Source organism: Bisbaumannia pacifica (assembly GCF_007989625.1).
In the GTDB taxonomy this organism is placed as follows: Bacteria; Pseudomonadota; Gammaproteobacteria; order Pseudomonadales; family Halomonadaceae; genus Bisbaumannia; species Bisbaumannia pacifica.
The window spans coordinates 1-56,009 of sequence record NZ_BJUK01000015.1; the positions used below are offsets into that span (position 1 = coordinate 1).

Genomic DNA, 56,009 nt, shown 5'->3' on the forward strand with positions numbered 1-56,009 from the left:
GCCGGAAGCCAAGGCCCAGGACGCCAAGCCCGAGGCAAAAGCCGAGACCAAGCCCGAGGTGAAGCAAGAGGCCAAGCCAGAAGCTAAGCCCGAGGCCAAAGCCGAAGCCAAGCCCGAGGTGAAGCAAGAGGCCAAGCCAGAAGCCAAAGCCGAAGCCAAGCCCGAGGCCAAAGCCGAAGCTAAGGACGAAGCCAAGCAAGCGGCCAAGGCCGAGGCCACACCAACTCGTCGCCGCCGCCGTCGGGCGCATAACGATCCCCGCGAGCAACGTCGTCGGGAGCAGACCGAAGACGGCCAGTAAGGCACAGGCCCCGCCTCGTGCGGGGCCTCTTGGCTTCTTACCCAAGGCCTGACCAAGGCCTAACGACAAAGGCCCGTGGCGATTGCCACGGGCCTTTGTCGTTAGGGCACGGTCGTTAGGGCGCGAAAATACCAGGGATCAGTCGAAGCGCCCCATTAGCCGCGGCTCCCGCTCCAGCTCCACTCCGAAGCGACTCCGCACCCGCTCGGCGACCCGCTCGGCGAAGGCCAGCAGGCCCCGGGCATCGCCGCCGCCATGGTGGACCAGCACCAGGGCCTGGCGCTCGTGAACGCCGAAGGGCCCCTCTCGCCAGCCCTTGAGGCCGCACTGATCGATCAACCAGCCGGCGGCCAGCTTGACCCGCCCATCGGGCTGGGCGAAGTGCGGCATCGCCGGATGGTCATCGATCAACGCCTCGGCCTGGGCCGCGGATACCAGCGGGTTCTTGAAGAAACTCCCGGCATTGGCCAGCTCGCCGGGGTCGGGCAGCTTCTCGCGGCGAATGGCGCAGACTGCCTCGGCCACGTCCCTAGGGGTGGGCGCCTTGCCGACCCGTTGCCCCAGGTCGCCGTAGTCGAGCCGGGGCCGGGAACGCGTCGAGAGCCGCAAGCGCAGGTGGGTAATCATCACCCGACCGGCCAGTTCGCCCTTGAAGAGGCTATCGCGATAGCCGAAGGCGCACTCTTCGACGCTCAGGGTCTCGGCGCGACCATCGTCCAGGTGACGCAGCTCCACCGCCTCCAGCACCTCGGCCAACTCGACCCCGTAGGCGCCGATATTCTGGATCGGCGCGGCGCCGCACTGCCCCGGGATCAGCGCCAGGTTCTCCAGGCCCCAGAGGCCGCGAACGGCCATGGCCATCACCAGGGCGTGCCAGTCATGCCCCGCCGCCACCCGCACCTCGACGCTGCCGTCGGCCCTCGGGGTCAGCTCGCAGTCACTGAAGCCGGGCTGCAGCACCAGTCCGTCCTGGTACGGGGCGAGGATCAGGTTGCTGCCACCGCCCAGCAGGCTCACCGGCCAGCCCCGCTGCGCCGCCAGGGCCAGGGCCGGCGCCAGATCGGCCTCCCGGGTCAGGCGCATGAAATGCGCCGCCCGGGCGCTCAGTCCCAGGGTATTCAGGCCGTCGAGGGGATGCTCACCGCGCAACTCGGGATATGAGGCCTCGCTCACGGACGCGCCTCCAGGCGACGTTCGAGCTCCGCCACCAGGCCATCGGCGGCGGCTTCCACCAGGTCGAGGACACGATCGAAGCCCTCGGCGCCGCCATAGTAGGGGTCGGGTACCGCCTGGCCGGGGCTCCCGGCGAAGTCGAGGAAGAGCCCCAGGTGGGCCCGGCAGTCGGCGGGACGGCGTGCTTCCAGTTCCGCCAGGTTGGCGTGATCCATGGCCAGCAGGTAATCGAAGGCGTGGAAATCGTCGTCATGCAGCTGACGGGCGCGCAGCGCCGCGAGGTCGTAGCCACGGGTCGCCGCGGCGGCGCGGGTACGCGGATCCGGTGCCTTGCCGATATGCCAACCGGCAGTGCCGCAGGAGTCCACGTCGACTCGCTCGGCGAGCCCCGCGGCCCCTAGCCGCTGGCGGAAGACACCCTCGGCGGTGGGCGAGCGGCAGATATTACCCAGACAGACGAAGAGCACCCGCATCACGCCTGCCCCCCCTGCCCTGCCACCAGGGCCCGTACCCGCGCCAGGTCCTCGGCGGTATCGACACCGGCGGGATGGGGCTCCCGGCTCAGGGCCACCAGGATACGCCGGCCATGCTGGAGGGCACGCAGCTGTTCCAGCTGTTCCAGTTGCTCCAGGGGGGTGGGCCGCCAGTCGCGGTAGTCGCGCAGGAAGCGGGCACGGTAGGCATAGAGGCCGATATGGCGCAGCCAGGCGTCGCTGCTCAGCCGCTCCGGGCGGGACTCGCGATCCCAAGCCTCCCTATCCCAGGGCAGGGGCGCCCGGGAAAAATAGAGGGCGGCACCGCTCAGGTCCCGCACCACCTTGACCACATTGGGGTTGAAGAGCGTCTCCACGTCATGGATCGGCTCCGCCAGGGTGGCCATGGCCGCCGTATCATCATCCGCCAGGCGCTGGGCCACCTGATCGATCAACGCCGGCGGCAACAGCGGTTCGTCGCCCTGGACGTTGACCAGGATCGCCTCATCGCCCAGGCCCAGCGCATCGGCCACCTCGGCCAGGCGATCGGTGCCGGAGGGGTGATCGGCGCGGGTCATCAGCGCCTCGCCGCCGGCCGCCTCGACCGCGTCACGAATGCGCGCGTCGTCGGTGGCCACCACCACCCGGTCGGCGCCGCTGGCCCGGGCCTGGCGCCAGACCCGCACCACCATGGGCTCGCCGGCGATCTCCAACAGCGGCTTGCCGGGCAGCCGCGAGGAGGCGTAGCGCGCCGGAATTACCGCGATCACCCCCTGGCTCATGGCGTCGCCCCCGGCCCCTTGCCGAGCTTCTCGTCCACGTCCATGACCCGGGCTTCCTCCTCCAGCATCACCGGAATGCCGTCGCGAATCGGGAAGGCCAGGCCATCATAGTGGCACCTGAGCTCGGCGGCCTCGCGGTCGTACTTGAGCTTGCCCTGGCAGAGCGGGCAGACCAGCATGGCCAGCAATTCCTTGTCCATCGTTATCTCTCCCGTGTCGGGACTGGGTTCAGGGTATCGAGCCGCCCGTCGAGCCACTCGATGAAAGTCGTCTCGGGCCGCGCTTCCACCTCCAGGGCCCAGCAGGCCGGGGAGGCGAAATCGCGGCACTTGACCGCATCCTTGGCGGTCATCACCACCGGGCGATCATCGCCGAAATCGAGATCGGCGGCCACGAAGCGGTGGTGATCGGCGTAGGGGTGCGGCGTCACCGCCAGGCCCAGGCGTGCCAGGGCAGCGAAGAAGCGCCCCGGGTTGCCGATCCCCGCCACCCCATGCACCGGCCCGGTGAAGGGCGGCGGACTCAGCGGGCGGGCCTCGCCGTCGGCGACCCGGCGCCAGGCGCTGGGCTCGAGGGTCATCCGATGGGCTCCCTCCGGGGGCGAGAAGGCCGGCTCGCCGTTGATCAACACCGCATCCACGCTGGCCAACCGCGCCAGGGGCTCCCGCAGGGGCCCGGCGGGCAGGCAGCGACCATTGCCGAAGCCCCGGGCGCCATCCACCACCACCAGCTCCAGGTCGCGCCCCAGGGCCAGGTGCTGGAGGCCATCGTCGCTAATCAGGATATCGCAGCCCGCTTCCAGCAGGCATCGGGCGCCCCGGGGGCGATCCGGATCCACCACCAGGGGCACCCCGGCCTGGGCCGCCAGCATCGCCGGCTCGTCGCCGCAGGCCGCCACCGGGGTCTCGGCGCTGACCCTCAGCGGGTAGTCGTCGCTACTTCCCCCATACCCCCGGGAGAGGATGCCCGGCGCATGGCCCCGGGCCTGGAGGTGTTCGGCCAGCCAGGCCACCAGGGGCGACTTGCCGGTGCCGCCGAGGGTCAGGTTACCCACCACGATCACCGGCACCGGCGCCCGCCAGACCGGCTTCTTGCCCTCGGCATAGGCCGCCGCCCGGCGCCTTACCACCCAGCGGTAGAGCGCCTCCAGGGGACGCAGCGGCGCCAGCCAAGGCGCGCCGCGATAGGCCGCCGCCAGCCAGCGCTCGCCAAGACCATCACTCATGCCGGGCGACCTCCTGGCATGGCAGGCCGGGTAAGAGGGCCGCATCGCCGCGCCGCTTGCCAAGGATCATCGAGTTCGAGACTCATGCCGGGGGCGCCTCCTGGAATTGCAGGCGGTGCAGGGCCGCGTAAGCGCCGTCCCGGGCCAGCAGCTCGGCGTGGCGTCCCGCCTCGATGATCTCGCCCTGCTCCATCACCAGGATGCGATCGGCGCGCTCGATGGTGGATAGGCGGTGGGCGATCACGAAGGTGGTGCGCCCCTGGCAGAGGGTCTCCAGGGCACGCTGGATATAGCGCTCCGACTCGCTGTCCAGGGCCGAGGTGGCCTCGTCGAGGATCAGGATGGGAGCATCCTTGTAGATGGCCCGGGCGATGGCCAGGCGCTGGCGCTGGCCGCCGGAGAGCATCACGCCGTTGTCGCCCACCACGGTGGAATAGCCCTCGGGCAGGCGCTCGATAAATTCGTGGGCATAGGCGGCGCGGGCCGCCGCCTCCACCGCCGCCGGGTCCGGGCGCTCGTCGCCATAGGCGATGTTCTCGGTGATGCTGGCGTTGAACAGGGTCACCTGCTGCGAGACCAGGGCGATCTGGCGGCGCAGCGGCTGCAGACGGTAGTCGTCGAGGGGCGTGCCATCGAGCCGAATGCGGCCGGCGGTCGGCGCGTAGAAGCGCGGCAGCAGGTTGACCAGGGTGGTCTTGCCGCTGCCGGAGCGGCCGACGACGGCGATCATCTCGCCGGGCGCGACCTCGAGGTCGATGCCCTTGAGCACCTCGGGCAGGTCCTCGCCATAGGCGAAGCGTACCCCCTCGAAGGTCAGGCGTCCCTGCAGCCGGGGCACCTCATGGGTCCCCTCGTCGGGCTCCGGCATCTCCTCGAGCAGGCCGAAGAGCTCGGCGGAGGCGGCGATGCCCTTCTGGATCTCGCTGTTGATCTCGGTGAGCTGGCGCACCGGCTTGGCCATCAGCGAGGCGGCGGTGATAAAGGCCACGAACTCGCCGGCGGTCATCTCCTCCATCAGCGCCGGCGCCATGGCTAGCCACACCAGGCCGGCCAGGGCCAGGGCCACCAGCAGCTGGATCACCGGGGTGCTGACCGCCTTGGTCAGCGCCTCCTTCATGCTCTGCTGGCGGTTATCGTCGCTGGCGGCGGCGAAACGGCGCCGCTCGTACTCCTCGGCGCCATGGGTGCGCACCACCCGGTAGCCGGCGAGGGCCTCGGAGGCCACATGGGTGACGTCGCCCATGGAGTGCTGGATACGCCCGGAGAGGCGCCGGAAGCGTTTGCTGGCATAGCTCACCACCCCGGCGATCAGCGGCGTCACGCCGAGGAACACCAGGGTCAGCAGCCAGTTGGTCCATAGCAGGTAACCGAGCAGGCCGAGGACGAAGAGGCCCTCGCGCAGCAGGATGGTGATGGCGTTGCTGGCCGCCCCGGTGACCTGTTCCACATGGTAGGTGACCCGGGAGATCAGGTGACCGCTGGAGTGGGCATCGAAGAAGCGCCCGGGCAGGCGCAGCATATGATCGAACACATTGCAGCGCAGCGCGTGGACCACGTTGCGGGCCACCTGGCTCATGAAGTAGGTGCCGAGGAAGGTCCCTACCCCGCGGGCGGCGAACATGCCCACCACGAACAGCGGCAGGAAGAGGCGAAAGGCGGCATCGGGAGTCTGAATGCCGTCGATCAACTGCTTCATCATCTCCGCCAGAGCGGTACTGGAAGCGGCGTAGATCACATAGCCCAGCACCGCCAGGAGGAAGGACTTCCAGTGGGGCCTGACATAGCCCAGCAGACGCTTGTAGAGATTCCAGCCCGATTGCTGTGTCACGGTGACTCCGTTACGGCGTGGTGGCGTCACCCTCGCGGGTGGCGATACGAATGCGTTGAATGCCCAGGCGGCCGGCCAGGTCCAGGGCGGTGACCACGGCGGCGTGGGCGGCGCGGCCATCGGCCTCGAGAACCAGCCCGTGTTCCCGGGCCGCCTCGGCCCGCTCGTCCAGGGCGGCCCTCAGGCCCGTGGCCGCCAGGGGCTCCCCGGCCAGGCGATACTCGCCCTCGGCGGTGATCACCAGGGTCACCGGCGACGCCTCCAGGGGCGCGGCCTCACGGCTCTGGGGCAGGATCAGCTCCAGGGCCTGGCGGGTCTCGAAGGTGGTGGAGACCATAAAGAAGATCAACAGCAGGAAGACCACGTCGATCAGCGGGGTCAGGTTGACCTCCACCGCATCGCGCCGCCGCCGGGGAAACTTCATGCCCGGGCCTCCGCCGCCCCACCGCGACGATCATCGAGGCGGACCTCGCCCTGATGATGGGCCAGGTACTCCACCAGCAGCCCCGCCTGCTCCTCCATGCGCACCGTGATGTCCTCCACCCGGCGCTGGAAGTAGCGATGGAACATCAGTGCCGGGATCGCCACCGTCAGGCCGGCGGCGGTGGTCACCAGGGCCCGGGAGATGCCCCCGGCCAGGTCGGCGGTGCGCTCCACCCCGTCGGCGGTGACGATCACCGAGAAGACCTCGATCATCCCCACCACGGTGCCCAGCAGGCCGATCAAGGGAGTGATGGCGGCGATGGTGCCCAGGGGACTGAGGAAGCGCTCCATGTCGTGGATCACCGCGGTGGCCGCCTCCTGAAGGCGGGCGCGGACCTGCTCGTGGCCGAGGCGCGCATTGCGCAGCCCCGCCGCCAGGATGCCGCCCAGGGGCGAGTGCCCTTCCAACCAGTAGAGATTGACCTGGCCCTGATCGATCAGGGTACAGACCTCCTGCCCCAGGCCCAGGGGCGCGATGCGCCCGGCGCGCAGGGTCCAGAGGCGTTCGATGATGATCACCATGGCCACCAGGGAGCAGCCGAGCAGCGGAATCATCAACCAGCCCCCCGCGATCAGGGCATCGAGCAGTTCCATCGAGGGCATCTCCCGTCCGTGCCAAGCGTCACCGGCCGAGGCCGATCCATGGCGGCGATTCTACCCCATGGCAACGCCCACCGACACCGGCCCAGGGGATCCGACGCTGGGGCGCGATCCGCGTCTCCGGCCCCAGCCGCAGGGTCAGGGCGCCATCCAGGGCGGTACTCCACTGGCAGCTACCCTGGCGGGCGAAGCGCCGCACCACCTCGTCGTCGGGATGCCCGAAGGGGTTGTCGCGCCCGGCGCTATAGATCACTTGACGCGGTCGCAGCCGCTCCACGAACTGCGGCCCGGAGCTGCCGCGACTGCCGTGGTGGCCCGCCACCAGCACGTCCAGGGGCGTCGGCACCTGGCGCAGGATACGCCGCTCCACTTCGCGGCCCACGTCGCCGGTGATCAACACCCGCCGTTCGCCCGCGCTGACCAGCAGCACGCAGGAGCTATCGTTGCCGCGGTACGCCGGCCGTGGCCCGGGCGGCGGCCAGAGCAGGCGAAAGTCGACGCCGTCCCAGCGCCAGGCCTGGCCCGCCTGACAGGGCGCGAAGGGCACGCCGATCGCCTCGCCCCGGGGCGCCAGCCAATCCCCCACCCGATGCTCGGCCAGCGCCGGCACCCCGCCGGCATGATCCAGGTCGGCATGGCTGATGATCACTCGATCGAAGCGCCGCCCCGGCGGCCAGAGCCCGGCCAGAGGCGTATAGCCGCTGGTGAAGCGGGGGCCGGCATCATAGAGGAGGCGGTGGTTGGCGGTGGCGATCTCCACCGACTGGCCCTGGCCCACGTCCCACACCCGCAGCGTCGCCTCGCCGGGCGCCGGCGCGGGCGGCATCAGCCACAGCGGCAGCGTCATCAGCCAGGCGCTGACCAGGGTCCGCCAGCCCCAGGCCAGGCCGGGAAGCGCCCAGGTCAGGGCCAGCAGCCCCAGCCCGAGGGCCAGCGGGAGGCGCTCCCAGGGCTCGGGATACCAGGGCGGCAACCAGCGCAGGCTCGCTTCCAGCAGCGCCTCGAGGGCGACCACCAGCTCGGCGAACAGCCACCAGCAGGCCCCCGACAGCGGTGGCGCCCAGGCCAGCAACCAACCCAGCAGTCCCAGGGGCACCAGCGCCAGGCTGACCAGGGGCACCGCGAGCAGATTGACCAGGGGCGCCGCCGTGGCCAGCCGATCGAAGGCCAGCAATACCGCCGCGGCCATCCACGGCGCCAGCAGCCACTGGGTACGCACCAGGGCCCATAGCCAGCCGCGCACGCCCCAGGGACGCGGCCGCCCCTGCCAGATCAGGATCAACAGCGCCACCGCCAGGAAGGAGAGCCACAGCCCGGGACGCCACAGCGACAGGGGGTCGAGCAGCAGCACCACGGCCAGCGCCAGCCACCACCCCTGCCAGGGCCCCGGGGCATGGCGCCCGCTGGCCACCCAGAGGCCGATCAGGGCCATCACCAGGGCGCGCAGCGCCGGCGGCGCCAACCCCGCCAGGCCGGCATAGGCGCCGGTGGCCAACGCCGCCAGCCACCAGGGCCAGAGCGCCAGCCGCCAGGCCCGGGGCGTCACCAGGCGCGCGACGCCTCGCCCCAGCAGCAGCGCAAAACCGGCCACCAGCCCCACATGCAGCCCCGAGATGACCACCAGGTGGGTGGTCCCGGTGGCATTGAGGCGCTCCCAGTCGGCCGGGGTCAGCGCCTCGCTGGCACCCAGGGTCAGGGCCGCCAACCAGCGCCGGGCGCCGTCAGGCAGCTCCCGCGACGCGAGATGGGCCAGGGCCAGGTCCCGCGGCGAGGGCGCGGCCGGCGCCAGGCGCTCGGGTACCGGCTCGGCACGCACATAGCCGGTGGCATCGATGCCCTCCCGCCATAACCAGGCGCGATAATCGAAGCCGGAGGGGTTGCTGAGCCCTGCGGGCGGCCGTAGCCGCACCGCCAGGCGCCAGGACTCCCCCGCCGCCATCTGGTCGGGAGGGGCATAATGGCTTAGGCGAAGCTGGCGCAGGGTATCGCAGGGCAGTCGGCCGGCCTCCAGGGGAACGCAGGCCGCCACATCCAGGCGCAGGCGCGCCAGTGCCCCCTGGTGACGCACCTCGGTCAGGCGCCCCTCGACGACCAGGGTCTGGCGAGACAACCCCTCGGCTAGCTCGGCCTGCTGGCGCCAGAGCAGCTGGCCGGCGGTCACGGCGACCACCAGCAGCAGTAGCAGCGCCCCGCGATGGCGGCGCAGCCCCAGCGCCAGCAGCACCCCGGCCTCGATCAGCCCCGGCGGCGCCAGGTACCCCAACAGGGTGCCGGCGATGGCGGCCAGCGCCAGGGGCCAGGCCCATCCGATACGCATTCCCTTGCTCCCGCCGCCACCCGGCACGGCGATGGCGACCCATGATGCTTGTATGGATAATAGCCGGATCGCCGTCAGCCCACTGCGAGACTTCGATGCCGCGCCGCCTGTTACAGCGCTACATGCCCCATCCGGAGACGCTCAAGCGCAACCGCTCGTTGCGCTTCATGAGCCATTGGATCGGCAGCCCCTCCCTGTGGGTGCTGTCGCGGCGTGGCGTGGCCAATGCCTTTATGGTCGGCCTGTTCAGCGCCCTGCTGCCGATCCCCTTCCAGATGGTGGTGGCCGCCTTCGGCGCCTGGCTGCTGCGCTGCAACCTGCCGCTGTCGGTGGGCCTGGTGTGGATCACCAACCCCCTGACCATGCCGCTGATCTTCTATGGCAACTATCGCCTCGGTGCCTGGCTGCTCGACACCCCGGCCCGGGAGGTCCCGGACCAACTCTCCACACGCTGGGTGGCGGAACAGCTGCTGGAGATCCTGCCGACCCTGGCCCTGGGCTCCCTGGTGGCGGCGGTGGCGGTGGGCCTGGTCGCCAACCTGGGCGTCAGGCTGCTGTGGCGCTGGCACGTGGTGCGCAGCTGGAAGCGGCGGCGCCATCACCGACGCCGTCGCCGCGGCGACGAACCCAGCGCCTGAACGACGACGGCGCCCGAAGGCGCCGTCATCCATGCAGATCGCGAACCGGCCGGCTACTCCGGCTGCAGCCGCCCCTCGTTGAGGCGCAGCACCCGGTCCTGATGGGCGGCCAGGGCCGGGTCGTGGGTCACCACCACGAAGGCGCAGGCGGCGCTCGAGGCCAGTTCGTCCATCAATGCCAGGATGCTGGCGGCGGTGTGCTGATCCAGGTTGCCGGTGGGCTCGTCCATCAGCACCAGGCTGGGGTCGGTGATCAGCGCTCGGGCGATGGCCACCCGCTGACGCTCGCCGCCGGAGAGCTCGCCGGGCTTGTGGTCGCCGCGCGCCGCCATGCCCACCCGCTCGAGGATCCCCGCCGCCCTCGCCACCGCCTCATGGCGCTTCTGACCACGGATGATCAGCGGCAGGGCGGCGTTCTCCAGGGCGGTCAGCTCCGCCAGCAGATGGTGAAACTGGTAGACGAAGCCGATATGGCGATTGCGAAAGCGCCCCAGGGCCGCCTCGCCGAGTTCGGCCAGGCACTGCCCCGCCACCTTGACGCTGCCGCCACTGGGACGGTCGAGACCACCCAGCAGGTTGAGCAGGGTGGTCTTGCCGGAGCCGGAGCTGCCCACCACCGCGACCCGCTCGCCGGCGCGCACGCCGAGGTCCAGCTCGTGCAGCACGGTCAAGTCCTGGGGCCCCTCCCGATAGGTCTTGGTCAGGCCCTCGCAACTCAGCATCACCGGCGCCTCGCCGCGCGCTCCCTGAACGACGTCTTGCATAGTGGCTCCTTGGCTATTCATAGCGCAGCACCTCAGCGGGCTGGACACGGGAGGCCTTCCAGGCGGGATAGAGGGTCGACAGGAAGGTCAGCACCAGGGCCGCGGCGACGATATTGATGACATCGCTCCAGATCAGCCGCGACGGCAGATAGCTGATGAAATAGACCCCGGCGTCGAGGAACTGGATGCCGAACAGCGCCTCGAACCAGCCGATGATATCGGCGATGCCCAGGGCCAGCAGCACCCCGGCCACCACCCCGATAAGGATGCCGATCAGGCCGATGGCCAGCCCCTGGACGATAAAGATGCCCATGATGGAGGCCGGCGTGGCACCGATGGTGCGCAGGATGGCGATATCGGCGTGCTTGTCGGTGACCACCATCACCAGGGTCGAGACGATATTGAAGGCGGCCACGGCGATGATCACCGTCAGCAACAGGCCGATCATGCGCTTCTCCATCTGGATCGCCTGGAAAAGGTTGCCGTGGGAGTAGGTCCAGTCGAGGCCACGATAGCCGCCGCCCAGCTCATCGATGATGGCCCGGGTCTCGTCGCCGGCCACGAAGAGGTCGTCGAGCTCCAGGCGCAGCCCCTCTACGGCCTCGCCCAGGCGCGCCAGGGTCTGCATGTCCTCGATATTGGCGTAGGCCAGGCTGGCGTCCAGGTCGGCCCCGACGCTGAAGATACCGCTCACCGTGAAGCGCTTGAGGCGTGGGAAGACCCCCGCCGGGGTGATCGAGGCCTCGGGCACCAGCAGGGTCACCCGGTCGCCCACCCCGACGCCCAGCTGGCGCGCCAAGAGCGAGCCGAGCACGATGTTCCACTCGCCGGGCTGGAGCTCATCCAGGCTGCCCTCGCGCATATGCTCGTCGATAATGGAAACGCGCCCCTCCCACTCGGGATGGACACCGTTGACCATAGCCCCCTGGTTGCGTCCGCCCACCGAGAACATGCCCTGCTGTTCCACATAAGGGGCGGCGCCGATCACCCGCTCGCGCTGGGTGAGGCGTTCGGCCAGGGCCTGCCACTCCACCAGGCCGCCGCGGGCCTCGATCTTGGTATGGGGCACCATGCCCAGGATGCGGGTGCGCAGCTCCTGGTCGAAGCCGTTCATCACCGACAGCACCAGGATCAGCACCGCCACCCCCAGGGTGAGGCCCAGCATCGAAGTCATGGAGATAAAGGAGATAAAGTGGTTGCGCCGTTTGGCGCGGACATAACGCAATCCCAGCAGGAAAGGCAGACGGTCGAGCATCGCAATCGATTCCTTGTCAGCGGGCGCCCATGGTACGGTTTTTCGTTACGGCCTGCACGGCAGAGCCAGGGTTATCCGTGGCCATTGCCGGTGTCATCGCCAAGAGGCGCTGGGGGCAGTCCCGGGCCCCAACGGCTGGCCTAGACTCACGGAAATCGCCCTACAGGGCCGCTATTCTGGGCTTGCATCGCGGGCGACGCCACCCTAAATTGCGCCCTTTCCCGCCCCGGCGACACAGGAAGAGAAGACCCCATGGCCAAGCGCTTGTTCCCCGAGTGGCATCCCCAGGACGCCATCCAGCTCACCTGGCCGAGCCCGACCAGCGACTGGGCCCCCCAGTTGAGCCTGATCGAGGCCACCCTGGAGGCCATGGTGGTGGCCATCGCCCGCTACCAGCGGGTGCTGATCGCCGTGCCCAGCGAGGCCGACCGGGCGCGCCTGGCCGAGCGCTTCGCCCACCGCGGCGTGGCCGCCGAGCGGCTGACCCTGGTCGTCGCCGTCGCCGACGACACCTGGGCCCGGGACCATGGCCCCATCGGCATCGAACACGACGGCCGGGTGGAGCTGCTCGACTACGTCTTCACCGGCTGGGGCGGCAAGTTCGAGGCCGGCCTCGACAACACCCTGAGCCGGCGCCTGGCCGAGGCGGGCGTCTTCGCCGCGCCCCTGACCTCCCGGGCGCTGATCCTCGAGGGTGGCGGCATCGAGAGCGACGGCGAGGGCACCCTGCTGACCACCGAGGCCTGCCTGCTCAACCCCAACCGCAACGCCGGCCTGGATCGCGCCGCTATCGAGGCACACCTGGCCGAAGACTTCGGCGTCACACGGGTGCTGTGGCTGCGCCACGGCCACTTGGAGGGGGACGACACCGACAGCCATATCGATACCCTGGCGCGCTTCTGCGCCCCCGGGACCATCGCCTATGTGCGCTGCGACGACCCGAACGACCCCCACCATGCGGCGCTCTCGGCCATGGAGGCGGAGCTGGAGGCCCTGAGGCGCGCCGACGGCCAGGCCTACCGGCTGATTCCGCTGCCCTGGCCGACGCCCTGCTTCGACCCGGAGGACGGCCACCGCCTGCCGGCCACCTACGCCAACTTCCTGATCATCAACGGCGCCGTGCTGGTGCCCACCTATGGCGACGCGGCGGACAGCCGGGCCCTGGCGGCCCTGGCCGAGGCCTTCCCGGATCGGGATATCCTGCCCATCGACTGTTCGGTGGTGATTCGCCAACATGGCAGCCTGCACTGCCTGACCATGCAGCTGCCCCGGGGCAGCATGGCCTGACGGCCCGAACGACGGAGAGAGACGATGACCAAGACCCTGAAGGTGGGCCTGGTACAACAGGCCGCCTGGCCCGACAAGGCGAAGAGCCTGGCCGAGAGCGAAGCCCGGGTGCGCGAGCTGGCCGCCCAGGGCGCCCAGTTGGTGCTGCTCCAGGAACTCCACGCCACCCACTACTTCTGTCAGTACGAGGATCCCGACCTCTTCGACCTGGCCGAGCCCCTGGACGGCCCCACCGGCAGCCGTCTGGCGGCGCTCGCCGCGGAGCTGGATATCGTCCTGGTGGGCTCGCTGTTCGAGCGCCGCGCCGCCGGCCTCTACCACAACACCGCGGTGGTCTATGACCGCGCCCAGGGGGCGGTGGGTCACTACCGCAAGATGCATATCCCCGACGATCCGGCCTTCTACGAGAAGTTCTACTTCACTCCTGGCGATGCCGACGGCCCCGGCCAGGGCTTCGCCCCCATCGAGACCTCCCTGGGGCGCCTCGGGGTGCTGGTGTGCTGGGATCAATGGTACCCGGAGGCGGCGCGACTGATGGCCCTGGCCGGCGCCGAGCTGCTGCTCTACCCCACCGCCATCGGCTGGCATCCGCCGGACGACGCCGCCGAGAAGGGGCGCCAGAAGGAGGCCTGGACGCTGATCCAGCGCGCCCATGGCGTAGCCAACGGCCTGCCGGTGGTGGTCGCCAACCGGGTCGGCCACGAGCCCGACCACTCCGGGGTCGGCCCGGGCATCGACTTCTGGGGCGGCAGCTTTATCTGCGGCCCCCAGGGCGAGCTGCTGGCCCACGCCGGCGAGCAGGCCCAGACCCTGCTGGTGGAGGTCGATATGGCCCGTGGCGAGGAGACCCGGCGGATCTGGCCGTACCTTCGCGACCGCCGCATCGACGCCTATGGCGAGCTGACGCGTAGATACCGGGACTAGAGTGAGGTTCTTCGTAGTTCAGCGTGAAGCCACGACATAGCTGATCTCCGGCTTGCCACTGTGGGAGTCCGGATTCCGGACGATTGGGTGACGCAGTCGCCCTGACGCCTGGCGGCACCAATCGCTCGGAAGAATCCGAGCTCCCACAGAAACCACGGTGGCGGCTTGAGGGGGAGGCCGGAAAACAAGATACCCCCACTAGCATAAGCTGGTGGGGGTATCTTAACGCTTAAAGCTTACAGCTCTAGGCTGGGGTCACTTCCAGAAATCGCGGATCGAGGCGATCCCCTGGGCGCCCACGGCGCGGGCATGGTCGGCATCGTATCGGGTCATGCCACCGAGCGCGAAGACCGGCATCCCGGCGGTCTCGACCAGTTGCTGGAAGTCGTGCCAGCCCAGCGGCGCCACCTCCGGGTGGGACGGCGTGGTGCGCAGCGGCGACAGGGTCACGAAATCGCAGCCGATGCGCGCGGCCTGCTCCAACTGCGCCTTGTCGTGGGTGGAAGCGGAGAGCCACTTGCCCTCGGCGATGGGGCGCCGCTCCAGCTGCATCAGCCGCTCGCTGGTCAGGTGGATGCCGTCGGCATCGACGGCCTCCAGCAGCTCCGGCTCGCCATTGAGCAGCAGCTGGGCGCCGTGCTCGCGGCACAGCGCCAGGGCCTTCTCGGCGCGGGCCAGGTAGGCCTCGCGATCCAGCGACTTGGCACGCAGCTGCACCAGGCGTACCCCGTCCTCGGTGAGTGCCCGCGCCAGCTTCTCCAGGAAGACCTCGTCATCGGCCTCCTCGTCGCTGATCAGGTACTCGGTGGGCAACATCACCGCCCGCAGGATCGGCAGGTTGGCCGCCGGGAAGGGGTAGTTGTAGAGCTCTTCCATGGGCACCCAGCGCACCGCCTGACCCTCGCGGCCGAAGGGCTCGCCGGCGAAGTCATGGACCTGCCACACGTCCAGCAGGATATGCTTGTCCGGGTATTCGTGGTGCACGCGGATCAGCGGCTGGGCGCGACGAATCTCCACCCCCAGCTCCTCGTGTAGCTCGCGCTTGAGGGCCTCGAAACCGGTCTCGTAGGGTGCCAGCTTGCCGCCGGGAAACTCCCAGAGCCCGCCCTGATCCACGGTGGAGGGGCGCCGGGCGATCAGCACCTGCCGGCTATCGCGGCTGACGATGGCGGCGGCCGCCACATGAACCCTTCTCTTGACCATTGCGTTCATTACCTTTCCATCATGCTGGACGCCGACTCAGGAACGATAGTCGGCGTTGATCGTGACATAGTCGTGGGACAGGTCGGAGGTCCACACCGTGGCCGCCTCCTCGCCACGCCCCAGGCGAATGCGAATCGTGATCTCTGCTTCGGCCATCACCGCGCTGCCGGCCGCCTCGGTGTAGCCGGCGGCACGCCCGCCCTGCTCCACCAGACGCACCTCGCCCAGGTCGATGATCACCTTGTCGACGTCGAAGTCGGCCACCGGCGCCCGGCCCGCGGCGGCGAGGATGCGCCCCCAGTTGGCGTCCGAGGCATAGAGCGCGGTCTTGACCAGCGGCGAATGGGCCACGGTAAAGGCCACGTCCAGGGCCTCCTGGCGGCTGGCGGCCTCCTCCACCCGCAGGGTGACGAACTTGGTGGCGCCCTCGCCGTCGCGGATGATCGCCTGGGCCAGCTCGACCAGTACCGCCAGCAGCGCCTCGCGGAAGGCCGCCAGCGCCGCCGTATCACCGGCCTCGAGGGTCGCACCGCGACCGGTGGCGACCAGCATGCAGGCGTCATTGGTGGAGGTGTCGCTGTCCACGGTGATGCAGTTGAAGGAGTCGGCCACGGTCTCCCGCAGCAGCTCCTGCAGCAGCGGCGTGGCGATGGCCGCGTCGGTGGCCACGAAGCCCAGCATGGTCGCCATATTGGGCTGGATCATGCCGGAGCCCTTGCTGATCCCGGCAATGGTCACCGTCTCGCCATTGATCTCCACGCACCGGGTCGCGCCCTTGGGGCGGGTATCGGTGGTCAGGATGCCCTCGGCGGCGGCCTCCCAGGCCGCCGGGTCGAGGCTCTCGAGCGCCGCCGGCAGGGCGCCGAGCAGGCGCTCCATGGGCAGCGGCTCACCGATCACCCCGGTGGAGAAGGGCAGTACCGCCTCGGCGTCGACCCCGGCCAGACGTGCCAGCTCGGCGCAGCTCGCCTCGGCATCCGCCAGCCCCTGGGCACCGGTGCCGGCATTGGCATTGCCGGTGTTGACCAGCAGATAGCGCGGCGCCCCACCGGCCCGATGGCAGGCCGCCAGGTGGCGCTTGGCCACCTGCACCGGCGCCGCACAGAAGGCGTTGCGGGTAAAGGTGCCGGCCACGGTGGCGCCCTCGGGAATCTCGATCACCACCAGGTCGCGGCGGTTCGGCTTCTTGATGCCGGCCATGGCGCTGCCCAGGCGCAGCCCCTCGATCACCGGCATGGCCGGAAAGACCGCTTCACCCACTGCCATCGTTGCTCTCTCCTCTCGTCGGGTTAGCGGCGCTCAGCTGAGCTTGCCGCAGCACTGCTTGAACTTCTTGCCGGAGCCACAGGGGCAGGGGTCGTTGCGCCCCACCTTGGGCCCCTCGCGACGCACCGGACGCCCATCGACGCCGGGCGCCGCGGCGGCCGCGTCGTCCTCGCTCACCGCGGCACTCGGCTCGTCATGGCGGCTGGCGGCGGCGGCCTTCTCGCGCTCCAGGGCCTCGCGGCGCTGGCGCTCCAGCTCGTCGACCTCCTCCTGACGGCGCACCTGCACATGGCTGAGGATGCGGGTCACGTCGCTCTTGATATTGGTCAAGAGGTTCTGGAACAGCTCGAAGGACTCGCGCTTGTACTCCTGCTTGGGGTTCTTCTGGGCATAGCCACGCAGGTGGATGCCCCGGCGCAGGTGATCCATGGATTGCAGGTGCTCCTTCCAGCGGGTATCGAGCACCTGCAGCATGATCTGCTTCTCGAAGCGACGCATCAGCGCCTCGCCGACGGTCTCCACCTTGGCCTCGTAGGCCTGGCGGTGCATCTCCTGCAGGCGCTCGCGCAGCTGCTCCTCGTGGAAGCGCTGATCCTCCTCGGCCCACTGCACCACCGGCGCGTCCAGGTTGAACTCACTCTTGAGGTGTTCCTGGAGGCCGGCCAGGTCCCACTGCTCGGGCAGGCTCTGGGGCGGCACGAATGAGCTGATCGCCTCGTCGAGCATCTCGGCGCGAATGCCGGTGACATTCGCCGAGACATCCTCGGCGGCGAGGATCTCGTCGCGCTGCTCGTAGATCACCCGACGCTGGTCGTTGGCCACGTCGTCATACTCGAGCAGCTGCTTGCGGATATCGAAGTTGCGCCCCTCGACCTTCTTCTGGGCCCGCTCCACGGCATTGGAGACCATCTTGTGCTCGATCGCCTCGCCCTTCTCCAGGCCCAGGGCCTGCATCAGCCGCTGCACCCGCTCGGAGCCGAACAGGCGCATCAGGTTGTCCTCCAGGGAGAGGAAGAAGCGGGTCGATCCCGGGTCGCCCTGACGGCCGGCCCGGCCGCGCAGCTGGTTGTCGATGCGCCGCGACTCGTGGCGCTCGGAACCGACCACGTGCAGGCCGCCGGCGGCCAGTACCGCCTCGTGGCGCTGCTGCCACTCGGCCTTGAGGGCCTCGACCTGGGCCTCGCTGGGGTTCTCCAGCTTGGCCGCCTCGGCCTCCCAGTTGCCGCCCAGCATGATGTCGGTGCCGCGGCCGGCCATGTTGGTGGCGATGGTGATGGCGCCGGGCCGCCCCGCCTGGGCGATGATCTCCGCCTCGCTCTGGTGCTGCTTGGCGTTGAGCACGTTGAAGTCGAGGCCGGCCTGCTTCATCAGCCGCGCCAGGTACTCGGAGGCCTCGATGGAGGCGGTACCCACGAGCACCGGGCGCCCCGCCTCGGTCTCGGCCTTGACGTCCTCGATGATCGCCGCAAACTTCTCCTCGGTGGAGAGGTAGACCAAGTCATTGAGGTCGCGACGGGTCAGCGGCTTGTTGGTGGGGATCACCACCACGTCCAGGCCGTAGATCTGGCGGAACTCGAAGGCCTCGGTATCGGCGGTACCGGTCATGCCGGCCAGCTTGTCGTAGAGACGGAAGTAGTTCTGGAAGGTGGTGGAAGCCAGCGTCTGGCTCTCGCGCTGGATGGTCACCCCTTCCTTGGCCTCCACCGCCTGGTGCAGCCCCTCGGACCAGCGCCGCCCGGGCATGGTGCGACCGGTATGCTCGTCGACGATCACCACCTGGCCATCCTTGACGATATAGTCCACGTCGCGGTGGTAGAGGTGGCGGGCGCGCAGCGCCGAATGCATATGCTGCAGCAGGTTGAGGTTCTGGGCGGCGTAGAGGGAGTCGTCCTCGCCGAGCAGGCCCTCGGCCCGCATCAGCTCCTCCACCTTGTTGTGGCCGGCCTCGGTCAGCTCAACCTGCTTCTGCTTCTCGTCGAGGGTGAAGTCGCCGTCCACCGGCGCCTCCGGGTCCTCCGATACCTCGCCCTTGACCAGTTGGGTCGAGAGGCGATCCACCACCTTGTAGAGGTCGGTGTTTTCGTCCACCGGCCCGGAGATGATCAGCGGCGTGCGCGCCTCGTCGATCAGGATGGAGTCCACCTCGTCGACGATGGCGTAATGCAGGCCACGCTGGACCTTCTCCTCCTGGGAAAAGGCCATGTTGTCGCGCAGGTAGTCGAAACCGAATTCGTTGTTGGTGCCGTAGGTGATATCGCAGGCGTAGGCGGCGCGCTTCTCCTCCTGGGTCTGGCCGGCATAGACGGTGCCCACCGAGAGGCCGAGGAATTCGTAGAGGGGGCGCATCCAGTCGGCATCGCGGCGCGCCAGGTAGTCGTTGACGGTGACCACATGCACGCCCTCGCCGGGCAGGGCATTGAGGTAGACCGCCAGCGTCGCCACCAGGGTCTTGCCCTCGCCGGTCTTCATCTCGGCGATGCGCCCCTGGTGCAGCACCATGCCGCCGATCATCTGCACGTCGAAGTGGCGCATGCCCATGATGCGTTTGCCGGCCTCGCGCACCGTGGCGAAGGCTTCCGGCAGCAGGGCCTCGAGGCTCTCGCCGCCCTCCAGGCGCTCGCGTAGGGCCGGGGTCTGGGCCTGGAGTTCCTCGTCGGAGAGCGACTCGAAGCGCGCCTCCAAGGCATTGATCTGCGCCACATCCTTTTGCAGGCGCTTGACGACGCGGTCGTTCTTGGAGCCGACCACCTTACGAAGCAGGGTATTGAGCATTGCGATGATGTCCTGTGTCTGCCGCGGCAGAGAATCATGAGTGGCGCCGGGGCGCCGTGTCCTTCAGGGGAGGACGCCGGCCGGCGGGCCGCGACGGGAGAGGACATCGAGGGCGGCGATCCAGCGCCGCGGGGGAGACGACGGGCGCGGCCGGACACGCCGTGCCAGGCCGGGACGCCGCGGCGGCTGCCAACGTGCCCGCCGGGCCTGGCGGCGGCTCTCGGCACGAATCGCCGCCGGCGCCAGCCAGCAGACCTGCACCACCCTCACCATCAGGCGACCGCCGTCGGCGGCCACCAGTCCCACCGGCAGCAGGCAGCCCACCAGCAGGCCGGCCAGCCACCAGCGCGAACGCCGGCGCGAGGCGCCGAAAGAGGGAGAGGCACAGGGCTGGGTCATGCTGTCGACAGGCTCCCGGACATGCTAGATTGGCGACACGCAACGGCCGCCGCGAGAAAGCCCATGAGTATAAAGGTTAAGCGTTTCCGCGCCCAGCCCGTCACCCGCCTGCTGGGCGGTCGCGGTGAGCTGGGTGGCCTGATGCGCATGGCCTCGCTGCTGGAGCGGGCCCAGACCACCCTGCGCGAGGCGTTGCCGGAAGAGCTGCGCGAGCACCTCTATGTGGGCGGCTACCGGGACGGCCGACTCACCCTGATCACCGACCGCGCCGCCTGGCTGACCCGGCTGCGCTACGAGCAACCGCGACTGCTGACCCTGTTGCGCGGCCTGCCGGAATTCGCCGCCCTGCAGCGCCTCGACCTCAAGGTGCGCCCGGTTCGCCCCCCCAAGCCGCTGCCCCGTCAGGAGCGCCACCTGCCCGCCGGGGCCGCCGCCGAGCTGGCCAACTGCGCCCGCGAGATCGACGATCCCCGATTGCGCGGCGCCCTGGAACGCCTGGCCTCCCATGGTGCCAAGACGCCCGACGACGACGGCGACTGATCCAAGCCATGCCATACTGAAGTCAGCACTTAGCCCCCAAACGCAACGATGCCCAGCCGGTAAGCCGACTGGGCATCGAAAGAATTCGCTGGTGGCTACGCCCTGATTCGAACAGGGGACCCCATCATTATGAGTGATGTGCTCTAACCAGCTGAGCTACGTAGCCACGGGGGTCGCGACGCCTGGCGTCGGCAACGGGGGCGAATTATGCCCAGCCCGACCGTCGCTGGCAAGCCCCCTGTGCGTCGTTTTTATTGATTGAACGTTCAATAAAAATATCCCATACTGGATGTATCGCCATCGAACACCCGGACGGTCCGCCGTCCCCGCACGAGGAGATGCCCGATGCCCAAGGTCGGAATGGAACCCATTCGTCGCCGCCAGTTGATCCAGGCCACCATGGAGGCCATCGACGAGGCGGGGCTGGCCGACGCCACGGTGATCCGCATCGCCCGCCGCGCCGGCGTCTCCGCCGGCATCATCAGCCACTACTTCGGCGGCAAGGATGGCCTGCTCGAGGCCACCATGCGCCAGATCCTCCATGACCTGGGCGAGGCCGTGGCGACCCGCCGCGCCGCCTTGGGCCAGGCGGAGCCTCGGGCCCACCTCGAGGCGATCATCGACGGCAACTTCGATCGCAGCCAGGTCAGCGGCCCGGTGGCCAAGACCTGGCTGGCGTTTTGGGCCAGCAGCATGCACCAGCCGGCGCTGCAGCGCCTGCAGTCGGTCAACGACCGGCGCCTCTACTCCAACCTCTGCCACCAGTTCCGCCGCTGCCTGCCGCGGGACGAGGCGCGCCGCGCCGCCCAGGGCCTGGCCGCCATGATCGACGGCCTCTGGCTGCGCGGCGCCCTGGCACCGGAGGGGCTGGACGTGGCGCAGGCCCGCCGCCTGGCCTACGACTACCTTGATCAACAGCTGGCCCGCGAGCCCGCCCTCGCCTGACGCCGCGAGGCATCACGAACATTCGCACTACCCGTTCTCAGGAGGTCCCCATGACCGCGCTTCCGACTCAGCAGCTCTATATCGACGGCCGGGCCGTCGACGCCACCTCCGGCGAGACCTTCGCCGCCGTCAATCCCTACGATGGCAGCGAGCTGGCCCGCGTGCAGCAGGCCTCCACCGACGACGTGGATCGCGCCGTGGCCGCCGCCCAGGCCGGCCAGCGGGTGTGGGCCGCCATGACCGGCATGGAGCGCAGTCGAATCCTGCTGCGCGCCGTGGCGCTCTTGAGAGAGCGCAATGATGAGCTGGCCCTGCTCGAGACCCTCAACACCGGCAAGCCGATAAGCGAGACCGCCGCGGTGGATATCGTCACCGGTGCCGACGTCCTCGAATATTACGCCGGCCTGGCCCCGGCCATCGAGGGCGCGCAGATCCCCCTGCGCGACTCCTCCTTCGTCTACACCCGTCGCGAGCCGCTGGGGGTGATCGGCGCCATCGGCGCCTGGAACTACCCCATCCAGATCGCCTGCTGGAAGGCCGCCCCGGCCCTGGCCGCCGGCAATGCCGTGGTCTTCAAGCCCAGCGAGGTGACCCCGCTGACCGCCATCAAGCTGGCCGAGATCCTCACCGAGGCGGGCCTGCCGGACGGGGTCTTCAACGTCATCCAGGGCGACGGTCGGGTGGGCGCCCTGCTCACCGAGCACGCCGGCATCGCCAAGGTCTCCTTCACCGGCGAGGTGGGCACCGGCAAGAAGGTGATGGCCGCCGCCGGGGGCTCGACCCTCAAGGACGTGACCATGGAGCTGGGCGGCAAGTCACCGCTGATCGTCTTCCATGACGCCGACCTGGATCGTGCCGCCGATGCCGCCATGATGGCCAACTTCTACTCCAGCGGGCAGGTCTGCACCAACGGCACCCGGGTCTTCGTCGACCGCCGCGTCAAGGACGCCTTCGAGGCCAAGATCGCCGAGCGCGTGGCGCGCATCAAGGCCGGCGACCCCCGCGACCCCGAGGTCAACTTCGGGCCCCTGGTGAGCTTCGAGCACCAGCAGAAGGTGCTCTCCTATATCGCCCTGGGCAAGGAGGAAGGCGCCCGCCTGCTGGCCGGCGGCGAGCGCTGGGACAGCGCTGACTTCAGCCAGGGCGCATGGGCGGCGCCCACGGTGTTCACCGACTGCCGCGACGAGATGCGCATCGTCCGCGAGGAGATCTTCGGCCCGGTGATGGCGATCCTCGCCTTCGACGACGAGGACGAGGTGATTCGCCGCGCCAACGACACCCAGTACGGCCTGGCCGCCGGCGTCTTCACCGAGAGCCTGAATCGCGCCCACGGCGCCATTCATCGCCTGGAGGCCGGCATCTGCTGGATCAACACCTGGGGCGAGTCTCCCGCCGAGATGCCGGTGGGCGGCTACAAGCAGTCCGGGGTCGGCCGCGAAAACGGCATCGAGACCCTCGCCCACTACACCCAGACCAAGTCGGTGCAGGTGGAGATGGGCGCCTTCGAATCGGTCTTCTAAGGCCTCGCCCCCGGCCCGCTTCATGCCCGGCGCCGGGGGCCTCTCGCCCCCCACCCTGCCTTGTCTCCGTCTTCTTGTTGGGAGGACCCCATGTCCCAGATCCGCGAATTCGATTACGTCATTATCGGCGCCGGCTCCGCCGGTAACGTCCTGGCCACCCGCCTCACCGAGGACCCCGAGGTCCAGGTGCTGCTGCTGGAGGCCGGCGGCCCCGACTACCGCTTCGACTTCCGTACCCAGATGCCGGCGGCGCTGGCCTACCCGCTGCAGGGCAAGCGCTACAACTGGGCCTTCGAGACCGACCCGGAGCCGCATATGGACGGCCGGCGCATGGAGTGCGGTCGCGGCAAGGGCCTGGGCGGCTCCTCGCTGATCAACGGCATGTGTTATATCCGCGGCAACGCCCTGGACTATGACTACTGGGCCAAGCGTCCGGGCCTCGAGGACTGGACCTACGCCGACTGCCTGCCCTACTTCCGCAAGGCGGAGACCCGCGATATCGGCCCCAACGACTATCACGGCGGCGACGGCCCGGTCAGCGTGACCACCCCCAAGGAAGGCAACAACCCCCTCTACCACGCCTTTATCGAGGCCGGGGTCCAGGCCGGCTACCCGGCCACCGAAGACGTCAACGGCTACCAGCAGGAGGGCTTCGGCCCCATGGACCGCTTCGTCACCCCCCAGGGACGCCGCGCCTCCACCGCCCGGGGCTACCTGGACACCGCCAAGCAGCGTCCCAACCTGACCATCGAGACCCGGGCCACCACCGACATCATCGAGTTCGAGGGCAAGCGTGCCGTGGGCGTGCGCTACGAGCGCAAGGGCCAGACCCAGCGGGTACGGGTGCGCCGCGAGGTGCTGCTGTGCGGCGGCGCCATCGCCTCGCCGCAGATCCTGCAACGCTCCGGGGTGGGCCCCAAGGCACTCCTCGACGAGTTCGGCATCCCCCCGGTACTGGTCAACGACAACGTCGGCGCCCATCTCCAGGATCACCTGGAGATGTATATCCAGTACGAGTGCACGCAGCCGATCTCCCTCTACCCGGCGCTGAAATGGTACAACCAGCCGAAGATCGGCGCCGAATGGCTGTTCCTGGGTACCGGCATCGGCGCCAGCAACCAGTTCGAGGCGGCGGGCTTTATCCGCACCGATGACGCCGAGGAGTGGCCCAACCTGCAGTACCACTTCCTGCCCATCGCCATCAGCTACAACGGCAAGAGCGCCGTCCAGGCCCACGGCTTCCAGGCCCATGTGGGCTCCATGCGCTCCGAGAGCCGCGGCCGGGTGCGCCTCACCTCCCGGGATCCCAAGGCGGCGCCGAGCATCCTCTTCAACTACATGTCCACCGAGAAAGACTGGCAGGAGTTCCGCGACGCCATTCGCCTGACCCGCGAGATCATCGCCCAGCCGGCCATGGATCCCTACCGCGGCCGCGAGATCTCCCCGGGCCCGGACGTCCAGAGCGACGCCGAGCTGGACGCCTTCGTCCGCGAACATGCCGAGACCGCCTACCACCCCTGCGGCAGTTGCCGCATGGGCGAGGGGGACGACGCCGTGGTCAACGGCGCCGGCCAGGTCCATGGCCTGGAGGGGCTGCGGGTGGTGGACGCCTCGCTGTTCCCGGTGATCCCCACCGGCAACCTCAACGCCCCGACGATCATGCTGGCGGAGAAGATCGCCGACAAGATCCGCGGCCGCGACCCGCTGCCCAAGAGCGATGCCCCCTACTACGTGGCCAAGGGCGCCCCGGCCCAGCAGGAACCGCAACGCCGCCTCGAAGAAGCCCATCGCTGAGGCCAGTTTCCTCAGCCCTTCGACCCCGCCCCTCCCGGCGGGGTTTTTTTATGGCTCGCGCCCCCTGGCGGCCCGGCGGGAAATCGACTAGGCTTGAGAAATTCAAACAACCGTTCGAAACTCTTGCCGTCCGAACCGTATAGGGAGGTCTGTGATGACCCAACTGATCCTGATCCTGCTCGCCCTGGGGGGCCTGGTCGCGGTGATGCGCCGCGAGGCCGGCGCCCTGCCCGCCCTGGCGGTGCTCGCCGTGGTGGGCCTGGCCGCCCTGGCCCTGGGTAGCCCGCTGCTGGGGGGGCTGCTGCTGATCGGCGCCGCCGGGGTGGCGCTGGCCGGCCTGCCGGCGCTGCGCCGCCGCTGGCTCAGCCCGCGGCTCTTCGCCCTGTTCAAGAAGGTCTCACCCAAGGTCTCCGAGACCGAGCGCACCGCCCTGGAGGCGGGCACCGTGGCCTGGGATGGCGAGCTGTTCTCCGGCAAGCCCGACTGGTCGGCCTTGCTGGCGCGCCGCAACGAGGGCATCAGCGCCGAGGAGCAGGCCTTCCTCGACCAGCAGTGCAGCGTCGCCGCCGGCATGACCAACGCCTGGGAGATCACCCGCGAGCGCGCCGACCTGCCCCAAGAGCTGTGGGACTACCTGAAGCAAGAGCGCTTCTTCGGCATGATCATTCCCAAGGAGTACGGCGGCCTGGGCTTCTCCGCCAAGGCCCAATCCCTGGTACTGCAGAAGCTCTCGGTCAACGAGACCCTGATGGTCACCGTGGGCGTGCCCAACTCCCTCGGCCCCGGCGAACTCTTGCTCAAGTACGGCACCCAGCAGCAGAAGGATCACTACCTTCCGCGACTCGCCGATGGCCGCGAGATCCCCTGCTTCGGCCTCACCGGCCCGCGGGCCGGCTCGGACGCCACCTCCCTGCCCGATACCGGCATCGTCTGCAAGCAGATGGTGGACGGCGAGGAAGTCCTGGGCCTGCGCCTCAACTTCGAGAAGCGCTGGATCACCCTGGCGCCCATCGCCACCGTGGTCGGCCTGGCCTTTCGCATGTTCGACCCGGAGCGCCTGCTCGGCGGCGAGGAAGACCTGGGCATCACCTGCGCGCTGATCCCCCGCGACACCGCCGGCATGGAGATCGGCCGCCGCCATCACCCCATCGGCAGCCCCTTTATGAACGGGCCGATCAAGGGCAAGGACGTCTTCGTGCCCCTGGACACCATTATCGGCGGCCCGGAGATGGCCGGTCAGGGCTGGCGTATGCTGGTGGAATGTCTCTCGGTGGGCCGCTGCATCACCCTGCCCTCCGGCGCCACCGGCACCTCCCGCTACGCCCTGGGCTGGAGCGGCGGCTTCGCCCGGGTGCGTCGCCAGTTCAATGTCCCGGTGGCCGAGATGGAGGGTATCCAGGAGCCCCTGGCGCGCATGGCGGCCCTCTCCTATATCGCCCAGGCGGCGGTGCTGCAGACCGCCAACACCATCGACGCCGGCGAGAAACCCGCGGTGCCCTCGGCGATCCTCAAGAGCCAGCTCACCGAGTTCCAGCGCCAGATCCTCGGCGACGCCATGGATATCCACGGCGGCAAGGCGGTGACCCTCGGGCCGCGTAACTACCTGGGCATCGGCTACAGCGCCAACCCGGTGGCGATCACCGTGGAAGGTGCCAATATCATGACCCGCAACCTGATGATCTTCGGTCAGGGGGCGATCCGCTGCCATCCCTATGTGCTGGAGGAGCTGGCTGCCAAGGACGCCGACGACCTGAACGCCTTCGACACGGCCTTCTTCGGCCATGCCGGCCTGATCTTCGGCAATGCCGCCCGCGCCTTCACCCAGGCCTTCGGCCTCGGCAAACCGGCGGTGCCCTTCGATGGCGAGGCCAAGCGTTATGCCCAGGAAGTGGCGCGCCTCTCCGCCGGCTTCAGCCTGTGTGCCGATGCCGCCATGGCCAGCCTCGGCGCCAGCCTCAAGCAGCGCGAGATGCTCTCGGCGCGCCTCGGTGACGTGCTCTCCAACCTCTACCTCGCCTCCATGGTGCTCAAGCAGTGGCACGAGGGCGAGCGGGTCGAGGGCGAGGCCGCCCTGCTCCACTACAGCTGCCAGTACCTGCTGAACCGCGCCGAGCAGGCCTTCGACGAGCTCTTCGACAACCTGCCGAATCGCGCCCTGGGTCGCACCCTGCGGCTGATCGTGATGCCCCGCGGCAAGCGCTTCAAGCGGCCCCACGACGACCTGGCTCGCACCATCGCCCAGGCGATCTCCCGGGACAGCGCCCTGCGCCGCCAGATGCTGGCGCACACCTGGGACCAGCAAGCGGACGGCCAGCGGGACAACCCCCTGGCCCGCTACAACGCCCTGCTGGCCGAGTACGACCGCGCCGAGCCGCTCTACCGCAAGCTCAACAAGGCCTACGCCAAGGGCGAGCTGCCGGCCACCGCCCTGCACCCGGAGCAGCGCATCGCCGCGGCCCGGGAGGCCGGCCTGATCGACGCAGAGGAAGCGACCTTCATGGCCCGCTTCGAGGCCGAGGTGCTGGAGATGCTGACGGTGGATGACTTCCCCTTCGAGGCCTTCGCCCAGCAACAGGACAAGGTGATCTGGCACAACGCCGCCTGATCCGCCCCCGAGGTACCCCTTCGCCCCGGCCATCGGCCGGGGCGTTTTTTTATGGACGCCTCACGCCGGCTCGTCGAGGGCCAGGCCGAGCAGCCGCGAGGCGGCATCCAGGCCGATGGCCTGGAGCTCGCGGCTCTCCAGGCGCTCCGCCGAGAGCGCCCCCTCGATCCACAGCCCATCGATCAGGCCGTTGACGGCCACGGCGAGGCGACGCAGCTCGACCTCGTCGGGCTGTCGGCCCTGGGCCCGCAGGGCCTCGTGGATCAGCTCCCGGAAGGCGTGGGTCGTGCGCTCGTACCACAGCTCGCGGATCTCGGCCATCGCCGCGTCCTGATGCGCCAGGGGCAGGAAGTTGGCCCATAGCAGGACGCTTTCCGGGGTGACGATGGGCGGCGACAGGTTGGCCAGCAGGTAGTGGCGCAGCCGCTCCTGCGGCGTGAGCTCGCGCCGCGCCTCGATGGCACCGTGCGCCGCCTCGAAGAGGCGTTCTAGGAAGCGCCGATAGGCGGCCTGGATGATGCCGTCCTTGCTCTTGAAGTAGAAACGGATCAGGCCATTGGTGACCCCGGCATAGTCGGCGATCTTGCGCACCGTGGCCGCGGAGATGCCCTCCCTGGCGATGCAGGTGAGGGTCGCATCGATCAGGGCATTCTCGCGGTCATTGCTGTCACGCCGGGTCGCCATTGGTCACTCAGGCCTCGCGCAGGATCGGGTTGGTCAGACAGGTCGGGCCGCCTTCGCAGGCCATGCACAGGGCGTCACCGGCGAAGGTCCGCACCCGGATGCCATGGCGCTCCATGACCGTGCGCGTCCCCGGGAAGCCGTCGATCATCAGGCAGTCGCCGGGGGAGAGCGGCATGACATTGAGGTTGAGTCCCAGGGAGTCGTGGAACTCGGCCTCGGGGGCCTCGATCAGGGTGATGCCGCGCTCCTTCATCAGGCTCCACAGCGCCGCCGGGATAAGCCGTGAGTGTACCAGGTAGACGTCCTCGGCCAGCGGCGAGATCACCGACATCAGGTGCAGGCAGGCGGCCTCGCCTCCCCAGACCGGCAGGTCGAACCCCAGCACCTCGATGCCCTGGGGATTGAGCAGTTCGTTGAGCTGGCGAACCCCCTCCCGGTTGGAGCGGAACCCCATCCCCACCACCAGGGTGTGCTCATCGAGCCAGAGGGTATCGCCGCCCTCGATCCGGGCGTCGCCGCTCAGCCGCCCCAGCACCGGGATGCCGGCGGCCTCGTAGGCACGCCCATGCAGCTCGGGCTCCCCGGCACGCAGCGGCTTGCCCATCCGCAGCAGCACCGCCCCCGCCCGAGTGATCAGGGAGGCATCGCGGGTGAACATGGCGTCGGACAGGCCATCGCCGGTGTCTTCGAGCCATACGATCTCGGTCCCGGAGGCCGCCACCAGTTCGACGAAGGCGTCGTACTGGGCGATGGCCTTCTCGGCATCGAAGTAGTCGTTATAGTGCCACTCGGCGGGGTCGGCCCGGCGCAGGCTCTCGCCGGGGCGGCGCATCAGCACGCGGGTCATGGGGGCGGCCATGGACTGGCATCCGTAACGGGACATAGCAGGGCTCCGTCGTGGTGTGAGAGGTGGTGTTAAGGGTGCGTTGACTCGAATCTTATACGGATGCATAGTTTATGCAACTGCATAAAAAAAGGCCGGACCGGGGGTGACCACCTTGCACGCCGCACCGCACACCGCAGCAGACGATGATGCCATCATCGAGATCCGCGACCTGCGCAAGTCCTTCGGCCAGACGGAAGTGCTCAAGGGCATCAGCCTGTCGGCCCATCGCGGCGATGTGATCTCGCTGATCGGCAGCAGCGGCTCGGGCAAGTCGACCCTGCTGCGCTGCCTCAACCTGCTCGAGACCCCCAGCGCCGGCACGCTGCGCCTGCTCGGCGAACCCCTGCCCTTCCGCGAGCGGGGCGGCCAGCGGGAACCCGCCGACCGCCGCCAGCTGCGGCGCCTGCGCGCCCGCCTGGGCATGGTCTTCCAGGGCTTCAACCTGTGGCCGCACCTGACCCTGGAGGCCAACGTCATGGAGGCGCCGGTCCAGGTATTGGGGCGCTCCCGTGACGCGGCCCGCGCGGAAGCCCGGCGGCTGCTCGAGCGGGTCGGGCTCCACCACCTGCGCGATGCCTACCCCGCCACGCTCTCCGGCGGCCAGCAACAGCGCGGGGCCATCGCCCGCGCCCTGGCCATGTCCCCCGAGGTGCTGCTCTTCGACGAGCCCACCTCCGCCCTCGACCCGGAACTGGTCGGCGAGGTGCTGGCGGTGATACGCGACCTCGCCGAGGAGGGACGCACCATGCTGATCGTCACCCACGAGATGCAGTTCGCCGCCGACGTGGCGAACCGGGTGATCTTCCTCGACCAGGGGGAGATCGCCGCCGAGGGGCCGCCGGACCAGGTATTCGGCTCGACCCGCACCGAACGGCTCACGCGCTTCCTGGGCACGGCTGCCCTGACCTGAGGAGAATGACAATGAAACGACACCTGCTGCTGGCCACCCTGACCACCGCCTGCCTCGCGCCCCTGGCCCAGGCGGATATCACCCGCGTCGGCTTCGCCACCGAGCCCTACCCGCCCTTCGCCACCCCGGACGCCACCGGCGCGCCCCACGGCTGGGAGGTCGACATCACCCGGGCGATCTGCGCCGCGGCCGAGCTGGAGTGCGAGATCGTCACCACCGCCTGGGATGGCCTGATTCCGGAGCTGACCGCCGACAGGATCGATATCATCGCCGCCTCGCTGAGCATCACCGAGCGGCGCCGGCAGACCATCGCCTTCTCCGACAAGTACTACCAGACCCCGGCCGTGCTGGTCGGCGCCCAGGGCATCGACCTGGCGCCGACCGCGGAGGGCGTGGCCGGCAGGACGATCGGCGTCCAGTCCGCGTCCATCCACCAGGCCTATGTCCTCGAGCACTTCCCCGAGGCCACCGTTCGCGAATACCAGACTCAGGACGAGGCCCATCAGGACCTGTTCGCCGGGCGCATCGACGCCACCCTGGCCGATCGGTTGGTCCTCGAGGACTTCCTGGCCAGCCGCGAAGGCCAGATGTGCTGCGAACTGAAGGGGGAGGTGGCCCACGACGACGCCACCCTCGGCGAGGGCATCGGCTTCGGCCTGCGCCAGGAGGACGAGGCCCTGCGCGAGGCGCTCAACGCCGCCATCGCCGAGGTGCGTGCCGACGGCACCTACGCCGCCATCACCGAGCGCTACTTCGACTTCGATATCTACGGCGCCCCCGTCGAGTGACCGCCGACGAGGCAGCGATGCACCACAGAGGACGACGCCAGCCGTGAACTACCGCGACATGAGTGTCATGGAACTGCTCGCCCTGGCGCCCCCCGGCTGGGGAGGCGCCCTGCTGAACGGGCTCTGGCTGTCGTTGCAGGTGGCCGGGGCCGGCTACCTGCTGGGGCTGGTCATCGGCATGGCCGGCGCCGCCGGCAAGCTCTCCGGCGGCCCCGTCATCCGCGACCTGCTGACCTGCTACACCACTATCACCCGGGCCGTCCCCGAGCTGGTACTGATCCTGCTGCTCTACTTCGCCGTCCCCGAGGCGATCAACCAGCTGCTGGCGACGCTCGGCCTGGGTCGGGTCGATATCGGGCCCTTCGCCTCGGGCGTGGCGGTGATCGCCCTGGTACAGGGCGCTTATGCCACCGAGGTGATGCGCGGGGCCATCCGCGCCGTCCCCGTCGGCCAGCTCGAGGCGGCACACTCCCTGGGCATGACGCCCCTCACCGTCTTCCGGCGCATCACCCTGCCGGCCATGCTGCCGGGGGCACTGCCGGGGCTCTCCAACCTGTGGCTGATCGCCACCAAGGACACCGCCCTGCTGGCCGTGGTCGGGTTCACGGAGCTGACCCTGGCGGCACGCCAGGCGGCCGGCGCCACCAAGCACTACCTGCTGTTCCTGTGCGCCGCCGGCGTGCTCTACCTCATCGTCTCGCTGATCTCCAACCTCGCCTTCAAGGGCCTGGAGCGCCGCGCCACCCGGGGGATGCACCATGACTGAGCGTCGTCTGCCGCCCCACCGTCTCGCCCTGATCGCCGCCGCCGTCGGCGGCATCGCCCTGCTCGCCACCACCCTGCGCTGGGACTGGCTGCCGGAGTACCGCGAGGCGATCCTCGGCGGGCTGTGGCTGACCCTGACCCTGTTGGTCACCACCAGCGTGGCGGGATTCCTGCTGGCGATCCCCCTCGGGCTGGTGCAGGTCAGGGGCCCCCGGCCGCTCGCCTGGCTGGCGCGCGGCTTCTGCACCCTGATCCGCGGCACCCCGCTGCTGCTGCAGGTCTGGCTGCTCTACTACGGCCTCGGCTCGCTGTTCCCCTACCTGCCCGGGGTCCGTCAGAGCTGGCTGTGGCCCTACCTCACCGACCCCTGGCCCTATGCCTTCCTGGCCCTGACGATCTCCTTCGCCGGCTATGAGGGCGAGGTGATGCGCGGCGCCTTCGCCGGGGTCCCCAAGGGCGAGCTCGAGGCCGCCCGTTCGCTGGGCATGCATCCCTTCACCATCCTGCGCCGCATCTGGCTGCCGCGCGCCGTGCAGCGGGTGCTGCCGACCCTCAACGGCGAGCTGATCATCCAGCTCAAGGCCACGCCGCTGGTGGCCACCATCGCCGCCGTCGATGCCTATGCGGTCTTCGGGCGCATTCGCCAGGAAACCCTGATGGTCTACGAACCCCTGCTGCTCATGGCCCTGATCTACCTGGTGCTGGCCGGACTGATCACCCTCGCCTTCGGCGCCCTCGAGCGGCGCTGGTCGCGGCACAGCGGCGAACCCTAGGCCCCAAGCCCCGGCATTACAGCGGCCAGACCCACAGAATCATCGGAATCGCCACCACCAGCACCAGCAGCGAGAGCGGCAGCCCCAGGCGCCAGTAGTCGCCGAAGCGGTAGCCCCCGGGCCCCATCACCAGGGTGTTGGACTGGTGGCCGATCGGCGTCAGGAAGGCACAGGAGGCGCTCACCGCCACCACCATCAGGAAGGGGTCCACCGAGGCCCCGAAGCCCTCGGCGAGGCTCGCCGCGATGGGCGCCATCAACAGCGCCGCGGCGGCGTTGTTGATCACGTTGGAGAGCAGCATGGAGAGCGCGAAGAGCCCCACCAGGGTCACCACCACCGGCCACTCGGCCCCCAGGCTCAGCAACGTCTCGGCGATCAGCGCCGCCCCGCCGCTGCTCTCCAGCGCCTGACCCACCGGAATCATGGCGCCGAGCAGCACGATCACCGGGCCATCCACGGCCTGGTAGGCATCGCGCAGCGGCAGGACCCCCACCAGCAACGAGAGCAGCGCCGCACAAGACAAGGCCACCGCCGCCGGCAGCAGGTCCAACAGCATGGCGGCGATGGCCAGGGCGAAGATGCCCAGCGACACCAGCAGCAGCCGCGGTTGGCCCAGGGTCAGGTTGCGGCTGGCCAGGGGCAGGCAGCCCAGGGTACCCAGGGCCTCGGCCAGGCCCGCCTCATCGCCCTGCAGCAGCAGCACATCGCCGGAGCGAAAGCGCACCTCCCGCAGGCGCTTCTTGAGGCGCGCCCCGTCCCGGGCTACCGCCACCAGATGCAGGCCATGCTGATGATGCAGACGCAGTTGGCTGACGGTGCGGTTGACCATCATCGAGTCGTTGCGCACCACCGCCTCCACCAGCTGCAGCCCCTCGGTGGAGGGGGCCCGGGGCGTCTCCTCCTTTGCTTCCTCCTCTTCCTTTTCCTTTTTCTTCTCCGCGCCCTCGCGCTTCTGCCTATCCGCGTCGCCTGCCGCCCTCTCCCGCGGCTCGGCCGTCTCGTCCCCGGCGTCTTCTTCCTCTTCCACGGCTTCCGGCTCGGCGCCCAGGCGCAGCCCGGCCCTGTCTTCCAGCAGCTTGATCTCCTCGGGGCCACCCTCCACCAGCAGGATATCGCCGGCGCGTAGGGCGCCCAGGAAGGCGTGGCCGGGACGACGCTTGTCGTCGCGGATCACCCCGATCACCGGCACCGGCTCATCGAGTTCCTGCTGCAACTCGCTGAGGGTCCAGCCGCAGGCCTTGGCCTCCTCGGTCAGGCGCAGCTCCACCAGGTAGTTGGCGGTATCGAAGAGCTCGTCGGCGCTGGCCTGACCCTGGCGTTGGGGCGTCAGGCGCCAGCCCAGCAAGACGATAAAGACGAGCCCCGCCAGGGCTACCGCCACCCCCACCGGGGTGAAGTCGAACAGGCCGAAGTTTTCCCCGGTCAGCGTGCCCCGGTAGCTGGCGACGATGATATTGGGGGGCGTGCCGATCAGCGTCATCAGGCCCCCCAGCAGGGAGCCGAAGGCCAGCGGCATCAGCAGCAGCGAAGGCGAGGTGTCATGGGCCCGGGCCAGGCGCATGGCCACCGGCAGCATCAGCGCCAGGGCGCCCACGTTGTTCATCACCGCCGAGAGCAACAGCACGGTGCCGGTCAGCACCAGCAGCTGCAGGAGCAGGCGTTCGCCGACCCGCAACGCCTGCTCGGCGATGATATCCACCAGCCCCGAGCGCTCGAAGCCCTTGCTCAGCACCAGCACCGCCGCCACCGTGATCACCGCCGGGTGACCGAAGCCGAGGAAGGCCGCCTCACTGGGCACCAGCCCCAGGAGCACCGACCCCAGCAGCGCCATCAGCGCCACCAGGTCATAGCGGAAGCGCCCCCAGACGAAGCCCGCCAGGGTCAGCCCCAGTACCCCATAGATCAGCACGGCATCGGACACGGCCAGGCCTCCCTGTCGTTAAAGGTCCAGCATGGCAGGCTTCCACCCTACGCCGCCAGCCGGTCACGCCAACGTTCACCCCGACCGTTGCGCCTTTCGCAACGGCTCGTTGTCGCCTCTCCCACTGCGCGCCGGGAACTTATCGCTTTAGAATCACCACCGCATTCGATAATCGATATCATTCAGGGAACATACTATCCTCATGCCTCTCGCGACCCGCTCCCGGCTCCCCCTCGCCATCGCCCTGGCCTCCGCCGGCCTGCCCGCCCTCGCCGACGACTCCGCCCGCCTCGACAATATCGTGGTCACCGCCGCCGGTTTCGAGCAGACCCTGCGCGACGCCCCGGCCAGTATCTCGGTGATCACCCGGGAAGCGCTGCAGGAGCAACGCATCACCAGCCTGGCGGATGCCCTGCGCAACGTGGAGGGGGTCGACGTGGGTGGCCAGGTGGGCAAGACCGGCGGCCGCAATATCAGCATTCGCGGCATGCCCAGCGACTACACCCTGATCCTGATCGACGGCCGCCGCCAGAATGCCGCCGGCAGCGTCACCCCCAACGGCTTCGGCGAGACCAGCACCAGCTTCTTCCCGCCGATCTCCAGCATCGAGCGTATCGAGGTGATCCGCGGGCCCATGTCGACCCTCTACGGCTCCGACGCCATGGGCGGGGTGATCAATATCATCACCCGCCGGGTCGATCGGGAGTGGAACGGCTCCCTGGAGGTGGAGAACACCCTCAACGAGGACGACGACTTCGGCGACAGCCGCGCCCTGAGCCTCTATGCCAGTGGCCCCCTGATCGAGGATCGTCTCGGCCTGCAACTGCGCGGCCGCCTCTACGACCGGGAGGCCTCGCACCTGACCTACCAAGACGCCAATGGCGAGCCCATCGACGTCAGCCAGCGCGGCCCCAGCCCGGTCGAGGGGCGCAACTACCACCTGGGCGCGCGCCTGACCCTGGCCGCCAGTGACGATCACGACCTCTGGCTAGACGGCGAGATCGGTCGCCAGCGCTACAACAACGACGAGGGCCAGTTGGGCACCCTGGACGACCCCCAGGGACGCATCGGCGGTTACTCGGACGAGCTGCGTTTCGAGCGCGAGCAGCTCGCCATCGGCCATACCGGGCGCTTCTCCGCCGGTACCCTGGAATCGAGCCTGATGCGCAATACCACCGAGACCCTCGGGCGCACCATTCCCGGCGACAGGAATGGCGGCGACTTCGGCCAGCCCCTGCCGGCCCTGCCGCAACTGACCATCGGCTCGCCCCGCACGCTCGAGACCACCAATACCGTGCTCGACAGCAAGTTCGTGATGCCGCTGGGTGACCATATGGCCACGTTTGGCGGGCAGTGGATGGATTCGGAACTGACCGATGGCCTGGCCACCGAGACCTTCGCGCAGACCACCTGGGCGCTGTTCGCCGAGGACGAGTGGCTGCTGCGCGACGACCTGGCACTGACCCTGGGCGGGCGCTACGACCATCACGACGCCTTCGGCAGCCAGTTCAGCCCGCGCGGCTACCTGGTATGGAACGCCAGCGACCAGTGGACCCTCAAAGGCGGGATCAGCCGCGGCTATCGCACCCCCTCCCTCAACGACCTGCACGACGGCGTCAATGGCGTCACCGGCCAGGGCACCATCCTGACCATCGGCAACCCCGACCTGCAGCCAGAGACCAGCACCAGCAGCGAAGTGGGTATCCACTTCGATAACCAGGCCGGTTTCATGGCCAGCGCCACCCTCTTCCATAACCGCTTCGACGACAAGATCGCCGACGGCGAGGATATCGTGGTCAGCGGCCATCCCTCGATTCCCGATGGCACCTATGCCCAGCAGGTCAATATCGACGAGGCGGAGACCCAGGGGGTGGAGCTCTCCGCACGCCTGCAACTGGCCCCGGCCTGGCACCTGAGCGCCAACTACACCTTTACCGACAGCGAGCAGAAGAGCGGCGAGAACGCCGGCGACCCGCTCACCGACACCCCGGAGCACGCCGTCAACGCCACCCTGCGCTGGCAGGCCAGCGAGCGCCTGAGCACCTGGCTCGCCGCCGAGTACCGCAGCGAGCGCTATCGCAACCGTTCGCGGGTGCGCGGCGCCCCCTCCTACGACGACCTGGGCGACTTCAAGGCCTATAGCCTCTTCCACCTCGGTGGCAGCTACGCGGTGGCGGATAACGTGACCCTGAGCGCCACCGTCTACAACCTGCTGGACCAGGACTTCGTCGACTACCGTGCCTACGACAACGGCAACAGCTACGGCAACGTCTACGCCAATAGCGAGGAAGGCCGCCGCCTCTGGCTCTCCGCCCGCTTCGAGTTCTGATCGCGCCGCGCTGGCTTACGCTCGCAACCCCTTTGCCCCGGCTAACTGCCGGGGCTTTTTCGTGGCCAACGACAAGGCCCGGCGAATGCCGGGCCTTGTCGACGCCTGAAGCGAGGGCTACTTGGCCAGTTTCTCCAGCATGGCGTTGACGGCGTCCAAGTGCTCCGGCTCGTTATGGCACATGCCCTGGAAGACCGCGCAGAGGTCGAGGAAGTCCTTGAGCTCGGTGCGCTGGGCCAGCTTCATCAGCCGCTTGGTCAGCCGGGTCGCCTTGGGAGGCTGGGCGGCGATACGCGCGGCCAGTTCATTGACGCGGTCCATCAGCGCCTCGGGCTCGACCACCTCCAGCACGATGCCGTACGCCTTGGCTTCCTCGGCGTCGATCACCCGCCCGGAGAGGGTCAGCTCGAAGGCGCGCTGGTAGCCGATCAGCCGCTGCATCAGCCAGGCGCCGCCGTCGCCGGGGATGATCCCCAGGTTGAGGAAGGTCTCGCCGAACTTGGCCTTGCGGGAGGCGATGCGGATATCGGCCATATTGGCCAGGTCGAAGCCGGCGCCGATGGCGGGCCCGTTGACCGCGGCGAGGATCGGCACCTCCACGGCGGCCAGCGCCAGGGGAATGCGCTGGATGCCGCGGCGGTAGCGCTCCGCCACCTCGGCCACGTTGCCGGCGAAATCGCCGCCCCGCTCGGCCATGTCCTTGACGTTGCCGCCGGCGGAGAAGGCGCTGCCCTCGCCGGTGATCACCAGCACCGAGACCTCGTCGCAGGCGTTGACCCAGTCGGCGGTGGCGACGATGTCATCGATCAGGGCGGTGCCGGTGAGGGCGTTACGCACGTCGTGGCGATCCAGGGTCAGGGTGGCCACCCGGTTCTCCAGGGTCAGGCGGGCGTCCGTCAGCGGCGGCAGGCTCATGCGAGGTTCTCCTCGGTGCGGGTTGTCGAATCGGTCGAGGCGTCGGCCCCATCCCTCGCCACGATAACCCGGGCGTCCACCACGGCGTAACCCGAGGCATAGGCGATCACCGGGTTGAGGTCGAGCTCCTGGATCTCCGGGTAGGCCTCGACCAGCTGCGAGATGCGCAGCAGCAGCTCGACCAGGGCCGCTTGATCGATGGCCGCACCGCCGCGCACCCCCTCGAAGAGCTTCTTGGCCTTGATCTGGGCCACCATGGAGCGAGCGTCATGCCGCGACAGCGGAATGGCGCGGAAGGCCACGTCCTCGAGGATCTCCACGAAGATGCCGCCCAGGCCGAACATCAGCACCGGCCCGAAGATGGGGTCGCGGCTGACGCCGATGATCACCTCCACCCCCTTGGCCGCCATGGGCGTGACCAGCACCCCCTCGATCTCGGCCTCCGGGGCATAGGCGCGACAGGACGCGAGGATGGCGTCATGGGCCTCCACGAGCGCCGCCTCGCCCACCAGGTCGAGGCGCACCCCGCCGGCATCGGACTTGTGGAGGATGTCCTTGGAGACCACCTTCATCGCCAGGGACCTGGTGCCGAAGTGGGCGGCCACCTCGGCCAGCTCGGCGGCGTCGCGCACCAGGCGCTCCTCCGGCACCCGGATGCCATGCTCGGCCAGCAGCGCCTTGGCCTCCGGCTCCAGCAGGTCGCGCCCCTCGGCCCGGGCACGCGCAAAGGCGGCCTCGGGGTCAGGCAGGCGCGCCAGCGCCTCGGGGCGGGCGTGATCGGCGGCCAGGTAGGCGCCCCGCTCACCCAGCGCCGCCAGGGCGCGCACCGCATGCTCGATGGAGTAGTAGACCGGCAGCCCCGCCTCGTGGAGGCGGCGCAGCGCCGGCGGCTTGATCGGCGCGTAGAGGCTGTAGACCACCAGCGGCTTGTCGACGCGCCGGGCCAGCTCGATCATCGACTCGGCGCCGCGCATCTCGTCGCCCAACAGCGAGTCGGCGAAGCGGATGCTGTAGCCACCGAACATGCCCACCAGGAAGACGCTATCGACGCCCGCGTCCTCGGCGAGGATCTCCATGCAGCGGGCCAGCACCAGTGGGTCGGCGTCGCTGCTGCCGGCCACGTCCACCGGGTTGGCCAGGGACGCCTGGGGGAAGAGAATCTCGGCCAGCCGCGCCCGGGTGGTCTCGGCGAGCGTGGCCAGGGTCAGCCCCGCCTCGGCCAGGCGGTCGGCGGCGATGGTCGCCTGGCCGCCGCCGTCGGCGAGCACCGCCACTCGCTTGCCGCGGGCCTTCTGCAACAGCTCCAGCCCCTCGGCCACCGGCAGGATCTCGTCGGAGTACTGCACCACGCTGACCCCGGCCTGGCGCAGCAGGTCGACGGTCATGGCGTAGCTGCCGGCCAGCGCCCCGGTATGGGAGCTGGCCGACCGCTGGCCGGCCTCGGTGGCCCCGGATTTGTAGACCACCACCGGCTTGGCGGCGGTGACCTCCCGGGCCACCTCGAGGAAGTGGCGACCGTCCTGGAAGCCCTCCACATAGAGGGTGGCCACCTGGGTATGGGCGTCCTCGCCCAGGTAGCGCAGGTAGTCGGCGAAACCGATATCGGTCTGGTTGCCCGGCCCCACATAGGTGCTGAAGCCGACCCGACCGTTGTGCTGGGCCTCCAGGGCCAGGGAGAGCAGCATGTTGCCGGACTGGGAGACGATGCCCACGCCCCCCGGCTTGACGTTGTCCAAGGCCAGCAGGTTGAGGTTGTGGTGCAGGTTGAAGACCCCGGAGGTATTGGGGCCGATCAGCCGCACCCCGGCCTCCCGGGCCACGGCGAGCAGCTCCGCCTCCAGGGCGGCGCCGGCCTCGCCGGTCTCGCCGAAGCCGCTGGCGAGGATCACCGCGCCCTTGACGCCCGCGGCGCCACACTCGCGGATCAGCCCCGGCACCGTGGTCGCCGGGGTGCAGATCAGCGCCAGGTCCGCCGGCCCCGGCAGCTCGCCGAGGGAGGCGTAGGCCTTGGCCCCCATGACCTGCTCCGCCTTGGGGTTGATGGGATAGATGGCGCCCCGGAAGCCCTGCTTGACCAGCCCCACCATGGCCTTGTAGCCGCGCTTGGTGGGGTCCTGGGAGGCCCCCACCACGGCCACCGAGCGGGGGGCGAGGAAGTCGTGCAGCGGGCTGCGGCTGGCAAGATGGTTGGCACGGTTCATCTCAGCACCCCTGGAAGTTCGGTGAGCGTTTCTCGGCGAAGGCGTCCACGCCCTCCTGCCAGTCGGCGGTAGTGGAGCAGCGGAAGACCGCGTCCAGCTCCTGCTGCAACTGGCTCTCCAGGCTCTCGTGGCTGCCCTGGTTGACCAGGCGCTTGAGCATGGCCAGGGAGATCGGCGCCTGGCGGCTCAGGGTCTCGGCCAGGCCCAGGGCCGCATCCATCAGCGCCTCGGCGGGCACCGCCTGGCTGGCCAGGCCGAGGCGCGCCGCCTCGACGCCATCGATCCGCACCCCGGTATAGAGCAGGCGCCGGGCCTGGCCCAGGCCCACCAGCTGGGGCAGCAGCTGAGAGACGCCGCCGCCCACGCAGGTACCGATGCCGACCTCGGGGAAGCCGATCTGGGCCGCCTCGCTCATCACGATAAAGTCGCAGGCCACCGCCATCTCGGCGCCGGCCCCCAGGGCATAGCCGTTGACCGCGGCGACCACCGGCAGCGGGCTGCGCAGGATCGCCTCGCAGACATCGTTGCCCAGCTGCAGGTATTCGCGGCGCTGGTGCAGGGTGCGGCCGGCCGCGCCATGCTCCTTCATATCGGCACCCACGCAGAAGGCGCGCCCCTCGCCGCTCAGCACCACCGCGCGAACCTCCGGGTCCCGCTCGGCCTCGTCCAGGGCCGCCAGCAGCTCCCGGTAGAGCGGCTCGACCACCGCATTGAGGCGGTGGGGGCGATTGAAGCGGATCACCATCACCGCCGCCTGGCGCTCGATGATCAGGGTCTCGGGGCGTTGCATCGTCTCTCCTCGGCAGGGCCTGCCTGGGCATGGCGAGATAACGTCGAGGCCGCCGATCGCCATCATCGGTCGGCCTCGTTGGCGGTGAGCCATCGTCAATGAAACATCAGTGTCATTCATTGGAAAATAGCGACACACCTGTTTCTTCGGCGCATGCTACGGGGAGTCTCGAGGGCAAGTCAATACGTTTGTGTCGTATAAAAATACACAATGAACCATACGTATCATCGATAACGAAAAGCGGGGGTGGGTGGGCAAGGTAAGGGCGCCGGCTTGCCAGGCGCCCTTGGCTAGGCCAGCATGGCGTCGGCGCGGTCCGTCACCGCTCAGACGAGGTAATTGGATGCAAGAACACTCCCCGACATCCCTGGACGAGGTCAATCAGGCCCTGGCCGCCTGCTACGCCGAACTCAGCCCCCAGCTCAAGCTGGCGGCCAACTATGTTCTGGAACAACCCATGGAGATCGCCTTCCAGTCGATCCGCAAGTCGGCCACGGCGGCACAGGTGACCCCCTCCACGCTGATGCGGCTGGCCAAGCGGCTGGGCTTCGACAGCTACGAGCAGTTCCGCGAGATCTTCCAGTCAGCGGTGCAGTCCGGGCCCATCGAGCTCTCGGGTCGGGCCTCCAGCCTCAAGGCCCTGGCCAATACCGACGACCAGGTGTTTCTCGATGTGGGGGATACCGCCTTCGACAATATCGGCCGGCTCTTCACCGCCGATACCCAGGCCAAGGTGCGCGAGGCGGCCGAGCGCATGCTGGCGGCTGGCAAGGTGGCGGTGGTGGGCTTCCGCGACACCTTCGCCTGCGCCTACCACTTCGCCTACGTGGGGCGCATCGCCATGCCCAATATCCAGTTGATTCGCGGCCAGGAGGGGGGCCTGCTGACGGAGCTGGCGCCCTTCGGCGAGGGCGACCTGGTGGTGGCGATCGGCTTCGACCCCTACTGCGCCGAGACGGTGCGCGCCCTGGAGATCACCCGGGCCAACGGCGTCGAGGCCATCGTGATCACCGATACCCTGCGCTCGCCGCTGGTGCCCGGCGCCGCGGTGACCTTCAATATCGCCACCGCCACGCCGCACTTCTTCCCGTCGATCCTCTCCGCCATCACCCTGATCGAGGCGATCCTCGCCGAATGCGTGGCCTACGGCCCGGAAGCCCTGGTGGATAACGTCACCACCTTCGAGTCACGGATGCGCGCCCTCGGCGCCTATGTGGAGCTGGAGTAGGCCCCCGGCTGCGCCGAGAGCTGGAAGCGTGAAGCCACGGCATGGCCGATCTCCGGCTTGCTATTGTGGGAGCTTGGCGGTGCCGAGCGATTGGGCGACGAAGTCGCCCCTAGTGGAAGCCAGGATCGCCCTTCGGGCGATATCGCCGAAGCGTCGGACCGGCGGAATCCGCGCTCCCACGGCGGCATTCACGCCAGAGTGCGAAGAGCCAAAGAAAAAATCGCCCCCGTGGCAAGGCCATGGGGGCGATGTTTCTTCTGCCGTCGAGCTGCGGGCGAAGCCCGGGCGGATTACGGCAGCAGGATGGTCGAGCCGGTGGTCTGGCGGCTGGCCAGGGCCTCCTGAGCCTTGCCCGCCTCGGCCAGGGGGAAGCGCTGGGCGATATCGATGGTGATCTTGCCGCTCTCCAGCATGGCGAAGAGCTCGTCGGCCATGGCCTGCAGCCGCTCCGGGGTGTCCGCGTAGCCGTTGAGGCTGGGGCGGGTCACGAACAGCGAGCCCTTCTGGTTGAGGATCCCCAGGTTGACCCCCGTGACCGCGCCGGAGGCGTTGCCGAAGCTGACCATCAGCGAACGCGGCTTGAGGCAGTCGAGCGACGTCTCCCAGGTGTCCTTGCCCACCGAGTCGTAGACCACGTCGCACATGGCCCCCCCGGTCAGCTCGCGGACCCGCTCGACCACATCTTCCTTCGTATAGTCGATGGTCGCCCAGGCACCGTTCTTCTCGGCCAGGGCGGCCTTCTCCGGCGAGCTGACGGTGCCGATCAGCTTCACGCCCAGGGCCCTGGCCCACTGGCAGGCGATGGAGCCGACGCCGCCGGCGGCGGCGTGCCAGAGGATCGTCTCGCCGCCCTTGAGCTCATGGGTCTGGCGCATCAGGTACTGCACCGTCAGCCCCTTGAGCATGCAGCCGGCGGCGGTCTCGAAGTCGATGCCATCGGGCAGCTTGACCACCTTACCGGCGGGCAGGGTGTGCAGCTCGGCGTAGGCCCCCAGGGGGCCCTGGGCATAGGCGACGCGATCGCCGACGGCCAGGTGGGTCACCCCCTCGCCCACGGCGTCCACCACCCCGGCCCCCTCGGTGCCCAGGCCCGAGGGCAGCGACGGCGCCGGATAGAGCCCGGTGCGGAAGTAGATATCGATAAAATTGAGGCCCACCGCGGCGTTCTTGACGCGCACCTCGCCGGGGCCCGGGTCGCCGGGGGACACCTCGACGAGTTCGAGTACCTCGGGGCCGCCGGTGCGGGAGAACTGGATACGCTTGGCCATGGGACAATCCTTAATGGGCTAACGAATGGGTGCGTCTATGCAAGCGCCGAACGGCCCGGCGGTCAAGTCGCCGAAGGCGGCTCGACGCTCAGCCCAGGTGCTCGGGAAAACTCGCCAGGCCCTGCACGAAACGCTCCTTCTCTTCCTCGAAGCCCTTGGCGTCGTGCTTGAAGCGACGCAGCACCTCGGCATCATCGACCGCGATGGGCGCCCCGGCCTCGGCCAGGGTGGAGGCCGGATGGCGCGCGCCCAGGCCGATACGCCAGCCGTCGCGACCGGCGAACCAGCGAGTGATGCCGCAGTCGCGATAGAAGGCCTCGGCGTCGGCGTCCTCGGCCTCCACCCGCAGCGGCGCCTTGCTGGCCAGCTCGGCGATCAGGGCACGGCGCGGCGCCTCCCGGTCGTCTGGTTCCTCGTCCCCGTCCAGGGCACAGCTCAGGGTCAGGGTCATGCCCTGGCCGGCGGCGTCCAGCACCAGCAGCGCCAGCGCCTGGGGACGCCCGGCGCCGTCCACCGTCGCCAGCAAGCGCGCGGCTTCCTGGGCAAACAGCACCCGGCGGGTGGCGGCGAAGCGCACCAGGGGGGTCAGCCCCGCCGCCTGGCCGTAGACCTCGGCACACAGCCGCGCCAGGCAGGCATCTCGGGGGGCACTCTCGTTGACTTGTACGACTTTCATCACTGCCTCGCTTGCGGGGCGAATTCACGGGAAAAGCGCGCAGCCTAGCATATCCGCCCCCGCGACGGTCATCGGAGCGTCATCGGGGCTCGCTAACCTGAGCTGCGAAGGCATCGCCGAACCCGCTACACTGAGCGGCGCCCACTTCGGTCCTCCTGCCCAGAGGTTAGCAGCCCATGACCGCGACCACGTCCCCCGCCCTGCCCCAGCTGATTGCCCACCGAGGGCTCTCCGCCCAAGCCCCGGAGAACACCCTGAGCGCGGTGCGCGCCGCCCACGCCAATGGCATCGACTGGGTCGAGCTGGACGCGCAGCTCTTGGGCGACGGCACCCCGGTGATCTGGCACGACCGCGGCGTGCGGCGTTGCTCCAATGGCCGCGGCGGCCTGCACAAGCTGGACCTGGCCGCCGCCAAGGCCCTGGACGTGGGCGCCTGGTTCGGCGAGGCCTTCCAGGGCGAGCGCATGGCGACCCTCGCCGAGATGCTCGACCTGCTGGCGGCCCGGGGCATGGGGCTCAACCTGGAGCTCAAGGTGTGTCGCGGGCGCGACTCGGTGGCATTGGCCGAGGCGGTGATTCCGCGCCTGCTCGAGGCCCTGCCCGCCGAGCGGCTGATCGTCTCCTCCTTCGACGCTCGCGCCCTAGCCACCGCCCGCGCCCTGGTGCCGGACCCCGAGCGGCTGCGCCTGGGCGTGCTCTTCGAGAAGATCCCCAAGGCCTGGCAGGCCGAGGCCGAGCGCTTCGCCGCCTTCAGCCTGCATGCCGACTGGACCCGCCTCAAGCCCGAACGGGCCCGGGCGATCAAGGCCTCCGGCTACAAGCTGCTCTGCTACACCGCCAACGATCCCCAGGCCTTCGCGCCCTGCTGGGCGTGGGGGGTGGATAGCGTGATCAGCGACGATCCCCGGCGCTTCCTCGCCACGACTTGATCCAGATCAGCTTCGACGGCTCAACTTTCCCCCTCCCTTGCCGATAGAGGTCCTATCGATCCCTGCGCAATGGAGTGTGTTCATGAACCCCTCGACGATCATCGGCATCCTGGTCAGCAGCCTGCTGCTGGCCAGCGTCTTGCTGTTCACCGCCGAATCGCCGCTGAGCTTTGTCAACCTGCCGGGGCTGGCCATCGTCGTCACCGGCACCCTGGCCGCCACCTTTATCAGCTACCCCCTCAAGGAGGTGCTGCGGGTGGTGCGCCTGGTGGGCATCGTCTTCCGTCGCGAGAACACCTATATGCGCGACGACATCCAGGAGCTGGTGGCCATCGCCCGGCTGTGGTTCAAGGGCGACGTGCGCGCCGTGGAGGCGGCCCTGGACAAGACCCGCAACCCCTTCCTGCGCACCGGCATCCAACTGGTGATCGCCAATACCAAGGAGGAGGAGATCCTCGACCTGCTGCGCTGGCGCATCGCCCGGCTGCGCGCCCGGGAGCAGGCCGAGGCGCAGATCTTCCGCACCATGGCCACCTATGCCCCGGCCTTCGGCATGATCGGCACCCTGGTGGGGCTGGTGAACATGCTGGAGGTGATGGAGGCGGGTCAGCTCGAGGTGATCGGCCCGCGCATGGCGGTGGCCCTGCTCACCACCTTCTACGGCATCCTGCTGGCCAACCTGGTGTTCAAGCCCATCGCGGTGAAGCTGGAGCGGCGCACCGAGGAGCGCCTGATCGCCATGAACATGGTGCTGGAGGGGGTGGCCCTGATCAGCAAGCGGCGCCTGCCCTCCTTTATCGAGGAAACGCTGAACTCCTTTATCGCCCACCACCACGACGAGATCCGCGACCAGGGTCGCGTCGATCCCGACGAGGCACCGCAGAATGGCTAAGTTACGCTCCCTGAAGGGGCGTCCCGAGGCCCCGCCTCCGCCCCCTCCCACGCCGTCGACCCAGGCCGCCGAGCTGCTGCCCCAGCGCAGCGGGGGCGATGGTGACGGCGAGAGCTGGCTGATGAGCTACCTGGACGTGCTGACGCTGCTGATCACCCTCTTCGTGCTGCTGCTCTCGATGACCGACCTGCAGTCGGGAGAGGCCAGCGAGTCCGGCGCCCCGCGCCTGACGATTCCCGCCCTGCAGGCCGCCGATCGGGTCGCCGGCCCCCTGGGCAGCGGCCTGCTGCCGAGAGAAGAAGCAGGACGCGAGCCGGTGGCGCAGCTCGATCTCGAAGGGGTCAGCGTGGCCGAGACCGAACAGGGCATCACCCTGCGCATCGACGACCAGCTGCTGTTCTCCAGCGGCGACGCCACCCTGACCGGGCCGGGCCGCGAGCTGCTCTCCGGGCTGATCCCGACCCTGGAAAGCTTCCCTGGGCGGCTCTCGGTGGAGGGCCATTCGGATAACGTGCCCATCGCCACGGCGCGCTTCCCCTCCAACTGGGAGCTCTCCACCGCCCGGGCCAGCGCCGTGCTGCGCGACCTGGAGCGCCAGGGCATCGACGCCACGCGCATGCGCGCCATCGGCTATGCCGACACCCGGCCCCTGGCCGACAACGCCAGCGCCGAAGGCCGCGCCGCCAACCGCCGGGTGGAAATCCTGCTGCATACCCAAGCCGCCGACTAGGCCAGATGGATTGGCGGGGAGCCCCTCCCCGCTAATCCAGCGTTGAGGCATGGGTGACGATAGGCGCATAGGCTAGCCATAGCTGCAAAGTCCGACGATTTTGCGCTAAGGTACGCGCCCTTCACCCGCTCTCCCTGGTCAACTGGAGCCTCCCATGCAAACCCTGATGGGCCTGGTCGGTGTGCTTACCGTCCTCTTACTGGCCTTCCTGCTCTCCGAGAATCGCCGCGCCATCCGCCCACGCACCGTCTTCGGCGCCCTGGCCATTCAGGCGGGGCTCGGGCTCTTCGTGCTTTATATTCCCTTCGGCCAGAGCCTGCTGCTGGGCCTGACCCGGGGCGTCCAGGCGGTGATCGACAGCGCCCAGGCGGGCATGAACTTCATGTTCGCCGGCCTGGTCAGCGACGAGATGTTCGAGCTGTTCGGCGGCGGCGGCTTCGTCTTCGCCCTGCGGGTGCTGCCGATCATCGTCTTCTTCTCCTCGCTGATCGCCGTGCTCTACCACCTGGGCATCATGCGCTGGCTGATCAACCTGATCGGCGGCGCCCTGCAAAAGCTCTTGGGCACCTCGCGCACCGAGTCGCTCTCGGCGTCGGCCAATATCTTCGTCGGCCAGACCGAGGCGCCGATGACGGTGCGTCCCTTTATCGGCGGCATGACCCGCTCGGAGCTGTTCGCGGTGATGGTGGGGGGCCTGGCCTCGGTGGCCGGTAGCGTGCTGGGCGGCTATGCGGCCATGGGCATTCCCCTGGAGTACCTGCTGGCGGCCTCCTTTATGGCCGCCCCCGGGGGCCTGCTGATGGCCAAGATGCTGGTGCCGGAGACCCGCACCCAGACCCAGGGCATCGACGAGGTGCTGGAGACCCCCAAGGAGGAACAACCCGCCAACGTGATCGAGGCCGCCGCCAATGGCGCCGCCTCCGGGGTGCAGTTGGCCATCAACGTGGGCGGCATGCTGCTGGCCTTTATCGCCCTGATCGCCCTGGCCAACAACCTGCTGGGCTGGGTGGGCGGCCTGGTCGGCTACGGCGATCTGACCCTGGAGTTGATCCTCGGCTGGCTGTTCGCGCCCATCGCCTTCTTGATCGGCATCCCCTGGGAGGAGGCGGTGCTGGCCGGCAGCTTTATCGGCGAGAAGATCATCCTCAACGAGTTCGTCGCCTTCGCCGACCTGGCCACCCATGAGGGCGAGCTGAGCCCGCATAGCCAGGCCATCGTGGTCTTCGCCCTGTGCGGCTTCGCCAACCTAGGCTCCATCGCCATCCTGATGGGGGGCCTGGGGCTGATGGCTCCCAACCGGCGCAGCGATATCGCCCGCCTGGGCCTCAAGGCGGTGGCCGCCGGCACCCTGGCCAATTTGATGAGCGCCGCCCTGGCCGGGCTCTTCCTCTCGCTCTAGTTCAGTCCTGGCCCCGCCCTTGATACCGCAGGGCCAGGCACCCTGGCCAACCTGGCTTATCTGGTAAACGCCGCCCTGGCCGGGCTTTTCCTCTCGCGCTAGGCGAGCCCTCCAGTAAGCCCTTACTACGCACAAGGCCCGCCAATTGGCGGGCCTTGTGCGTTCGGCAGTTCTTGTCCGGCGATTCAGCCAGGCTAGCGGGATACCAGCGCCTCGATGGCCGCCATGTCCAGACACTCCTCCAGGCTATCCGCCAGCCGGTCCAGGTCGCGTTGACGATGGGCGACATAGTCCGGGGTATCGCTCAAGGTATCGCCCTCGCCCTCCAGCCCACAGAGGGCCAGCAGGGCCGCGCAGGCCTCGGCCTGATCGAAGAGGCCATGCAGGTAGGTGCCCAGCACCTGGCCATCCTCGCCGATCGCGCCATCGGGCTGCCCGTCGAGCTCGCAGAGCGGCCGGGCCAGCGCCGGCCCCTCGCTGACCCCATGGTGGATCTCGTAGCCGGCCAGCCTCGCCCCCGAGGCAAGCAAGCGCCCACTGACGTTGCGCAGCTGCTTGGCCGCACCCATGCGGGTCGTGAAGTCGAGCAGCCCCAGCCCCTCGCTGCTGCCGGGCGGGCCATCGCGGCCCTCGGGATCCTCGATGACCCGCCCCAGCATCTGGAAGCCGCCGCAGATCCCCAGCAGCTTACCGCCATAGCGCAGATGGCGGCGGATGGCGCCCTCCCAGCCCTGGGCGCGCAGCCAGGCGAGGTCCGAGCGGGTGCTCTTGCTGCCGGGCAGGATGATCAGGTCGGCGGGCGGTATCGGGCGATCCGGCCCCACGAAGGTGAGTTCGACCCGCGGATGCAGCCGCAGGGGATCGAAGTCGTTATGGTTGCTGATCCGCGGCAGCGCCGGCACCACCACGCGCAGCGCCGGCTCGCCGGCCTGGCGGCCCGACAGGCCCAGGCTGTCCTCGGCGTCCAGCAGCAGGCCCTGCAGGTAAGGCAGGGTCCCCAGTACCGGCTTGCCGGTATGGTGTTCCAGCCAGTCGAGCCCCGGCTCGAGCAGCGCGATATCGCCGCGGAAGCGATTGATGATAAAGCCCCGGGTGCGTAAGCGCTCGCTCTCGCTGAGTAGCGCCAGGGTCCCCACCAACTGGGCGAAGACCCCGCCCCGGTCGATATCCCCCACCAGCAGCACCGGGCAGTCCACCGCCTCGGCGAAGCCCATATTGGCGATATCGTTGGCGCGCAGGTTGATCTCCGCCGGGCTTCCCGCCCCCTCGGCGATGATCACGTCATAACGACTCGACAACGCCTCCCAGGCCGCCAGCATGGAGGCCTTCGCCTCGCGCTTGTAGGCGTGGTAGTCCAGGGCATCCATATGGCCATGCACTTGGCCGCGCAGGATCACCTGGGCGCCCCGGTCGCTCTCCGGCTTGAGCAGCACCGGGTTCATATCGCTATGGGGCTCGACGCCCGCCGCCAGCGCCTGCAGCGCCGTGGAGCGGCCGATCTCACCGCCATCCACCGTCACCGCGCTATTGAGCGCCATGTTCTGCGGCTTGAAGGGCGCCACCGACACCCCGCGCCGGGCCAGCGCCCGGCACAGCCCCGCCACCACCGTGCTCTTGCCCGCATCCGAGGTGGTGCCCTGGATCATCAGTGTCGCCATGCGAATTGCCGCCCCTCGCTGCTGGTCAATGCCTGTGCCCCTAAAAGGGCACTACGGTACCACCTGCCACACCCCCGACGGAGGCCCCGATGCAAATCGCACCGGCAACCTATCTTGAGCGCCATGCCGCCAAGGTTCGGGCATAGAGGGAAGGCCTGTCCCGAGGAGAGCGGGCCGCTCAAGAGGGGCTAACCTGGAGCTTACCCGTGGTGAAAGAGAAAAGGTGGAAATGGCTGAGATGATCGGGCGTATACAGGTTTAACGCCCGCGTAATAGGCGCGAGCTTGCGAGCGTCCTAATTAACGCGTTTGTTAGCCTCATAAACCTTCTTGACATTTTTCTCAAATTCATTCGTATCCGCAAAATAGTTAGGATACGCCCTTTTTAGGTCTCTCACTGACGCCGCCGAAACTAGTACTACATCCTTTGCGGTATCATTTTTATGCTCAACCTCTAGATCATCATAGTGACTGGTTGCGACTCCAAGTTGATCTTTATTATATCTATAATACTCGACGACTCGCTCTGATGTATCAAGAAGTAATACAAAATAACCTGCGCCCTTCTGGGAAGATGAGGTCAATGTGCTTGTTGCGACTTTGAATGCTGAAAGCTTTTCAAATAAATCCAACTCTTTAATAAGACCATCCATTTCACTGAAGGTGTCCTTATCTACGTAAAATGGATCAACCTTACAATTTTCTAGTTTCGCAAACTCGGCACTAATGACTCGAAATAACTCAAGCCATCTTGGGTCCCCTGCACTTGCTTTCAAAGCCTGTTTGGTAAAAGCCCCCACTACTTCAACCGCTGTTGCCCATGAATGCTGAACTTTGCTTCGAATTTGAAGTTCAACCTGCATACCTACAAAAGGCTTTTTCCTACCGTTATACTTGTAAACTAAATGTATTCCTCGATATCCAGACGGCTTAGGTTTTTCAATATAATTGTTTTGTTTATGAAGCACATTTTTCGTGCGGCTGTTCTTAAGAGAGTTATAGACTTTATTGACCTTTCGAATATCTGCGACAACGGCCCTACATCCTGCTATATCTTGCATCCTGCTTAGGCTCATATTTTTCTCACGGACTAGCTTTTGAAAAATCGAGGGGACCCTTTTTAAGCGTTGAACAACTAAAGCATTCTTGTCTATTTTTATAGTATTTTTTCTAAGCAAATCAAGCATTATTTGCATTGGGAATGCATGAGAAGATCTCCAATTGTAAAATACAGGAACAGCTTCTTGAAATTCGTCACTATCAACTTCCGCGGTCAACAGGCTTGCCCCAGCCCTTTTGACGCGCTCTTTTGAATATTTTGGCTCGATCCACTTCATATATTTACTCATCAAAGGCTAACGCCCAAATCAGGTGCGCCGTAGGCGTCACCTGGATTTGCTTGTTAGCTGCTTGGTTGTTGGCTATGAATATGTTTGCACAGAGAGCATGAGATGAACTAAAGATGAAACAACGACCCTATGATTGTAGAAAAATAGAGTCGTTTAACTTAGTCAAGTGAGGTTTTTACTCTCCAGTAATAGCTTTTGCTTTATCAGCTGTAGCCGTTTTCAGAAACTTCTGTGGTGTTTCGTCAACAGCATTAGCTGCTTTGTTTATCTTTTGGGTCTGATTGACACCAAAAGTCACTTTATAAGTTTTTCCTGCTTGCACCCGGTGCTTGTTCACTCTCTTGCTCATTACTTACCGCTCCCTTCATTGATAGCCTTAGCTCTCGAAACTGTGGATGCCTTGATGAACTTGTTGGGAGTTACATCTTTACCGGTGCATTCCTTCATTATATCAAGGGCAGCGTTGATTCTCTCTGCCTCTTCTTCACTGAAAGAGACTCTTTGCTGTCTCTTCATATCGTACTGCTCTGACATTTTCGTCTACTTCCCCAAGCTATTTTGGCCAAAACAGTGATATGGGGATGAATTTTCAGATTTCAAGTGCAGGAATGAAACTTTACGAGGATTGAGCAGCTAACAGGTATTAGACTGCACGTTCTGATATGGGATGAACATGCCTGCTCGTTCAATAATGTTATGCCGCGCGGAAAAACAGCTGTAACTCACTGAAAAATCATAAAATTAAGAATAGCTCGGCTACATAACACTAATCAACGCGCATGCTGCATAACACCGGTGAGCGTGCCTGCTGCATTTTTCGGAACAGGCGCTCTGGGCCGAGATCAGCTAACCGCAAGCCCCTGCCCTGCTCCGATATGGTCTTTCCAATCTGCGGGCACGCTACCGCCAGGGCGGTATCGCGTGGCGCCACCTCCTTGGCTGCGGGGTTACCACGGTCGCCCAGTGGCGATACCAGCATCCCGGCCAGTCATATCCCTTAGCATTCAACCTACTAAAGATGACTTCGGCTTGGCCACTCGAATCTTGAGTTTTCTTATGGCTCACGGCTTGAGGAACTGGTCGGCTTCTCTGGCGGGGGCGGTATCGGGCGCTGAGGAGGCAGCGCCGGGAGGGAATCATGGGAGGGTATGGACAGCGCAGCACGGGGCTTTCGGTAGGCCTTGGGTAGGACTCCCCCACCCTGCCCCGTGCGCTTGCGTATCCCAGATGGTGCCTTGGCTTATCAGACTGGGGCTTAGAGTTCGACACCCTTCTGGGCCCTGACGCCCTGGTCCTTGAAGGCGTGCTTGACCACTTTCATCTCGGTGACGGTGTCGGCCAGTTCGATCAGTGCCTCGGGGGCATAGCGGCCGGTGACGATGGCGTGCTGCATGGCCGGGCGGGCCTGGAGGTCGTCGAGTACCCGGTCGAGGTTCAGGTACTCGTAGCGCAGGGCGATATTGAGCTCGTCGAGCAGCACCATATCGAAGCTCGGGTCGCTCAGCATGCGGCTCGCCACCTCCCAGGCCGCCTCGGCGGTCTGGACGTCGCGCTCCCGGTCCTGGGTGTCCCAGGTGTAGCCCTCGCCCATCACGTGGTACTCCACGTTGGGCAGGTCGCGGAAGAAGGCCTCCTCGCCGGTGCTGAAGGCGCCCTTGATAAACTGCACCACGCCCACCTTCATGCCGTGGCCCAGGGCCCGGGCCAGCATGCCGAAACCGGAGCTGCTCTTGCCCTTGCCGGGGCCGGTCAGCACCAGCAGCACGCCCTGGTCCTTGTCGGCGGCGTCGATGCGCTCGTTCATGATTTTCTGCTTGATGGCCATGCGCTCGGCATGGCGCTGGGGGTCGACCTTTTTCATCGTAGGCTCCGAATCACAGGGATGGGGTAGGCGTGAGCGGCTCGCCCCGAAACAGGGCGGCCACTGCCTGCGGGGCAGAAGGAAAATAGCCGTGGAAATAGCTGGCGGTGAGGCTGCCCTGGCGGTAGACCGCCTCCGCCTCGCTACCCGCCAGGCGCCGGGTATGGGCCCAGGGGGCTTGTTCGGTGGTCAGCGTCGAGTGGTGATAGGTATGGCCGCGTAGTTCGCCGCGCTCGGTGGAAAGCGACTGCAGGCCGATGCCCTGTAGCCGCCCGGCCAGGCGCGCTTCCCCCGGCAGCAGGCCAAACATGGTATGCGCGGCCCCCTCTCCACCCACCAGGCGCTCCATGCAGGCCATCAGGCCGCCGCACTCGGCCAGAATCGGCTTACCGGCGCCATGGTGGGCACGAATCGCCTCGCCCAGGCCGGTGTTGGCGGCGAGCCGCGCCCCATGCAGTTCCGGGTAGCCGCCCGGTAGCCAAAGGGCATCGCACTCCGGCAGGGCGTGATCACGCAGCGGCGAGAAGAAGGCGAGCTCGGCGCCCATGGCCTCGAGCAGTTCCAGGTTGCCGCGATAGAGGAAGGCGAAGGCGGCATCCCGGGCCACGGCGATGCGCCGCCCCGCCAACAGCCGCGGTGGCGCGGGCGGCGCCTCGGCTTCCAGGGTCACCAGGGCCGGCAGGCGATCTAGCCCCGCCTCTTCCAGCACCCTGGCGGCGGCATCCAACTGCTGGTCGAGGCCTTCCAGCTCCTCGGCCTGTACCAGGCCCAGGTGACGGTCGGGAATCGCCATGGCCTCGTGACGCGGAATGGCGCCCAGCAGCGACAGTCCCTCCGGCATGCTCTCGTCGAGCAGCCGGGCATGGCCGGGGCTGCCGACCCGGTTGGCGATCACCTCGTGGATGGCCAGCCCCGGGTGGAAGTTGGCTAGCCCCTGGGCCACGGCGCCGAAGGTCTGGGCCATGCCCCAGGCGTCGATCACCGGCAGCGCCGGCAGGCCGGCGAGCATCGCCAGGTCGGCGCTGGAGGGGTCGCCATCGAAGAGCCCCATGGAGCCCTCCACCAGCACCACATCCGCCTCGGCAGCGGCCTGGGCCAAACGCCAGCGGCACTCCGCCTCGCCGGTCATCCAGGGATGCAGTTGATAGACCGGCGCCCCGGAGGCGATCTCCTGAAGCATGGGGTCCAGGTAGTCGGGACCGTGCTTGAAGACCCGCACGCGGCGGCCGGCATTGCGGTGCAACCGGGCCAGGGCCGCGGTCACCATGGACTTGCCCTGGCCGGAGCCGGGCGCGGAGATCAGGGCGGCGTGGGCGGTGCCACGAATCAGGGATGCCATATTACCTCGCGGGAACGAATACGGGAGCGCCATCGACCCAGGCGGTGGCGAGTCGTTGGCCATAGAGGGCTTCCAGGGCCGCGGGCACCAGCATGGTCTCCGCCGAGCCCCAGCAGGCCTCGCCGTCCGGGTAGAGCAGCAGCAGGTGGCTGCACCAGCGGGCGGCCAGGTTGAGGTCGTGCAAACACATCATCACCGCCCGGCCCGCGCTGGCCTCCTCGGCGAGCAGCGCCATGACTTCGGTCTGGTGGTGCAGGTCGAGGTGGTTGGTGGGCTCGTCGGCGAGCCACAGGGCCGGCGCCTGGGTCAGCACCGTGGCGATGGCCAGGCGTTGGCGCTCGCCGCCGGAGAGGGTGCCCACCAGGCGCTCGGCCAGGTGGGTCAGGTCGAGCCGCTCGAGGGCCGCCTCGGCCAGGCGCAGCTCCTCGGCGCCCTCCATCTGCCAGGGCGAGAGGTAGGGGTGGCGGCCGATCAGCGCCGTCTCGCGCACCGTGGCGGGAAAGCCGTCGTGGCGCTCCTGGAAGACCAGCCCCAGTCGGCGGGCCACCTGGCGACGGCCCAGCCCCGAGAGCGGCCGGCCGTCGAGGCGCACCTGCCCCGAGCGCGGGGCCCGGAGGCCGGCCAGGGTGTGCAGCAGCGTGGTCTTGCCGGCGCCATTGGGCCCCAATACCCCCCACACCTGGCCCGGCTCGAGGCACACGTCGAGGGCCCGGCCGTCGCCACGCCCGGGAATATCGATCACCAACCGGCGGGCCTCGAGGCGGCTCATCACTGGCTCCGATACAGCAGATAGAGGAAGGTCGGCACCCCCAGCAGCGCGGTGATCACCCCCACCGGCAACTGCTCGGGGGCGATCACCGTGCGTGCCAGGGTATCGGCGAGCAACAGCAGGCTGCCACCGGCCAGGGCGCAGGCGGGCAGGATCAGCCGCTGGTCGTTGCCCAGCAGCAGGCGCAGCATATGCGGGACCACCAGGCCGACGAAGCCGATGCTGCCGGCGCTGGTCACCGCCATGGCGGTCAGGGCGCTGGCCCCCAGGTAGATGCCCCACTCCAGGCGCCGCACCGAGACGCCGAGGGCGGCGGCCTGCAGGGGCCCCCGGGCCAAGACATTGAGGCTGCGCCCCAGCGGCACCACCAGCAGGCAGACCGCCAGCAGCAGGGCCAGCGGTGGCCAGGGGGCGCGGGCGTAGGCGAGATCGCCCATCAGCCAGTAGAGCATGCCGGGCAAGCGGTCGGCGGGGGTCACCGCCAGCATCAGGGTGATCACCGCCCCCCAGCCGGCGGCCACCACCACCCCGGTGAGCAGTAGGCGTGCCGGCGTCCAGCCACCGCGGCCATGGGCCAGGCCGAACACCAGCAGGGTCGAGAGCAGCGCCCCGGCGAAGGCACCGCCGGTGACCACCAGGCCGCCGACGCCCGCCAGCATGGCGGCCAGGGCCCCCACCGAGGCGCCCCCGGAGAGCCCCAGCACATAGGGGTCGGCCAGGGGGTTGCGCAGCAGCACCTGCATCAGGGCGCCGGCCACGGCGAGCAGCCCGCCCACCGCGAAGGCGGAGAGCGAGCGGGGCAGGCGCAGCTCGAGGATCAGGGTCTGGGCCAGCGGGCCGCCCTGGCCGCGCAGCACGGCGAGGATCTCGCCCGGCGAGAGCGACACGCTGCCCAGCGCCAGCGACAGGACGAGGGCCGCCAGGGCGACCAGGGCCAGGCCCCCCAGGGGGCGCGTCAGGGCCACCATCAGGGGCTCGCCTCGCGACGGTCCCGGGCGACCTCGAGCTTCTCGCAGAACAGCCGGCTGCCCTCCAGCAGGCGCGGCGTGGGGCGCTGGATCAGCGAGGGCGGCACGAAGAAGAGGTTGTCCCGGGCCACGGCGGTGAGCGCCGGGTACTGTTCCCAATGGGTCAGCCAGGCGCGGTTCTCCTCGCCCATGCCGCCGGCGAGGATCGCCTCGGGATCGGCGGCCAGCACCGCCTCCTCGTCGAGGCGCGGCACCAGCCGCTCGAGCCCGCCGAAGACATTGACGCCACCGCACAGGGAGAGCACCTGGCCGATCAGGTGGTCGTCGTTGATGGTCATCAGCGGCTCGTCCCACACCTGGTAGAAGACCGACAGCGGCGCGGCCTCGGCGTAGCGCTCGGCGAGTTCGGCCATGCCGTCGCGGAAACGCGCCGCCTCGGCCTCCCCCGCCGCCTCGCTGCCGGCCAGGTGTGCCAGGCGTTCGATGGTCGTGGCCACGCCCTCGAAGGAGCGCGGCTCGATATAGAAGACCGGCAGGCCCAGGGCCTCGAGGGTCTCGAGCTGCTCCGCCGGGTTGCCGGTGACCCAGCCGATCACCAGGTCGGGGGCCAGCGCCAGCAGCCGCTCCAGGTCGAGCCGGGTATGGCTGCCCACCGAGGCCACATCGCGGGCCTCGGGGGGATAGTCGCTGTACTCCACCACGGCGACGACCCGCGCGCCGGCCCCGGCGGCATAGACCAGCTCGGTGGCCCCCGGCGAGAGGGCGGCGATGCGCTCGGCGGGGGCCGGCAGGCACACCTCCCGGCCCCGATCATCGACGGCGCAGCGCTCGTCGGCCTGGACCGCTCCCGCCAGGAGCATCAGGCCCATCAGCAGTCGCTTACCCATT

52 protein-coding genes and 1 tRNA gene (1 of these 53 running past the window's edge) are annotated in these 56,009 nt (G+C 68.3%); 19 read left to right on the forward strand and 34 right to left on the reverse strand.

Features of this window, described 5'->3' with window-relative positions:
* Positions 1-301 (forward strand): hypothetical protein (locus tag HPA02_RS08135; RefSeq protein ID WP_222593981.1); only part of this gene is annotated, 301 nt, incomplete at its 5' end.
* Positions 302-439: 138 nt separating this feature from the next.
* Here the strand turns inward: HPA02_RS08135 and murB are convergent.
* The 9 genes from murB to HPA02_RS08180 all read right to left on the reverse strand — a co-directional run bounded on the left by murB (position 440) and on the right by HPA02_RS08180 (position 9,182).
* Complete coding sequence (gene murB / locus HPA02_RS08140) at positions 440-1,474, reverse strand: UDP-N-acetylmuramate dehydrogenase (RefSeq protein ID WP_244945891.1); 1,035 nt, start codon at positions 1,472-1,474, stop codon at positions 440-442.
* On the reverse strand, positions 1,471-1,947 hold the full coding sequence (locus HPA02_RS18430; protein ID WP_232341115.1) for a low molecular weight protein-tyrosine-phosphatase: 477 nt from the start codon (positions 1,945-1,947) through the stop codon (positions 1,471-1,473). Before HPA02_RS18430 ends, murB begins: the two co-directional genes overlap by 4 nt.
* Positions 1,947-2,729, reverse strand: a complete 783-nt coding sequence (gene kdsB, locus HPA02_RS08150) for a 3-deoxy-manno-octulosonate cytidylyltransferase (protein ID WP_146802687.1) — start codon at positions 2,727-2,729, stop codon at positions 1,947-1,949. Before kdsB ends, HPA02_RS18430 begins: the two co-directional genes overlap by 1 nt.
* Complete coding sequence (locus HPA02_RS08155) at positions 2,726-2,929, reverse strand: Trm112 family protein (RefSeq protein WP_146802688.1); 204 nt, start codon at positions 2,927-2,929, stop codon at positions 2,726-2,728. The genes kdsB and HPA02_RS08155 overlap by 4 nt, the downstream gene beginning before the upstream one ends.
* A 2-nt stretch (positions 2,930-2,931) precedes the next feature.
* Positions 2,932-3,954 (reverse strand): tetraacyldisaccharide 4'-kinase, encoded by a 1,023-nt coding sequence (gene lpxK / locus HPA02_RS08160; protein WP_146802689.1) that lies wholly within the window; start codon positions 3,952-3,954, stop codon positions 2,932-2,934.
* Between the two features lie 82 nt (positions 3,955-4,036).
* A complete protein-coding gene (gene msbA / locus HPA02_RS08165; RefSeq protein ID WP_244945892.1) occupies positions 4,037-5,782 on the reverse strand; it encodes a lipid A export permease/ATP-binding protein MsbA in 1,746 nt (581 codons plus the stop codon).
* 10 nt (positions 5,783-5,792) lie between these two features.
* Positions 5,793-6,206: an ExbD/TolR family protein gene (locus tag HPA02_RS08170; RefSeq protein ID WP_146802691.1), complete on the reverse strand. Its 414-nt coding sequence runs from the start codon at positions 6,204-6,206 to the stop codon at positions 5,793-5,795.
* Positions 6,203-6,859, reverse strand: coding sequence for a MotA/TolQ/ExbB proton channel family protein (locus tag HPA02_RS08175; protein WP_186809955.1), 657 nt, complete (start codon positions 6,857-6,859; stop codon positions 6,203-6,205). Before HPA02_RS08175 ends, HPA02_RS08170 begins: the two co-directional genes overlap by 4 nt.
* Before the next feature lie 28 nt (positions 6,860-6,887).
* A complete protein-coding gene (locus tag HPA02_RS08180; protein WP_146802692.1) occupies positions 6,888-9,182 on the reverse strand; it encodes a DNA internalization-related competence protein ComEC/Rec2 in 2,295 nt (764 codons plus the stop codon).
* Positions 9,183-9,277: 95 nt separating this feature from the next.
* On the opposite strand from HPA02_RS08180, the gene HPA02_RS08185 reads away from it, so the two are divergent.
* Complete coding sequence (locus HPA02_RS08185; RefSeq protein WP_146802693.1) at positions 9,278-9,820, forward strand: DUF2062 domain-containing protein; 543 nt, start codon at positions 9,278-9,280, stop codon at positions 9,818-9,820.
* A 53-nt stretch (positions 9,821-9,873) separates the two neighbouring features.
* Here HPA02_RS08185 and HPA02_RS08190 read toward each other — a convergent pair whose 3' ends face one another.
* Both HPA02_RS08190 and HPA02_RS08195 read right to left on the reverse strand, forming a co-directional pair.
* A complete protein-coding gene (locus tag HPA02_RS08190; RefSeq protein ID WP_232341109.1) occupies positions 9,874-10,584 on the reverse strand; it encodes an ABC transporter ATP-binding protein in 711 nt (236 codons plus the stop codon).
* Between the two features lie 13 nt (positions 10,585-10,597).
* Positions 10,598-11,839, reverse strand: coding sequence for a lipoprotein-releasing ABC transporter permease subunit (locus HPA02_RS08195; protein ID WP_146802694.1), 1,242 nt, complete (start codon positions 11,837-11,839; stop codon positions 10,598-10,600).
* 252 nt (positions 11,840-12,091) lie between these two features.
* On the opposite strand from HPA02_RS08195, the gene HPA02_RS08200 reads away from it, so the two are divergent.
* The gene (locus HPA02_RS08200) at positions 12,092-13,126 is read left to right on the forward strand and encodes an agmatine deiminase family protein (RefSeq protein ID WP_146802695.1); all 1,035 of its coding nucleotides are present in this window, start codon (positions 12,092-12,094) and stop codon (positions 13,124-13,126) included.
* A 24-nt stretch (positions 13,127-13,150) separates the two neighbouring features.
* Positions 13,151-14,050 (forward strand): carbon-nitrogen hydrolase, encoded by a 900-nt coding sequence (locus tag HPA02_RS08205; RefSeq protein WP_146802696.1) that lies wholly within the window; start codon positions 13,151-13,153, stop codon positions 14,048-14,050.
* A gap of 255 nt (positions 14,051-14,305) precedes the next feature.
* Here the strand turns inward: HPA02_RS08205 and HPA02_RS08210 are convergent, their stop codons facing one another.
* From HPA02_RS08210 to HPA02_RS08225, 4 genes are all read right to left on the reverse strand, one after another.
* Positions 14,306-15,253: a Nudix family hydrolase gene (locus HPA02_RS08210; RefSeq protein ID WP_146802749.1), complete on the reverse strand. Its 948-nt coding sequence runs from the start codon at positions 15,251-15,253 to the stop codon at positions 14,306-14,308.
* 36 nt (positions 15,254-15,289) lie between these two features.
* Positions 15,290-16,519, reverse strand: coding sequence for a bifunctional glutamate N-acetyltransferase/amino-acid acetyltransferase ArgJ (gene argJ, locus HPA02_RS08215; protein ID WP_146802697.1), 1,230 nt, complete (start codon positions 16,517-16,519; stop codon positions 15,290-15,292).
* A gap of 33 nt (positions 16,520-16,552) precedes the next feature.
* Positions 16,553-19,291 carry a preprotein translocase subunit SecA gene (gene secA, locus HPA02_RS08220; RefSeq protein WP_146802698.1) on the reverse strand — a complete coding sequence of 913 codons (2,739 nt, stop codon included), beginning with the start codon at positions 19,289-19,291 and terminating at the stop codon, positions 16,553-16,555.
* Between the two features lie 63 nt (positions 19,292-19,354).
* Complete coding sequence (locus tag HPA02_RS08225; protein ID WP_146802699.1) at positions 19,355-19,690, reverse strand: hypothetical protein; 336 nt, start codon at positions 19,688-19,690, stop codon at positions 19,355-19,357.
* Positions 19,691-19,753: 63 nt separating this feature from the next.
* Between HPA02_RS08225 and HPA02_RS08230 the strand changes: the two genes are divergently transcribed.
* A complete protein-coding gene (locus HPA02_RS08230) occupies positions 19,754-20,230 on the forward strand; it encodes a DUF721 domain-containing protein (RefSeq protein ID WP_146802700.1) in 477 nt (158 codons plus the stop codon).
* An 89-nt stretch (positions 20,231-20,319) separates the two neighbouring features.
* On the opposite strand, the gene HPA02_RS08235 is transcribed toward HPA02_RS08230, so the two are convergent.
* Positions 20,320-20,396 (reverse strand) — tRNA-Met (locus HPA02_RS08235).
* A 179-nt stretch (positions 20,397-20,575) separates the two neighbouring features.
* On the opposite strand from HPA02_RS08235, the gene betI reads away from it, so the two are divergent.
* The 4 genes from betI (at position 20,576) to HPA02_RS08255 (ending at position 27,094) form a co-directional block, all read left to right on the forward strand.
* The gene (gene betI / locus HPA02_RS08240; RefSeq protein ID WP_186809956.1) at positions 20,576-21,175 is read left to right on the forward strand and encodes a transcriptional regulator BetI; all 600 of its coding nucleotides are present in this window, start codon (positions 20,576-20,578) and stop codon (positions 21,173-21,175) included.
* 50 nt (positions 21,176-21,225) lie between these two features.
* Complete coding sequence (gene betB / locus HPA02_RS08245; RefSeq protein WP_146802701.1) at positions 21,226-22,695, forward strand: betaine-aldehyde dehydrogenase; 1,470 nt, start codon at positions 21,226-21,228, stop codon at positions 22,693-22,695.
* 90 nt (positions 22,696-22,785) lie between these two features.
* On the forward strand, positions 22,786-24,489 hold the full coding sequence (gene betA / locus HPA02_RS08250; protein ID WP_146802702.1) for a choline dehydrogenase: 1,704 nt from the start codon (positions 22,786-22,788) through the stop codon (positions 24,487-24,489).
* A 154-nt stretch (positions 24,490-24,643) separates the two neighbouring features.
* Positions 24,644-27,094, forward strand: coding sequence for an acyl-CoA dehydrogenase (locus HPA02_RS08255; RefSeq protein ID WP_146802703.1), 2,451 nt, complete (start codon positions 24,644-24,646; stop codon positions 27,092-27,094).
* A 60-nt stretch (positions 27,095-27,154) separates the two neighbouring features.
* Here the strand turns inward: HPA02_RS08255 and HPA02_RS08260 are convergent, their stop codons facing one another.
* Both HPA02_RS08260 and HPA02_RS08265 read right to left on the reverse strand, forming a co-directional pair.
* Positions 27,155-27,778, reverse strand: coding sequence for a TetR family transcriptional regulator C-terminal domain-containing protein (locus tag HPA02_RS08260; protein WP_146802704.1), 624 nt, complete (start codon positions 27,776-27,778; stop codon positions 27,155-27,157).
* Between the two features lie 7 nt (positions 27,779-27,785).
* Complete coding sequence (locus HPA02_RS08265; RefSeq protein WP_146802705.1) at positions 27,786-28,661, reverse strand: dimethylarginine dimethylaminohydrolase family protein; 876 nt, start codon at positions 28,659-28,661, stop codon at positions 27,786-27,788.
* Positions 28,662-28,767: 106 nt separating this feature from the next.
* Here HPA02_RS08265 and HPA02_RS08270 point away from each other — a divergent pair, with 106 nt between their 5' ends.
* From HPA02_RS08270 to HPA02_RS08285, 4 genes are read left to right on the forward strand one after another with little or no spacing between them, the layout of a single operon-like run.
* Positions 28,768-29,574: an ATP-binding cassette domain-containing protein gene (locus HPA02_RS08270; RefSeq protein ID WP_371832422.1), complete on the forward strand. Its 807-nt coding sequence runs from the start codon at positions 28,768-28,770 to the stop codon at positions 29,572-29,574.
* 11 nt (positions 29,575-29,585) lie between these two features.
* Positions 29,586-30,362: a transporter substrate-binding domain-containing protein gene (locus tag HPA02_RS08275; protein WP_146802706.1), complete on the forward strand. Its 777-nt coding sequence runs from the start codon at positions 29,586-29,588 to the stop codon at positions 30,360-30,362.
* Positions 30,363-30,405: 43 nt separating this feature from the next.
* Complete coding sequence (locus HPA02_RS08280; RefSeq protein WP_244945893.1) at positions 30,406-31,128, forward strand: ABC transporter permease; 723 nt, start codon at positions 30,406-30,408, stop codon at positions 31,126-31,128.
* Positions 31,121-31,900, forward strand: a complete 780-nt coding sequence (locus tag HPA02_RS08285; RefSeq protein ID WP_146802707.1) for an ABC transporter permease — start codon at positions 31,121-31,123, stop codon at positions 31,898-31,900. The genes HPA02_RS08280 and HPA02_RS08285 overlap by 8 nt, the downstream gene beginning before the upstream one ends.
* Before the next feature lie 16 nt (positions 31,901-31,916).
* Here the strand turns inward: HPA02_RS08285 and HPA02_RS08290 are convergent, their stop codons facing one another.
* Positions 31,917-33,821 carry an SLC13 family permease gene (locus tag HPA02_RS08290; protein ID WP_146802708.1) on the reverse strand — a complete coding sequence of 635 codons (1,905 nt, stop codon included), beginning with the start codon at positions 33,819-33,821 and terminating at the stop codon, positions 31,917-31,919.
* A gap of 202 nt (positions 33,822-34,023) precedes the next feature.
* Here HPA02_RS08290 and HPA02_RS08295 point away from each other — a divergent pair, with 202 nt between their 5' ends.
* Positions 34,024-36,150 (forward strand): TonB-dependent receptor domain-containing protein, encoded by a 2,127-nt coding sequence (locus tag HPA02_RS08295; protein WP_146802709.1) that lies wholly within the window; start codon positions 34,024-34,026, stop codon positions 36,148-36,150.
* 117 nt (positions 36,151-36,267) lie between these two features.
* Here HPA02_RS08295 and HPA02_RS08300 read toward each other — a convergent pair whose 3' ends face one another.
* The 3 genes from HPA02_RS08300 to HPA02_RS08310 are packed head-to-tail and all read right to left on the reverse strand — an operon-like array spanning position 36,268 to position 40,056.
* Positions 36,268-37,065 carry an enoyl-CoA hydratase-related protein gene (locus HPA02_RS08300; protein WP_146802710.1) on the reverse strand — a complete coding sequence of 266 codons (798 nt, stop codon included), beginning with the start codon at positions 37,063-37,065 and terminating at the stop codon, positions 36,268-36,270.
* Positions 37,062-39,266, reverse strand: a complete 2,205-nt coding sequence (locus tag HPA02_RS08305) for an acetate--CoA ligase family protein (RefSeq protein WP_146802711.1) — start codon at positions 39,264-39,266, stop codon at positions 37,062-37,064. The genes HPA02_RS08300 and HPA02_RS08305 overlap by 4 nt, the downstream gene beginning before the upstream one ends.
* Before the next feature lies 1 nt (position 39,267).
* A complete protein-coding gene (locus HPA02_RS08310) occupies positions 39,268-40,056 on the reverse strand; it encodes an enoyl-CoA hydratase/isomerase family protein (RefSeq protein ID WP_146802712.1) in 789 nt (262 codons plus the stop codon).
* A gap of 343 nt (positions 40,057-40,399) precedes the next feature.
* On the opposite strand from HPA02_RS08310, the gene HPA02_RS08315 reads away from it, so the two are divergent.
* Positions 40,400-41,284: a MurR/RpiR family transcriptional regulator gene (locus tag HPA02_RS08315; protein ID WP_146802713.1), complete on the forward strand. Its 885-nt coding sequence runs from the start codon at positions 40,400-40,402 to the stop codon at positions 41,282-41,284.
* Between the two features lie 290 nt (positions 41,285-41,574).
* Here HPA02_RS08315 and HPA02_RS08320 read toward each other — a convergent pair whose 3' ends face one another.
* Both HPA02_RS08320 and HPA02_RS08325 read right to left on the reverse strand, forming a co-directional pair.
* Positions 41,575-42,552 (reverse strand): NADPH:quinone reductase, encoded by a 978-nt coding sequence (locus HPA02_RS08320; protein WP_146802714.1) that lies wholly within the window; start codon positions 42,550-42,552, stop codon positions 41,575-41,577.
* A gap of 88 nt (positions 42,553-42,640) precedes the next feature.
* A complete protein-coding gene (locus HPA02_RS08325; RefSeq protein ID WP_146802715.1) occupies positions 42,641-43,228 on the reverse strand; it encodes a hypothetical protein in 588 nt (195 codons plus the stop codon).
* Positions 43,229-43,404: 176 nt separating this feature from the next.
* Here HPA02_RS08325 and HPA02_RS08330 point away from each other — a divergent pair, with 176 nt between their 5' ends.
* The 4 genes from HPA02_RS08330 (at position 43,405) to HPA02_RS08345 (ending at position 47,178) form a co-directional block, all read left to right on the forward strand.
* Positions 43,405-44,157: a glycerophosphodiester phosphodiesterase family protein gene (locus tag HPA02_RS08330; protein ID WP_146802716.1), complete on the forward strand. Its 753-nt coding sequence runs from the start codon at positions 43,405-43,407 to the stop codon at positions 44,155-44,157.
* An 82-nt stretch (positions 44,158-44,239) separates the two neighbouring features.
* Positions 44,240-45,049, forward strand: a complete 810-nt coding sequence (locus HPA02_RS08335; RefSeq protein WP_146802717.1) for a motility protein A — start codon at positions 44,240-44,242, stop codon at positions 45,047-45,049.
* Positions 45,042-45,779, forward strand: a complete 738-nt coding sequence (locus HPA02_RS08340) for an OmpA/MotB family protein (RefSeq protein ID WP_146802718.1) — start codon at positions 45,042-45,044, stop codon at positions 45,777-45,779. The genes HPA02_RS08335 and HPA02_RS08340 overlap by 8 nt, the downstream gene beginning before the upstream one ends.
* Positions 45,780-45,933: 154 nt before the next feature.
* Entirely contained in the window at positions 45,934-47,178 is a 1,245-nt protein-coding gene (locus tag HPA02_RS08345) for a NupC/NupG family nucleoside CNT transporter (protein WP_146802719.1), read from the forward strand.
* 194 nt (positions 47,179-47,372) lie between these two features.
* Here the strand turns inward: HPA02_RS08345 and HPA02_RS08350 are convergent, their stop codons facing one another.
* From HPA02_RS08350 to HPA02_RS08390, 10 genes are all read right to left on the reverse strand, one after another.
* Positions 47,373-48,836, reverse strand: coding sequence for a cobyric acid synthase (locus tag HPA02_RS08350; RefSeq protein WP_146802720.1), 1,464 nt, complete (start codon positions 48,834-48,836; stop codon positions 47,373-47,375).
* 295 nt (positions 48,837-49,131) lie between these two features.
* Entirely contained in the window at positions 49,132-50,172 is a 1,041-nt protein-coding gene (locus HPA02_RS08355; protein WP_186809957.1) for a RelA/SpoT domain-containing protein, read from the reverse strand.
* A 187-nt stretch (positions 50,173-50,359) separates the two neighbouring features.
* Complete coding sequence (locus tag HPA02_RS18215) at positions 50,360-50,533, reverse strand: hypothetical protein (protein WP_186809958.1); 174 nt, start codon at positions 50,531-50,533, stop codon at positions 50,360-50,362.
* Positions 50,533-50,718, reverse strand: a complete 186-nt coding sequence (locus HPA02_RS08360) for a hypothetical protein (protein ID WP_146802722.1) — start codon at positions 50,716-50,718, stop codon at positions 50,533-50,535. The genes HPA02_RS18215 and HPA02_RS08360 overlap by 1 nt, the downstream gene beginning before the upstream one ends.
* A 721-nt stretch (positions 50,719-51,439) precedes the next feature.
* Positions 51,440-52,045 (reverse strand): cob(I)yrinic acid a,c-diamide adenosyltransferase, encoded by a 606-nt coding sequence (cobO, locus tag HPA02_RS08365; RefSeq protein ID WP_146802723.1) that lies wholly within the window; start codon positions 52,043-52,045, stop codon positions 51,440-51,442.
* A gap of 13 nt (positions 52,046-52,058) precedes the next feature.
* Positions 52,059-53,384, reverse strand: coding sequence for a cobyrinic acid a,c-diamide synthase CobB (locus HPA02_RS08370; protein ID WP_146802724.1), 1,326 nt, complete (start codon positions 53,382-53,384; stop codon positions 52,059-52,061).
* A gap of 1 nt (position 53,385) precedes the next feature.
* A complete protein-coding gene (locus tag HPA02_RS08375; protein ID WP_146802725.1) occupies positions 53,386-54,153 on the reverse strand; it encodes an ABC transporter ATP-binding protein in 768 nt (255 codons plus the stop codon).
* A complete protein-coding gene (locus HPA02_RS08380) occupies positions 54,153-55,121 on the reverse strand; it encodes a FecCD family ABC transporter permease (protein ID WP_146802726.1) in 969 nt (322 codons plus the stop codon). The genes HPA02_RS08375 and HPA02_RS08380 overlap by 1 nt, the downstream gene beginning before the upstream one ends.
* Positions 55,121-56,008 (reverse strand): cobalamin-binding protein, encoded by an 888-nt coding sequence (locus HPA02_RS08385; RefSeq protein ID WP_146802727.1) that lies wholly within the window; start codon positions 56,006-56,008, stop codon positions 55,121-55,123. The genes HPA02_RS08380 and HPA02_RS08385 overlap by 1 nt, the downstream gene beginning before the upstream one ends.
* A protein-coding gene (locus tag HPA02_RS08390; protein ID WP_146802728.1) for a TonB-dependent receptor domain-containing protein crosses the window boundary here: on the reverse strand, positions 56,008-56,009 show a 2-nt sliver of it. It continues 1,840 nt past the right edge of the window; only 2 of the gene's 1,842 nt are visible here; its start codon lies off the right edge, out of view; only part of the stop codon is in view: it crosses the right edge, with 2 bases visible at positions 56,008-56,009. Before HPA02_RS08390 ends, HPA02_RS08385 begins: the two co-directional genes overlap by 1 nt.

Bases quoted from the DNA above. Each gene is read 5' to 3' on its own strand.
- HPA02_RS08325 (WP_146802715.1), bottom strand. From the start codon at position 43,228: ATGAAAGTCGTACAAGTCAACGAGAGTGCCCCCCGAGATGCCTGCCTG.
- HPA02_RS08350 (WP_146802720.1), bottom strand. From the start codon at position 48,836: ATGGCGACACTGATGATCCAGGGCACCACCTCGGATGCGGGCAAGAGC.
- HPA02_RS08175 (WP_186809955.1), bottom strand. From the start codon at position 6,859: ATGGAACTGCTCGATGCCCTGATCGCGGGGGGCTGGTTGATGATTCCG.
- betA (WP_146802702.1), top strand. From the start codon at position 22,786: ATGTCCCAGATCCGCGAATTCGATTACGTCATTATCGGCGCCGGCTCC.
- HPA02_RS08330 (WP_146802716.1), top strand. From the start codon at position 43,405: ATGACCGCGACCACGTCCCCCGCCCTGCCCCAGCTGATTGCCCACCGA.
- HPA02_RS08375 (WP_146802725.1), bottom strand. From the start codon at position 54,153: ATGAGCCGCCTCGAGGCCCGCCGGTTGGTGATCGATATTCCCGGGCGT.
- betB (WP_146802701.1), top strand. From the start codon at position 21,226: ATGACCGCGCTTCCGACTCAGCAGCTCTATATCGACGGCCGGGCCGTC.
- HPA02_RS08205 (WP_146802696.1), top strand. From the start codon at position 13,151: ATGACCAAGACCCTGAAGGTGGGCCTGGTACAACAGGCCGCCTGGCCC.
- HPA02_RS08155 (WP_146802688.1), bottom strand. From the start codon at position 2,929: ATGGACAAGGAATTGCTGGCCATGCTGGTCTGCCCGCTCTGCCAGGGC.
- HPA02_RS08305 (WP_146802711.1), bottom strand. From the start codon at position 39,266: ATGAACCGTGCCAACCATCTTGCCAGCCGCAGCCCGCTGCACGACTTC.
- HPA02_RS18430 (WP_232341115.1), bottom strand. From the start codon at position 1,947: ATGCGGGTGCTCTTCGTCTGTCTGGGTAATATCTGCCGCTCGCCCACC.
- HPA02_RS08225 (WP_146802699.1), bottom strand. From the start codon at position 19,690: ATGACCCAGCCCTGTGCCTCTCCCTCTTTCGGCGCCTCGCGCCGGCGT.
- HPA02_RS08345 (WP_146802719.1), top strand. From the start codon at position 45,934: ATGCAAACCCTGATGGGCCTGGTCGGTGTGCTTACCGTCCTCTTACTG.
- HPA02_RS08360 (WP_146802722.1), bottom strand. From the start codon at position 50,718: ATGTCAGAGCAGTACGATATGAAGAGACAGCAAAGAGTCTCTTTCAGT.
- HPA02_RS18215 (WP_186809958.1), bottom strand. From the start codon at position 50,533: ATGAGCAAGAGAGTGAACAAGCACCGGGTGCAAGCAGGAAAAACTTAT.
- HPA02_RS08195 (WP_146802694.1), bottom strand. From the start codon at position 11,839: ATGCTCGACCGTCTGCCTTTCCTGCTGGGATTGCGTTATGTCCGCGCC.
- HPA02_RS08190 (WP_232341109.1), bottom strand. From the start codon at position 10,584: ATGCAAGACGTCGTTCAGGGAGCGCGCGGCGAGGCGCCGGTGATGCTG.
- HPA02_RS08385 (WP_146802727.1), bottom strand. From the start codon at position 56,008: ATGGGTAAGCGACTGCTGATGGGCCTGATGCTCCTGGCGGGAGCGGTC.
- HPA02_RS08300 (WP_146802710.1), bottom strand. From the start codon at position 37,065: ATGAGCCTGCCGCCGCTGACGGACGCCCGCCTGACCCTGGAGAACCGG.
- HPA02_RS08370 (WP_146802724.1), bottom strand. From the start codon at position 53,384: ATGGCATCCCTGATTCGTGGCACCGCCCACGCCGCCCTGATCTCCGCG.
- HPA02_RS08265 (WP_146802705.1), bottom strand. From the start codon at position 28,661: ATGTCCCGTTACGGATGCCAGTCCATGGCCGCCCCCATGACCCGCGTG.
- HPA02_RS08230 (WP_146802700.1), top strand. From the start codon at position 19,754: ATGAGTATAAAGGTTAAGCGTTTCCGCGCCCAGCCCGTCACCCGCCTG.
- HPA02_RS08295 (WP_146802709.1), top strand. From the start codon at position 34,024: ATGCCTCTCGCGACCCGCTCCCGGCTCCCCCTCGCCATCGCCCTGGCC.
- HPA02_RS08380 (WP_146802726.1), bottom strand. From the start codon at position 55,121: ATGGTGGCCCTGACGCGCCCCCTGGGGGGCCTGGCCCTGGTCGCCCTG.
- HPA02_RS08335 (WP_146802717.1), top strand. From the start codon at position 44,240: ATGAACCCCTCGACGATCATCGGCATCCTGGTCAGCAGCCTGCTGCTG.
- HPA02_RS08210 (WP_146802749.1), bottom strand. From the start codon at position 15,253: ATGGTCAAGAGAAGGGTTCATGTGGCGGCCGCCGCCATCGTCAGCCGC.
- HPA02_RS08320 (WP_146802714.1), bottom strand. From the start codon at position 42,552: ATGGCCAAGCGTATCCAGTTCTCCCGCACCGGCGGCCCCGAGGTACTC.
- HPA02_RS08355 (WP_186809957.1), bottom strand. From the start codon at position 50,172: ATGAAGTGGATCGAGCCAAAATATTCAAAAGAGCGCGTCAAAAGGGCT.
- betI (WP_186809956.1), top strand. From the start codon at position 20,576: ATGCCCAAGGTCGGAATGGAACCCATTCGTCGCCGCCAGTTGATCCAG.
- HPA02_RS08285 (WP_146802707.1), top strand. From the start codon at position 31,121: ATGACTGAGCGTCGTCTGCCGCCCCACCGTCTCGCCCTGATCGCCGCC.
- HPA02_RS08180 (WP_146802692.1), bottom strand. From the start codon at position 9,182: ATGCGTATCGGATGGGCCTGGCCCCTGGCGCTGGCCGCCATCGCCGGC.
- kdsB (WP_146802687.1), bottom strand. From the start codon at position 2,729: ATGAGCCAGGGGGTGATCGCGGTAATTCCGGCGCGCTACGCCTCCTCG.
- HPA02_RS08340 (WP_146802718.1), top strand. From the start codon at position 45,042: ATGGCTAAGTTACGCTCCCTGAAGGGGCGTCCCGAGGCCCCGCCTCCG.
- HPA02_RS08310 (WP_146802712.1), bottom strand. From the start codon at position 40,056: ATGCAACGCCCCGAGACCCTGATCATCGAGCGCCAGGCGGCGGTGATG.
- HPA02_RS08185 (WP_146802693.1), top strand. From the start codon at position 9,278: ATGCCGCGCCGCCTGTTACAGCGCTACATGCCCCATCCGGAGACGCTC.
- HPA02_RS08255 (WP_146802703.1), top strand. From the start codon at position 24,644: ATGACCCAACTGATCCTGATCCTGCTCGCCCTGGGGGGCCTGGTCGCG.
- HPA02_RS08315 (WP_146802713.1), top strand. From the start codon at position 40,400: ATGCAAGAACACTCCCCGACATCCCTGGACGAGGTCAATCAGGCCCTG.
- HPA02_RS08170 (WP_146802691.1), bottom strand. From the start codon at position 6,206: ATGAAGTTTCCCCGGCGGCGGCGCGATGCGGTGGAGGTCAACCTGACC.
- cobO (WP_146802723.1), bottom strand. From the start codon at position 52,045: ATGAAAAAGGTCGACCCCCAGCGCCATGCCGAGCGCATGGCCATCAAG.
- HPA02_RS08275 (WP_146802706.1), top strand. From the start codon at position 29,586: ATGAAACGACACCTGCTGCTGGCCACCCTGACCACCGCCTGCCTCGCG.
- secA (WP_146802698.1), bottom strand. From the start codon at position 19,291: ATGCTCAATACCCTGCTTCGTAAGGTGGTCGGCTCCAAGAACGACCGC.
- argJ (WP_146802697.1), bottom strand. From the start codon at position 16,519: ATGGCAGTGGGTGAAGCGGTCTTTCCGGCCATGCCGGTGATCGAGGGG.
- HPA02_RS08200 (WP_146802695.1), top strand. From the start codon at position 12,092: ATGGCCAAGCGCTTGTTCCCCGAGTGGCATCCCCAGGACGCCATCCAG.
- HPA02_RS08260 (WP_146802704.1), bottom strand. From the start codon at position 27,778: ATGGCGACCCGGCGTGACAGCAATGACCGCGAGAATGCCCTGATCGAT.
- lpxK (WP_146802689.1), bottom strand. From the start codon at position 3,954: ATGAGTGATGGTCTTGGCGAGCGCTGGCTGGCGGCGGCCTATCGCGGC.